At 60.2% G+C, this 55,366-nt stretch carries 55 protein-coding genes and 4 tRNA genes (1 of these 59 cut by a window edge); 32 read left to right on the forward strand and 27 right to left on the reverse strand.

Going from position 1 to position 55,366, the window contains the following annotated elements:
* Nucleotides 1-209: 209 nt before the first annotated feature.
* Together ACXYMO_RS00005 and infC are read right to left on the reverse strand one after the other, a co-directional pair.
* Nucleotides 210-923 (reverse strand): dimethylsulfonioproprionate lyase family protein, encoded by a 714-nt coding sequence (locus ACXYMO_RS00005; RefSeq protein WP_458876588.1) that lies wholly within the window; start codon nt 921-923, stop codon nt 210-212.
* 298 nt (nt 924-1,221) lie between these two features.
* Entirely contained in the window at nt 1,222-1,797 is a 576-nt protein-coding gene (gene infC, locus ACXYMO_RS00010; protein WP_458876589.1) for a translation initiation factor IF-3, read from the reverse strand.
* Between the two features lie 181 nt (nt 1,798-1,978).
* On the opposite strand from infC, the gene ACXYMO_RS00015 reads away from it, so the two are divergent.
* Nucleotides 1,979-2,950 carry a hypothetical protein gene (locus ACXYMO_RS00015; protein ID WP_458876590.1) on the forward strand — a complete coding sequence of 324 codons (972 nt, stop codon included), beginning with the start codon at nt 1,979-1,981 and terminating at the stop codon, nt 2,948-2,950.
* A gap of 464 nt (nt 2,951-3,414) precedes the next feature.
* On the opposite strand, the gene arsH is transcribed toward ACXYMO_RS00015, so the two are convergent.
* From arsH to ACXYMO_RS00040, 5 genes are read right to left on the reverse strand one after another with little or no spacing between them, the layout of a single operon-like run.
* Entirely contained in the window at nt 3,415-4,125 is a 711-nt protein-coding gene (gene arsH / locus ACXYMO_RS00020; RefSeq protein ID WP_458876591.1) for an arsenical resistance protein ArsH, read from the reverse strand.
* Nucleotides 4,122-5,312, reverse strand: a complete 1,191-nt coding sequence (locus ACXYMO_RS00025) for a MalY/PatB family protein (RefSeq protein WP_458876592.1) — start codon at nt 5,310-5,312, stop codon at nt 4,122-4,124. Before ACXYMO_RS00025 ends, arsH begins: the two co-directional genes overlap by 4 nt.
* Nucleotides 5,309-6,361, reverse strand: a complete 1,053-nt coding sequence (arsB, locus tag ACXYMO_RS00030) for an ACR3 family arsenite efflux transporter (RefSeq protein ID WP_458876594.1) — start codon at nt 6,359-6,361, stop codon at nt 5,309-5,311. Before arsB ends, ACXYMO_RS00025 begins: the two co-directional genes overlap by 4 nt.
* On the reverse strand, nt 6,358-7,335 hold the full coding sequence (locus ACXYMO_RS00035) for a threonine ammonia-lyase (protein ID WP_458876595.1): 978 nt from the start codon (nt 7,333-7,335) through the stop codon (nt 6,358-6,360). The genes arsB and ACXYMO_RS00035 overlap by 4 nt, the downstream gene beginning before the upstream one ends.
* A 1-nt stretch (nt 7,336) precedes the next feature.
* Entirely contained in the window at nt 7,337-8,338 is a 1,002-nt protein-coding gene (locus ACXYMO_RS00040; RefSeq protein WP_458876596.1) for a succinylglutamate desuccinylase/aspartoacylase family protein, read from the reverse strand.
* A gap of 93 nt (nt 8,339-8,431) precedes the next feature.
* Here ACXYMO_RS00040 and ACXYMO_RS00045 point away from each other — a divergent pair, with 93 nt between their 5' ends.
* Nucleotides 8,432-8,764 (forward strand): ArsR/SmtB family transcription factor, encoded by a 333-nt coding sequence (locus tag ACXYMO_RS00045; RefSeq protein WP_458876597.1) that lies wholly within the window; start codon nt 8,432-8,434, stop codon nt 8,762-8,764.
* A gap of 137 nt (nt 8,765-8,901) precedes the next feature.
* On the opposite strand, the gene ACXYMO_RS00050 is transcribed toward ACXYMO_RS00045, so the two are convergent.
* The 6 genes from ACXYMO_RS00050 to cysG form a co-directional block, all read right to left on the reverse strand.
* Nucleotides 8,902-9,732: a ferredoxin--NADP reductase gene (locus ACXYMO_RS00050; RefSeq protein WP_458876598.1), complete on the reverse strand. Its 831-nt coding sequence runs from the start codon at nt 9,730-9,732 to the stop codon at nt 8,902-8,904.
* A 67-nt stretch (nt 9,733-9,799) separates the two neighbouring features.
* Nucleotides 9,800-10,207, reverse strand: a complete 408-nt coding sequence (locus tag ACXYMO_RS00055) for a DUF934 domain-containing protein (RefSeq protein WP_458876599.1) — start codon at nt 10,205-10,207, stop codon at nt 9,800-9,802.
* Nucleotides 10,204-10,974, reverse strand: coding sequence for a phosphoadenylyl-sulfate reductase (locus tag ACXYMO_RS00060; RefSeq protein ID WP_458876600.1), 771 nt, complete (start codon nt 10,972-10,974; stop codon nt 10,204-10,206). The genes ACXYMO_RS00055 and ACXYMO_RS00060 overlap by 4 nt, the downstream gene beginning before the upstream one ends.
* Nucleotides 10,964-12,628, reverse strand: coding sequence for a nitrite/sulfite reductase (locus tag ACXYMO_RS00065; protein WP_458876601.1), 1,665 nt, complete (start codon nt 12,626-12,628; stop codon nt 10,964-10,966). The genes ACXYMO_RS00060 and ACXYMO_RS00065 overlap by 11 nt, the downstream gene beginning before the upstream one ends.
* The gene (locus tag ACXYMO_RS00070) at nt 12,621-12,929 is read right to left on the reverse strand and encodes a DUF2849 domain-containing protein (protein ID WP_458876602.1); all 309 of its coding nucleotides are present in this window, start codon (nt 12,927-12,929) and stop codon (nt 12,621-12,623) included. Before ACXYMO_RS00070 ends, ACXYMO_RS00065 begins: the two co-directional genes overlap by 8 nt.
* A complete protein-coding gene (gene cysG / locus ACXYMO_RS00075) occupies nt 12,929-14,323 on the reverse strand; it encodes a siroheme synthase CysG (RefSeq protein WP_458876603.1) in 1,395 nt (464 codons plus the stop codon). Before cysG ends, ACXYMO_RS00070 begins: the two co-directional genes overlap by 1 nt.
* A gap of 148 nt (nt 14,324-14,471) precedes the next feature.
* On the opposite strand from cysG, the gene ACXYMO_RS00080 reads away from it, so the two are divergent.
* The 6 genes from ACXYMO_RS00080 to ACXYMO_RS00105 all read left to right on the forward strand — a co-directional run bounded on the left by ACXYMO_RS00080 (nt 14,472) and on the right by ACXYMO_RS00105 (nt 21,397).
* The gene (locus ACXYMO_RS00080; protein ID WP_458876604.1) at nt 14,472-14,939 is read left to right on the forward strand and encodes an Lrp/AsnC family transcriptional regulator; all 468 of its coding nucleotides are present in this window, start codon (nt 14,472-14,474) and stop codon (nt 14,937-14,939) included.
* Nucleotides 14,940-14,996: 57 nt separating this feature from the next.
* The gene (locus ACXYMO_RS00085) at nt 14,997-16,751 is read left to right on the forward strand and encodes a sensor histidine kinase (RefSeq protein ID WP_458876605.1); all 1,755 of its coding nucleotides are present in this window, start codon (nt 14,997-14,999) and stop codon (nt 16,749-16,751) included.
* Complete coding sequence (locus ACXYMO_RS00090; protein WP_458876606.1) at nt 16,748-17,965, forward strand: sigma-54-dependent transcriptional regulator; 1,218 nt, start codon at nt 16,748-16,750, stop codon at nt 17,963-17,965. Before ACXYMO_RS00085 ends, ACXYMO_RS00090 begins: the two co-directional genes overlap by 4 nt.
* A 247-nt stretch (nt 17,966-18,212) precedes the next feature.
* Complete coding sequence (locus tag ACXYMO_RS00095) at nt 18,213-19,214, forward strand: DctP family TRAP transporter solute-binding subunit (RefSeq protein WP_458876607.1); 1,002 nt, start codon at nt 18,213-18,215, stop codon at nt 19,212-19,214.
* A gap of 87 nt (nt 19,215-19,301) precedes the next feature.
* Nucleotides 19,302-19,979: a TRAP transporter small permease gene (locus ACXYMO_RS00100; protein WP_458876608.1), complete on the forward strand. Its 678-nt coding sequence runs from the start codon at nt 19,302-19,304 to the stop codon at nt 19,977-19,979.
* A complete protein-coding gene (locus tag ACXYMO_RS00105) occupies nt 19,979-21,397 on the forward strand; it encodes a TRAP transporter large permease (RefSeq protein WP_458876609.1) in 1,419 nt (472 codons plus the stop codon). Before ACXYMO_RS00100 ends, ACXYMO_RS00105 begins: the two co-directional genes overlap by 1 nt.
* Before the next feature lie 59 nt (nt 21,398-21,456).
* On the opposite strand, the gene tpiA is transcribed toward ACXYMO_RS00105, so the two are convergent.
* Entirely contained in the window at nt 21,457-22,209 is a 753-nt protein-coding gene (gene tpiA, locus ACXYMO_RS00110; RefSeq protein WP_458876610.1) for a triose-phosphate isomerase, read from the reverse strand.
* A 92-nt stretch (nt 22,210-22,301) separates the two neighbouring features.
* Here tpiA and ACXYMO_RS00115 point away from each other — a divergent pair, with 92 nt between their 5' ends.
* On the forward strand, nt 22,302-23,255 hold the full coding sequence (locus ACXYMO_RS00115) for an isopenicillin N synthase family dioxygenase (protein ID WP_458876611.1): 954 nt from the start codon (nt 22,302-22,304) through the stop codon (nt 23,253-23,255).
* On the opposite strand, the gene ACXYMO_RS00120 is transcribed toward ACXYMO_RS00115, so the two are convergent.
* The 4 genes from ACXYMO_RS00120 to ACXYMO_RS00135 form a co-directional block, all read right to left on the reverse strand.
* The gene (locus ACXYMO_RS00120) at nt 23,252-23,617 is read right to left on the reverse strand and encodes a HesB/IscA family protein (RefSeq protein ID WP_458876612.1); all 366 of its coding nucleotides are present in this window, start codon (nt 23,615-23,617) and stop codon (nt 23,252-23,254) included. The genes ACXYMO_RS00115 and ACXYMO_RS00120 overlap by 4 nt on opposite strands.
* 43 nt (nt 23,618-23,660) lie before the next feature.
* Entirely contained in the window at nt 23,661-24,023 is a 363-nt protein-coding gene (locus tag ACXYMO_RS00125; protein WP_458876613.1) for an SUF system Fe-S cluster assembly protein, read from the reverse strand.
* Nucleotides 24,024-24,150: 127 nt separating this feature from the next.
* The gene (locus ACXYMO_RS00130) at nt 24,151-24,426 is read right to left on the reverse strand and encodes an NfeD family protein (protein WP_458876614.1); all 276 of its coding nucleotides are present in this window, start codon (nt 24,424-24,426) and stop codon (nt 24,151-24,153) included.
* A complete protein-coding gene (locus ACXYMO_RS00135) occupies nt 24,423-25,313 on the reverse strand; it encodes an SPFH domain-containing protein (RefSeq protein ID WP_458876616.1) in 891 nt (296 codons plus the stop codon). The genes ACXYMO_RS00130 and ACXYMO_RS00135 overlap by 4 nt, the downstream gene beginning before the upstream one ends.
* 244 nt (nt 25,314-25,557) lie before the next feature.
* Between ACXYMO_RS00135 and tgt the strand changes: the two genes are divergently transcribed.
* Nucleotides 25,558-26,688 (forward strand): tRNA guanosine(34) transglycosylase Tgt, encoded by a 1,131-nt coding sequence (gene tgt, locus ACXYMO_RS00140; RefSeq protein ID WP_458876617.1) that lies wholly within the window; start codon nt 25,558-25,560, stop codon nt 26,686-26,688.
* Here the strand turns inward: tgt and ACXYMO_RS00145 are convergent.
* The 3 genes from ACXYMO_RS00145 to ACXYMO_RS00155 form a co-directional block, all read right to left on the reverse strand.
* Complete coding sequence (locus ACXYMO_RS00145; protein ID WP_458876618.1) at nt 26,685-27,035, reverse strand: hypothetical protein; 351 nt, start codon at nt 27,033-27,035, stop codon at nt 26,685-26,687. The two genes, tgt and ACXYMO_RS00145, sit on opposite strands and share 4 nt — an antisense overlap.
* Before the next feature lie 165 nt (nt 27,036-27,200).
* Nucleotides 27,201-27,617 carry a hypothetical protein gene (locus ACXYMO_RS00150; RefSeq protein WP_458876619.1) on the reverse strand — a complete coding sequence of 139 codons (417 nt, stop codon included), beginning with the start codon at nt 27,615-27,617 and terminating at the stop codon, nt 27,201-27,203.
* A gap of 2 nt (nt 27,618-27,619) precedes the next feature.
* The gene (locus tag ACXYMO_RS00155; protein ID WP_458876620.1) at nt 27,620-28,072 is read right to left on the reverse strand and encodes a hypothetical protein; all 453 of its coding nucleotides are present in this window, start codon (nt 28,070-28,072) and stop codon (nt 27,620-27,622) included.
* Nucleotides 28,073-28,193: 121 nt separating this feature from the next.
* On the opposite strand from ACXYMO_RS00155, the gene ACXYMO_RS00160 reads away from it, so the two are divergent.
* The 8 genes from ACXYMO_RS00160 to ACXYMO_RS00195 all read left to right on the forward strand — a co-directional run bounded on the left by ACXYMO_RS00160 (nt 28,194) and on the right by ACXYMO_RS00195 (nt 33,011).
* Nucleotides 28,194-28,346, forward strand: coding sequence for a hypothetical protein (locus ACXYMO_RS00160; RefSeq protein WP_458876621.1), 153 nt, complete (start codon nt 28,194-28,196; stop codon nt 28,344-28,346).
* Nucleotides 28,347-28,729: 383 nt separating this feature from the next.
* The gene (gene lon, locus ACXYMO_RS00165) at nt 28,730-31,141 is read left to right on the forward strand and encodes an endopeptidase La (protein ID WP_458876622.1); all 2,412 of its coding nucleotides are present in this window, start codon (nt 28,730-28,732) and stop codon (nt 31,139-31,141) included.
* 192 nt (nt 31,142-31,333) lie between these two features.
* Nucleotides 31,334-31,762: an HU family DNA-binding protein gene (locus tag ACXYMO_RS00170; RefSeq protein WP_458876623.1), complete on the forward strand. Its 429-nt coding sequence runs from the start codon at nt 31,334-31,336 to the stop codon at nt 31,760-31,762.
* A gap of 18 nt (nt 31,763-31,780) precedes the next feature.
* Nucleotides 31,781-31,855 (forward strand) — tRNA-Val (locus ACXYMO_RS00175).
* 37 nt (nt 31,856-31,892) lie between these two features.
* Nucleotides 31,893-32,468, forward strand: a complete 576-nt coding sequence (locus ACXYMO_RS00180; protein WP_458876624.1) for a histidine phosphatase family protein — start codon at nt 31,893-31,895, stop codon at nt 32,466-32,468.
* 42 nt (nt 32,469-32,510) lie between these two features.
* Nucleotides 32,511-32,586: transfer RNA gene (locus tag ACXYMO_RS00185), tRNA-Val, on the forward strand.
* Between the two features lie 119 nt (nt 32,587-32,705).
* A tRNA-Asp gene (locus ACXYMO_RS00190) sits at nt 32,706-32,782 on the forward strand.
* A 152-nt stretch (nt 32,783-32,934) separates the two neighbouring features.
* A tRNA-Asp gene (locus tag ACXYMO_RS00195) sits at nt 32,935-33,011 on the forward strand.
* A gap of 50 nt (nt 33,012-33,061) precedes the next feature.
* Here ACXYMO_RS00195 and ACXYMO_RS00200 read toward each other — a convergent pair.
* Nucleotides 33,062-33,706 (reverse strand): hypothetical protein, encoded by a 645-nt coding sequence (locus ACXYMO_RS00200; RefSeq protein WP_458876625.1) that lies wholly within the window; start codon nt 33,704-33,706, stop codon nt 33,062-33,064.
* A 224-nt stretch (nt 33,707-33,930) separates the two neighbouring features.
* On the opposite strand from ACXYMO_RS00200, the gene ACXYMO_RS00205 reads away from it, so the two are divergent.
* The 3 genes from ACXYMO_RS00205 to ACXYMO_RS00215 all read left to right on the forward strand — a co-directional run bounded on the left by ACXYMO_RS00205 (nt 33,931) and on the right by ACXYMO_RS00215 (nt 36,163).
* Complete coding sequence (locus ACXYMO_RS00205; RefSeq protein ID WP_458876626.1) at nt 33,931-34,803, forward strand: glycosyltransferase family 2 protein; 873 nt, start codon at nt 33,931-33,933, stop codon at nt 34,801-34,803.
* Between the two features lie 142 nt (nt 34,804-34,945).
* On the forward strand, nt 34,946-35,287 hold the full coding sequence (locus ACXYMO_RS00210) for a copper resistance CopC family protein (protein ID WP_458876627.1): 342 nt from the start codon (nt 34,946-34,948) through the stop codon (nt 35,285-35,287).
* Nucleotides 35,288-35,290: 3 nt separating this feature from the next.
* Nucleotides 35,291-36,163: a copper resistance D family protein gene (locus ACXYMO_RS00215; protein WP_458876628.1), complete on the forward strand. Its 873-nt coding sequence runs from the start codon at nt 35,291-35,293 to the stop codon at nt 36,161-36,163.
* On the opposite strand, the gene ACXYMO_RS00220 is transcribed toward ACXYMO_RS00215, so the two are convergent.
* On the reverse strand, nt 36,160-37,044 hold the full coding sequence (locus ACXYMO_RS00220) for an alpha/beta fold hydrolase (protein WP_458876629.1): 885 nt from the start codon (nt 37,042-37,044) through the stop codon (nt 36,160-36,162). The genes ACXYMO_RS00215 and ACXYMO_RS00220 overlap by 4 nt on opposite strands.
* A gap of 34 nt (nt 37,045-37,078) precedes the next feature.
* Nucleotides 37,079-38,458 carry a M20/M25/M40 family metallo-hydrolase gene (locus ACXYMO_RS00225; protein ID WP_458876630.1) on the reverse strand — a complete coding sequence of 460 codons (1,380 nt, stop codon included), beginning with the start codon at nt 38,456-38,458 and terminating at the stop codon, nt 37,079-37,081.
* Between the two features lie 598 nt (nt 38,459-39,056).
* On the opposite strand from ACXYMO_RS00225, the gene hemA reads away from it, so the two are divergent.
* From hemA to ACXYMO_RS00250, 5 genes are all read left to right on the forward strand, one after another.
* Nucleotides 39,057-40,280: a 5-aminolevulinate synthase gene (hemA, locus tag ACXYMO_RS00230; RefSeq protein ID WP_458876631.1), complete on the forward strand. Its 1,224-nt coding sequence runs from the start codon at nt 39,057-39,059 to the stop codon at nt 40,278-40,280.
* Between the two features lie 128 nt (nt 40,281-40,408).
* Nucleotides 40,409-41,617, forward strand: coding sequence for a helix-turn-helix domain-containing protein (locus ACXYMO_RS00235; protein ID WP_458876632.1), 1,209 nt, complete (start codon nt 40,409-40,411; stop codon nt 41,615-41,617).
* A 94-nt stretch (nt 41,618-41,711) separates the two neighbouring features.
* The gene (ispG, locus tag ACXYMO_RS00240; RefSeq protein WP_458876633.1) at nt 41,712-42,833 is read left to right on the forward strand and encodes a flavodoxin-dependent (E)-4-hydroxy-3-methylbut-2-enyl-diphosphate synthase; all 1,122 of its coding nucleotides are present in this window, start codon (nt 41,712-41,714) and stop codon (nt 42,831-42,833) included.
* 68 nt (nt 42,834-42,901) lie between these two features.
* Nucleotides 42,902-43,426, forward strand: coding sequence for an MbcA/ParS/Xre antitoxin family protein (locus ACXYMO_RS00245; RefSeq protein WP_458876634.1), 525 nt, complete (start codon nt 42,902-42,904; stop codon nt 43,424-43,426).
* Nucleotides 43,423-44,103 (forward strand): RES family NAD+ phosphorylase, encoded by a 681-nt coding sequence (locus tag ACXYMO_RS00250; RefSeq protein ID WP_458876635.1) that lies wholly within the window; start codon nt 43,423-43,425, stop codon nt 44,101-44,103. Before ACXYMO_RS00245 ends, ACXYMO_RS00250 begins: the two co-directional genes overlap by 4 nt.
* 10 nt (nt 44,104-44,113) lie before the next feature.
* Here ACXYMO_RS00250 and ACXYMO_RS00255 read toward each other — a convergent pair whose 3' ends face one another.
* Complete coding sequence (locus ACXYMO_RS00255) at nt 44,114-44,872, reverse strand: DsbA family protein (protein WP_458876636.1); 759 nt, start codon at nt 44,870-44,872, stop codon at nt 44,114-44,116.
* Nucleotides 44,869-46,257 (reverse strand): M48 family metalloprotease, encoded by a 1,389-nt coding sequence (locus tag ACXYMO_RS00260; protein WP_458876637.1) that lies wholly within the window; start codon nt 46,255-46,257, stop codon nt 44,869-44,871. The genes ACXYMO_RS00255 and ACXYMO_RS00260 overlap by 4 nt, the downstream gene beginning before the upstream one ends.
* On the opposite strand from ACXYMO_RS00260, the gene ACXYMO_RS00265 reads away from it, so the two are divergent.
* The 5 genes from ACXYMO_RS00265 to ACXYMO_RS00285 all read left to right on the forward strand — a co-directional run bounded on the left by ACXYMO_RS00265 (nt 46,256) and on the right by ACXYMO_RS00285 (nt 54,111).
* Nucleotides 46,256-47,407 (forward strand): pyridoxal phosphate-dependent aminotransferase, encoded by a 1,152-nt coding sequence (locus ACXYMO_RS00265; protein WP_458876638.1) that lies wholly within the window; start codon nt 46,256-46,258, stop codon nt 47,405-47,407. The two genes, ACXYMO_RS00260 and ACXYMO_RS00265, sit on opposite strands and share 2 nt — an antisense overlap.
* A gap of 81 nt (nt 47,408-47,488) precedes the next feature.
* Nucleotides 47,489-48,715, forward strand: coding sequence for an N-acetylmuramoyl-L-alanine amidase (locus tag ACXYMO_RS00270; RefSeq protein ID WP_458876639.1), 1,227 nt, complete (start codon nt 47,489-47,491; stop codon nt 48,713-48,715).
* A 96-nt stretch (nt 48,716-48,811) separates the two neighbouring features.
* Nucleotides 48,812-51,361 carry a penicillin-binding protein 1A gene (locus tag ACXYMO_RS00275; protein ID WP_458876640.1) on the forward strand — a complete coding sequence of 850 codons (2,550 nt, stop codon included), beginning with the start codon at nt 48,812-48,814 and terminating at the stop codon, nt 51,359-51,361.
* A gap of 66 nt (nt 51,362-51,427) precedes the next feature.
* Nucleotides 51,428-52,555, forward strand: a complete 1,128-nt coding sequence (gene prfB / locus ACXYMO_RS00280) for a peptide chain release factor 2 (protein ID WP_458876641.1) — start codon at nt 51,428-51,430, stop codon at nt 52,553-52,555.
* Between the two features lie 107 nt (nt 52,556-52,662).
* On the forward strand, nt 52,663-54,111 hold the full coding sequence (locus ACXYMO_RS00285) for a calcium-binding protein (RefSeq protein WP_458876642.1): 1,449 nt from the start codon (nt 52,663-52,665) through the stop codon (nt 54,109-54,111).
* A 37-nt stretch (nt 54,112-54,148) separates the two neighbouring features.
* Here ACXYMO_RS00285 and ACXYMO_RS00290 read toward each other — a convergent pair whose 3' ends face one another.
* Nucleotides 54,149-54,343 (reverse strand): hypothetical protein, encoded by a 195-nt coding sequence (locus tag ACXYMO_RS00290; protein WP_458876643.1) that lies wholly within the window; start codon nt 54,341-54,343, stop codon nt 54,149-54,151.
* Nucleotides 54,344-54,354: 11 nt separating this feature from the next.
* Here ACXYMO_RS00290 and ACXYMO_RS00295 point away from each other — a divergent pair, with 11 nt between their 5' ends.
* Nucleotides 54,355-55,366 carry the 5' portion of a calcium-binding protein gene (locus ACXYMO_RS00295; RefSeq protein ID WP_458876644.1) on the forward strand. The gene runs 302 nt beyond the window's last position, so the window shows 1,012 of its 1,314 coding nt (coding positions 1-1,012); the start codon lies at nt 54,355-54,357; its stop codon lies off the right edge, out of view.

Here is a 55,366-nt window from a genome sequence, read left to right on the forward strand (position 1 = left end):
CTCCCCCGACGCGCTCACCGGCCTCACCCTGCCCGCAAACGGCATGATCGCAGACCTCCACGGTACCGCAGACTACCGCGCGCACATCTGCAACGTCATGACAAAACGCGCCGTGGCCGCGGCCAGCTGAGACCGCTCTGACACAAACAGATCAAGGCCCCGCAGTGCGGGGCCTTTTTCGTTCGCCGCGAAAGAGACTGCAGGGATGGTTAGCGTGACGCCGTGCTGGCCTTGCGTGTCGAGGACAGTTTCATATTGGGCTTGGCCAGCCGCGTTTCGGGGCCGGTCCAGGCATAGGCCAGCAAGCAAGGGTCGCGATCACCGGTTGTTATGCGATGCTCATCCCCCGGACGGTTCAGGATCAGCGAGCCCGGGGCGAACACGGCTGAATTGTTTTCAGACCATCCGCCAGCCACGGAAATGTAACTTTCCTCGATGTCCTGATGACTGTGTTGTGGATAGGTCGTGTTCGGAGCAAACAACACGAACCCCAGGATGAGGTTGCTGCACTGAACCGGACCTTGCGGGCCAAGTATCTCGCAATAGGCGTATTTCTGGCTCAGCGACCTGGAAATACGTTCATAGCCATATTCCCAGGCCAGATCGTCGCGCACCTCGCGCAGCGCCCGGGCCATGCCCTGCATTGCAGCCCGCTCGCCAAGATCAAGGGCACGGGGAAGGTGCGCCGTAACCGGTTTCGTTTCGGCCGGGCGGTTTGTCATTTCCGGGTTCTTGGCCATGGCCGCGGACAGCCTGTCACGTACCCGTTTGCGATGCCCGCGGATCAGCGGGCTTCCTCCGGCCGATCCGTACCGATAGAGCGCATCGAATTCGCGAAGAAGATAAACCCAATTCGGGCTGTCGATCAGGCGTTGTGCAGTACCGGGCTGATCGGACACAGCAGAGGTAGAAGCATCGTTCATATCTGTATCTCCGCGTGTTGGAGGCTTGTGTCATCGGATGACGGCTGCACGGTGCGGCAACCGCTCACGTCTTACCCGGTAGTAGCCTTGCCCACATTTCAAAGCATGAAGATCGGCGGAGCCGCAAGTCTATTGTCACGACACGCCGGTAATTGCCCGCGTATCCGTTGTGTCCCCAACGCGGTCTCCTTGCCGCTGCTGCTGGCGGGGCACATCGCAGACGGGCGGGGAAATTACCGCGAAACGAAAAACGCCCCGGACAAGCTGCCGGGGCGTTCGCGTTTCAATCGTCTAAAAGTCAGCCTTTGGCGGGCAGGGGGCCGATCAGCATGACCATCTGGCGGCCTTCCATTTTCGGAAAGTTTTCGATCTTGCCAACTTCCTTTGTATCCTCGGCCACGCGCTCCAGCAGTTCACGGCCCAGATTCTGGTGGGCCATTTCACGGCCACGGAAGCGCAGGGTGACTTTCACCTTGTCGCCGTTTTCAAGAAACTTGAACACGTTGCGCATTTTGACTTCGTAGTCATGCGTGTCGGTGTTGGGCCGGAACTTGACCTCTTTGACCTCGATGATCTTTTGTTTCTTGCGGGCTTCGCTTTCGCGTTTCTGCTGTTCATATTTGAACTTGCCAAAGTCCATGATCTTACACACGGGCGGAGTGGCATTTGGCGAAATCTCGACGAGGTCCAAACCGGCCTCTTCGGCCATCTGCATCGCCCGTGACGGGCTGACGACGCCAACATTCTCGCCTTCGGCGCCGATGAGGCGGATTTCAGTTGCACGGATCTTGTCGTTGACGCGCGGGCCGGTGTCGCGTTGCGGCGGCGCGTTATGAGGTCTGCGGGCTATGGAATCGGTCCTTTGATGGTTCAATTTATGAAGCGCAAACCTAACTTTAGCGGCGCTTCGGTTCAAGTCGCAAATCTTTGCCGATGGCATCAAAACTGCCGTATGTGGCCCCAAGTTCCCCCTTGCTCTTTCCGCGTTCAGGTTCCACTTACACGGCAATTGGACCGCAAATGGTCCTTCGGCGGAAAAACAAGGGAAAGATACCATGAAAACAGTGATTTGGATTGTGGCAGCCGTAGCTGTCATTGCTGGTGGTTACTATTGGTACACCGGTCAGCAGGCTCCGTCCGAGATGACGTCGGAGGGGATCACGCAGCCCGAGGGGCTGAGCGGGATGGCTGAAAAGGCCGCCGATGCGGTCAGCGGCGCTGTGGAAGAGGCCAAGGAAGCCGGTGAAACCGCAGCCGAAGCTGTTGCGGAAACCGCCTCAGACGCGGCTGAAGCGGCGTCCGAGGCCGCAACCGGTGCGGTGGATGCGGTGACCGAGACGGCCACGCAAGCCGCAGAAGCAGCAAGCGACGCGGCCTCGGCGGCGGTGGAGGCGGCCACAGATACAGCGGCCGCAGCAACCGATGTCGCGAAAGAGGCCGTGGCCGAGACTGTCGACAAGGCGGGTAATGTGGCCGAGGCGGCAGGTGATGCGGTTTCTGGTGCAGTCGAAAGCGTTACGGAGACAGCCGGGGACGCGGTTGCAGGTGCAACCGAAGCGGCCAGTGACGTTGCCGGTGCGGTTTCCGAAACCGCGACCGATGCGGCGTCCGCAGCCATGGAAACAGCCAGTGACGCAGCAAGCGCAACCACCGAAGCAGCAAGCGACACGGTTGCGACAGCGGCAGACGTGGCCAGCGATGCGGCCGAAATGGCAACTGACACAGCAGAAGTCGCTGCCGACGCTGCAACGGATGCGGCCACAGCCACGGCCGAAGCGGCAACAGACGCAGTGGATGCAACGGCTGAGGCGCGTACGGACACAACCGCGGACGATGCTGCTCCGGCCCTGAGTGAGCTGCTGACAGTCGATGGCTATGACTATGACAAGGTGATCGAAGCGATCGATGCCTCGGAAATCGGCGCCTTGCAGAAGACCACGCTGAAGACCACCCTGGAAAAGGCGCGGGACAACCCCGAACTTCTCGAAGGTGTGCTGGAACAGGTCAAGACAGCGCTGGGTCTTTAACCACCAACACCAGTAAACAGGCGGGGCCGCATCCGAGCATGGACGCGGCCCCATTTCTTTGGCGGGCATGAAAATGCCCATTCGCAATGCGCCAGCCCTGCATCAGGTGTATTGCAGTACCATGACACGCCACCCTCCTGAACGGGTCGGCGATCTGCCACCCGCGCAAGCCGCTGATACGGAAAATGACCATGGCTGATAAAGCACGGTAGCGGGCCGCTTGGGTCGCCCAACAGCGGGCCGTCGATGGCCCGGCTCCTGTGGCTAAATGGGCTCAAGGCCGCCCTTGAGCGTTGTGAGCCGACGCTGCGGAGCAACCCGTCAAAGCTGCTATTCGCTGCAGACGCACGACCCGGGCAGAGCTGAAGGCCGGATCGTGGACTTTTCAGCCGTCGAATCACGGGTAGCTTTCAGGGCCAAAGCAGCCGCTGGCCGAGATGATGTCGCGACTGAACAGCATGCTTTCATGTCGATGTCTTATTGACCCGAGCAATCAGCGTCTCTCCGGTTTCTTCGCGCTCGCTGTAGCGATCTACGAGATATGGCGCGACATCGCGTGTCAGAAGGGTGAACTTCACCAGTTCTTCCATCACGTCGACCATGCGGTCGTAATAGGGGGATGGCTTCATCCGGTCATTGTCATCGAACTGCTGGAACGCTTTGGGTACAGAGGATTGGTTCGGGATTGTCAGACAGCGCATCCAGCGGCCGAGAATGCGCAGCTGGTTGACGGTGTTGAAGCTTTGCGACCCGCCGCAGACCTGCATGACGGCCAGCGTTTTACCCTGTGTGGGACGGACCGCGCCGATGGACAGCGGGATCCAGTCGATCTGTGCCTTCATGATGCCGGTCATCGCCCCGTGCCGTTCGGGCGAACACCAGACCATCCCCTCGCTCCAGGTCACGAGATCGCGCAATTCCTGCACCTTGGGGTGGTCCGCGCCCTGATCGTCGGGAAGTGGCAGACCCGATGGGTTGAAGGTGCGGGTTTCGGCGCCGAGACGCTGCAGAACGCGGGCGGCCTCTTCGGTCATCAACCGGCTGAAGGAGCGCGTTCGGAGCGATCCGTAAAGCAGCAGAATGCGCAGGGCATGGGACGCGTGCTTCGTGGGGAACAGGAGCTTCTGATCAATCGCGCGGAAATGGTCTTCGGAGAGCTGCGGCGTGTCGGTCATGTCGGCTCCTCGTAACGTTCGTGGATGGCACGCTGCAGGGAATCCAGCGCAGCCGACAGCCTGGCGCGTGGGCAGGCGATATTGAGACGTCCAAAGCCCGCGCCCTGCGGGTCGAAAGCGATGCCTCGGGTGATGGCCCAGCCGGCCTTCTGTCTCAGGAAGGCGGTCAGGTCTTCGGGTGCGAGGCCCAGCGCGCGAAAGTCCAGCCACAAAAGAAACGTGCCCTCCGGCTCGATCAGGTCGACCTGTGGGATGGCTTCCAGCCGGGTGCGGACAAGGTTGAGATTGCCCCGGATATAGTCCAGCGCCGCGTCGAGCCACGGTGCGCCCTGGGCATAGGCCGCTTCCATTGCGACGGAGGCAAAGGCATTGTTCTTGTTGACGGTCAGGCGGCTGTTCTCGGTCTGGAACGCCTTGCGGCGGGATTCGTTCGGGACAAGTGTGAATGCCGAGCAGCAGGCGGCGATGTTAAAGCTTTTGGCCGGCGACAGACAGGTGATGGAATTGGCTGCGTTCTCCGCCGACAGAGACGCGAACGGCGTGTAGCGGTGGCCGGGAAATGTGATGTCGCCGTGGATCTCATCGGAAACCACCAGAACGTCGTGCCGGCGGCAGATGTCGCCGAGGCGGGACAGTTCCTCGCGCATCCAGACCCGGCCCACCGGGTTGTGGGGGTTGCACAGAAAGATCATCCGCGTCTGCGGATCGCTCGCAGCCCGCTCCAGCCCGCCGAAATCCATCTGATACTTGCCGTCCCTCAGGATCAGCGGGTTTTCGACCATCCGCCGCCCGTTCTCGGCGATGATGTCCGCGAAGTCGAAAAAGACGGGCGGCTGGACGATGATACCGTCGCCGGGCGCGGTGAACAGATTTGCTGCCATGGCCAGAGCATTCAGCACGTTCGGCGCGCGCAGGAAATGGGCGGGATCGACAACCCAACCGTGGCGCTTCTGCAGCCATCCTGTGAGGGCGGGCATCAACCCGTCGGGGACGGTCTCGTAGCCGAAAACGCCGTGCCCGGCCCGTCTTGCCATGGCCTGCGTTATGCAGGGGGCGACCCTGAAATCCATATCGGCCACGCCTGCCGGGAACAGGTCCATCCCGTCATCGCCCAGCACGATCCGATGGTGCTTGAGCGCCGGAACCGCACGGCGATTGATCACCGTGTCGAAGTCGAACCCGGTCACGCCTGCGCCACGGGAAACCGGTTCCGGGTGCGGTTGGCGAAGGCCACCAGTGACAGCATCACCGGAACCTCCACCAGAACACCGACGACCGTGGCCAGCGCCGCGCCGGAATTCAGACCGAACAGGCTGATGGCGACCGCCACCGCCAGTTCGAAGAAGTTCGACGTACCGATCATCGCACAAGGGGCCGCGACCCGATGCGGCACGCGCAGGACATAAGCCGCGCCATAGGCCAGCGCGAAGATGCCGTAGGACTGGATCAGGATCGGCACTGCGATCAGCGCGATGACGAAGGGCCTGGACAGGATCACCTCGCCTTGCAGACCGAAGAGGATCGCCACCGTCACGATCAGCCCGACCACGGACCACGGCTTGATCCGGGCCGTAAAGGCCTCGATCCGCTCCGGTTTGCCAAGCACGCGCCGGGTGGCGAGCCCGGCCAGAAGCGGTAGCAGCACGTAAAGCACGGTGGCCAGAACAAGCGTCTGCCAGGGCACTTCGATCTCGGTCACCCCGAGCAGAAAGGCCACGATCGGCGCGAAGGCCACGACCATGATCAGGTCGTTGACCGAGACCTGCACAAGCGTATAGGTCGCGTCCCCCCGGGTGAGTTGCGACCAGACAAAGACCATGGCCGTGCAGGGAGCGGCCCCCAGCAGGATAAGGCCTGCGGTGTATTGCGCGGCATCTTGCGGATCCAGAAATGGCGCGAAGATGTGCTCGAAGAACAGCACCGCCAGCAAGGCCATCGTGAAGGGCTTGATGAGCCAGTTCACGACCAGCGTGACCAGCAACCCCTTGGGCTGGCGCGCGACGCCGGCGACCGCCCCGAAATCGACGTTGACCATCATCGGATAGACCATGGCCCAGATCAGAACAGCGACGACAAGGTTGATCGATGCGACCTCGGCGCGGGCGATGGCCTCGACCAACCCCGGCGCGACGGTGCCGATCGCGATTCCGGTCACCATGGCAAGGGCGACCCAGAGCGTGAGATAGCGCTCGAAACGGCCCATGGGTTCGTTTGCTGTATCGGTCTGGTCGGTCATTTGCTGTCCTCCATGAGCGCGGCAAAGCGCGCGGCGTCGATATTGCCACCCGTGATCACGGTGGCGACGGCGCGGCCCGCGATGGGCACTTGCCCGTTCAGGATCGCGGCGAGGCCGACGACGGCGCCGGGCTCTGTGACGATTTTGAAATGCTCGTAGGTAAAGCGCATCGCCCTGCGGACTTGATCGTCAGTGGCGGTCACGCCGCCCGCAAGGTGTTCGCGGTTGATGGCGAAGGTCATCTCGCCCGGGATCGGCGTCATGATCGCATCGCAGATGGTGCGCCGGCCCTTTGGGTTGGGCACCCGTTCGCCGGTCGCCAATGAGCGGCGCGTATCGTCGAAAAGGTCCGGTTCGGCGGCATAGACCCGCGTGTCGGGAGAGGCTTCGGCCATCACGAGGGCCGTCGCCGCCGTCAGCCCACCACCGCCACAAGGTACCAGCACTGCATCGAGCGGGCCGCCCGCATCCTCCAGCAGTTCCAGCGCTGCCGTTCCCGCCCCGGCAAGGATCTGCAGGTGTGCGCTGGGAGGCACTTCGATCCGGCCTGTCTCGGCCATGACATGGGCCACTACATCTGCGCTTTCTTGCGTGTCGCGGTCGTACGTGATGATCTCGGCCCCCATCGCGCGCACCGCTTCCCTTTTTGCCGCGGGCACGTCCGAGGGCATCACGATCACTGCCGAAGACCCCATGATATGCGCAGCGCGCGCCAACCCCAGCGCGTGGTTGCCCGAGGAATAGGTGACCGCGCCGCGCGTCCGCTCATCATCGGTCAGGCCCAGCATGCGGTGATAGGCTCCCCTGATCTTGAAGGCACCTGTTCGCTGCATGTTCTCGGCCTTGAGCAGCAGGCGGCCGCCGAGCAGGTCGTTCACATCCGGGTTTTCAAGCAGCGGCGTCCGTATCACAACGCCGTCGAGTGCTTCGGCCGCTATGCGCACGTCCTTGATGGAAAGGGGGTGCCGCCCCATGTCAGACCGCGTCCGCCGCTATCTGGTAGAGAGCATCGCCGCGACGGACCTGCGCCATGGCGCGCATCGCCAGAACGAGACCCGCGTAGGGCGAAGACACCGTGTCAGGCGCTTTTCCCGGCGTCTCGGCGTGATGGATCAGCGCGACGGTCTCGCCCTTGGCAACTTTGTCGCCAATCTCTTTGAGCGGTTCGAACACGCCGGCCTCATAGGCGTAGACCGAGCCCTTGGCATTCAGAACCCGTGTGCCTTCAGGAGCGTCGGGAACATATCCCGGCAGCATGCCCAAAGCGTGCAATACCCGACGTAGCCCGCGTTCCGTCCGCCGCAGGATGTCGGGTGTGACGCATCCTGACCCACCTAGCTCGGCCATCACATTGATCACGCCCTTCCGATTGGCGGCACCCATTGCGGTTCCTGCGGCGCTGCCTTTTCCACCGCCCCCGGTAAAAACCCAGGCAAACGGCAGATCGAACGCCTCGGTCAGGGTGATCAGGCCTGCCTCTTCCTCGGGCGAATGGGCGGGGCCGCGCAGCAGCGTCGCCGGATAGACAAGTGACGACCCACCCGAATGCAGATCGACCGCGTAGTCGGCCAGCGGAAGGATCACCGCTTCGTGGTAATGGGCGATCATCTCGGACGGCGTGCCCTTGGGATCACCCGGATAGAGACGGTTGAGGTTTCCGTGGTCGAGCGGCGACAGCCTGCTACCTGCTTCGGCGGCTGGAAAGTTCACCATCGGAAGCAAGATCAGGCGTCCGCTGATGTCCTCAGCCTCGATCTGACGGGCGAGGGTCGCCACCGCGATCTGCCCTTCGTACTCATCGCCGTGCACACCGGCCGATACCACCAGCGTCGGGCCTGTACCGTTTCGGATGACTGTGATTGGAACGGGGATCCAGCCATATGCCGAGCGATGCACCGAATGCGGCACGCGCAGGTATCCCGCCTGCTTGCCCTCTGCGTCGAAATCGACCTCGGATGTGATCAGAGTGCCGGTCATGCGTCCCTCATTTCGGCTATTGCCGAATTGACATCCGGGGTATGGCAAGTGCGCCCTCTGGTCAAGCTTCGATATTTCGGGCATTGACGAAGTATGGATCAGGATACCGCCATCCAAGCCTTTGCCGCGCTCGCGCATCCCACACGGCTCGCTGTGTTTCGTCTCCTTGTTCGTCATGCCCCCGAGGGTGTGCCGGCCTTGGCGATAGCTGAGCGCCTTGACGCGAAGCCTTCAACACTGTCCGGTCATCTTGCGGCGCTCAAACGCGCGGGCCTGCTGAGCAGCACCCGGCACCAGCGCGAGATCCATTATGCTGCCAACTTGCCGGCCATCAACGACCTGATCGGCTTTCTGATCTCCGACTGCTGCGGTGGGCGTGTGGAGAACTGCGAGGGCATCCTGACGCTTCTCGATGTTGCGCGGTAGCAGTGAATAGAGGCACCTGTGTGGGACCCAGGCAAAGGCCGGATGAGGCCAGAAATCATCCGACGGGCTCTCCCGAAACCTGAGCGTGTAAGGGGACACTGCGAATGTTCACGGACGGCGGGGGGCCAGACTGGCGCTCAGCCGACAAAAGCCTTTTCGACCACGTATTCCTTGGGGTCCGAGTTTGCCCCTTCGCGCAGGCCGAACCCTTCCAGAACTGTCTTGATATCCTGATTGAACCCAAGGCTGCCGCACACCATGGCGCGGTCTGTTTCCGGCGAAATGCCTTCAATGCCCAGATCCCTGAACACCGTGCCATCGGTCAGCAGGTCGGTGATCCGACCCATTTTCGCACTCTCTTCCCGCGTCGTGGTGGGATAATATTTGACCTTGCCCGCCACCAACTCGCCGATCAGGGGGTCGTTTTCCAGGCTCTCGACCAATTCGCGCCCATACTCCAGCTCGGCCACGGTCCGGCAGGTATGGGTGATGATCACCTCGTCATAGTTTTCATAGGTTTCCGGTTCGCGCAGCAATGAGGCGAAGGGCGCAAACCCGGTTCCCGTCGCAAAGAACCAAATGCGTTTGCCAGGCAACAGGGCGTCATGTACCAGCGTTCCGACCGGTTTGGGGCGCAGGATGATTTCGTCACCCGGTTCGATATGCTGAAGCTTGCTGGTCAGCGGGCCATCGGGCACCTTGATCGAATAAAATTCCAGTTCGTCATCCCATGCGGGCGATGCGATGGAATAGGCCCGCAACAGCGGTTTACCATTGTCGCCCAACAGGCCGATCATCACGAATTCGCCCGAGCGGAACCGCAATGACGCGGGCCGGGTTACGCGGAAGGAAAACAACCGGTCGGTCCAGTGTTTGACCTGCGTCACGGTCTGGGCATCGGGCAGGGTGGGCGTTTTTACGGGGGCTGCGTCTGTCACGGTTTTATTCACTGGGATCATTTCTGTCATGAATCACTGCCGGTCGTTTAAACCGGTCCCTCTGGGTAATCTTTGATTTGGGTCAGGAAAAGAGGACTTAGCCGCGCAGGCGGTCCTGATGGTCGTGATCTTTCCAATTCGCGCGGGCAAGCCATTGGTGCTCGGGCTGGCGGGCGGCGAGGGCGTCGTCAATTTCGACCTCGTCAAAACCGGATCGGCGCGCCATGGCGTATTGATCGGCCAGAACGTGGCCCCGGGCGCGCAGCCGCCCCGAATATCCGCACAGACGGATCTGGCGCGCGATGGTAAAACCGCGTCCGTCCGCAAAGTTGGGGAAATCGACGCGGATCATGCGCAGGGCCGGTAGTTTCGCCGTCAACGTCGTAACGTCCGTCTCTGGGCCGATGTCCAGCGCAACCAGATCGTTTGCGCAGTCTCCCACTGTGGTAAAGCCATCGGTCCAGTCCTCGGGCGCAAATCCGGTGTCCGTTACTATTACAGTCATGTGTCTGCTCCTGTTCGCACCATCTTGCCGTTCACAAAATGGATGCCGCATTCGTCCTTGGAGGTATCGCGCCAGCGTCCGGCCCGGGGATCCTCGCCCGGTTTGACCGGGGATGTGCAGGGGGCACATCCGATCGAAGGATACCCCCGTGCCACCAGCGGATGCCGGGGCAGGCGGTTCTCGTCCATGTAGGCGCGCACATCCTCGGGCGCCCAGTGGGCCAGCGGGTTGATCTTGATCCGTCCGGTGCCGTCCTCGACTTCGAAAAAGTCGAGCGCCGCCCGGGTGCCGCTTTGAAACCGTTTGCGGCCGGTGATCCAGCCGTCATATCCGGCCAGTGCCGCATTCAGGGGGGCGGTTTTGCGCAGGGCGCAGCAGGCGTCGGTGTCGGTCTGATGCAGCGTGCCGTCAGGATCATGGCAGGCGATGTCCTGCGCGTGCAGAATGCTCATGTTTGTCAGCCCCAGGCGTTCGCTGACTTCGGCCTGATAGACCAAGGTTTCGGTGAACAGCATCTCGGTGTCGATGAACAGAACCGGGACCGACCGGTCGATCACGGCCGCCATGTGCAACAGCACCACCGACTCCGCGCCAAAGCTGGACACCAGCGCGATAGCACCAGCCTCGCTCAGTGCGCCGTGCATGACCTGCGTGGCGCTATGATGCCGGTACCGGGCATTCAGGGCAGTGACCTTTTCGGCCAGTGCCTTTGTGTCCGGTACCGGCGGGGGGGCAGTCAGCAACATGGGGTTCCGATCAAGCGGCATTGGCCCGGGCCTCGGGGTAGAGGGCGGATTTGAAGGGGGGTAGACCAAGGCGGCGATAGGTGTCGAGGAAGGGCTCATCGCGGTCCGTTCTGAGGTCAAGATAAGCCATCACAAGACGTTCGATGGCCGGCACGATCTCATCAGCGGAAAATCCGGGGCCGGCGCGTTCGCCAATGGTGGCGGTCTGTGTGCCATCGCCACCCAGCGTGATCTGGTAGTTCTCGACACCGGCCCGATCCAGACCTAGGATGCCGATATGGCCCACATGGTGGTGGCCGCAGGCATTGATGCAGCCCGAGATCTTGATCTTCAACTGGCCGATGTCGTGTTCGATCTTCAACGCGTCGAACCGTGTTGCGATCTCCTGCGCAATCGGGATCGACCGCGCCGTCGCCAGCGCGCAGTAATCCATGCCGGGGCAGGCGATGATATCGCTGATCAGACCGATGTTCGCCGTCGCCAGACCCGCGGCTTTCAACGCGTCATGCAGGGCGGGAAGGTCGGATTTGTGCACATGCGGCAGGATGACGTTTTGTTCGTGGCTGATGCGCAATTCGTCGTGGCCATATTGCCCGGCCAGATCGGCCATCAGGCGCATCTGGTCCGCCGTCGCATCGCCGGGGGTTTGACCATGCGCCTTGAGGCTGATCGACACGATTGCATAGCCGTCGGCCTTGTGCGGTGAGAGGTTGGTGTCGGCCCAACTGCGGAACACGGGATCCTGACGATAGGCGTCTTCATAGGCCTCAACCGGTGCGGCGCGAAACGCGGGCGGTGCAAAATCCGTTTCAATCTGATCCAGAATGGCCTGATCCACGCCGCGGAACGTCGGGCGGAGCAGGGCAAAGTTCTGTTCCACCATATCGCGGATTTTCTCGATCCCGTTTTCATGCACGGTGATCTTGATGCGCGCCTTGTATTTGTTGTCGCGCCGTCCCAGCAGGTTATAGACGCTCAGCACCGCCTCAAGATAGGGTAGCAGGTCGGCCCGCGGCAGGAAATCGCGGAGTGTCTTGCCGATCATCGGTGTGCGGCCCAGCCCGCCGCCGACGATGACTTCGAATCCGTTTTCGCCGTTACGCTCGACGATGCGCAGGCCGATGTCATGGGCGCGGATCACGGCGCGGTCATTTTCGCTTCCGGTGATGGCGATCTTGAATTTTCGGCCCAGGAACTGAAATTCCGGATGATCGGTCGACCACTGCCGGATCAGTTCCGCGACAGGGCGCGGATCGGCTATTTCATCTGCGGTTGCGCCTGCAAAATGATCGGCCGTCACGTTGCGGATGGTGTTGCCGCTGGTCTGGATGGCGTGCAACCCAACCTCGGCCAGCGCATCCAGCATGTCGGGGATATCGCGCAATTTGGGCCAGTTGTACTGGATATTCTGGCGGGTGGTGAAATGGCCGTATCCCTTGTCCCATTTCTCGGCCAGCAGGGCGAGTTGGCGCATCTGTGCGCCATTCAGCGTGCCATAGGGGACCGCAACCCGCAGCATGTATGCGTGCAGTTGCAGATAGACGCCGTTCATCAGGCGCAGTGGCTTGAACTCATCCTCGGTCAGCGATCCGTCGATGCGCCGCTCGACCTGGGCGCGGAACTGGGCGTTGCGTTCGGCCAGAAAGGCGGTGTCGAAGTCTGAATATCTATACATGATCGTGTTTCTCTTGTTTGCCGTGGGCATAGTTCGAAGGCCCGGTGCGGCGAAAATCTTCGCGGAAATGGACAGGCTCGGGGCCGTTTGCGCCGATCCTGACGTCAGCCAGATAGGCGCCGACGACCGTTCCGGCCTGCTGTTCGGCATGGATCAGACGCACAGAAGCCCGATCGGCATCGCGCAAAACCTCGGCCTCGCGCAGGGATCGCGACCAGGTGTCCTGGGCCGTCTGATAGATCACGTCGCCAAGCAACAGATCGTTCGCGGTGACCACTTTTGGGGTATCGGGGCAGGGCATCAGGCAAGCTCCTTTTGCAGGTCGGGAAGGGCCAGCGCCGCGGCGCGCGGAGCAAGGCCATAGAAGGTCAGTGCCGGGCCGGACACGTCGGCGGCGGCCAGATCACCGGGCAGCGCATCCAGCGTGGTGGACAATATGCGTTGATCCGGGCGCGAGGCGTTTTCGATAACCGTGACGGGCGTGGTGCGATCGGCCCCGTGCATCAGCAGACGGCCCTGAACGAAACGCGCCGATTTCTTGCCCATATAGATTGCCGCGACCTCGCCCGGGCGGGCCAGTGCGGACCAATCGTGATCGGCAAATCCACGCATGTCGTGACCGGTCAGGAACCGGACCGCACTGTTGCGGCCCCGGCGGGTCAGGCTTTGCCCGATTGCGGCCACGGCGGCCGAAGCAGAGGTGATGCCGGGCACGATGTGCCAGGTCACGCCCGCTTCGTCACAGGCGTCGATTTCTTCGTCCAGACGCCCGAACACGGTCGCATCGCCGGATTTCAGGCGCACGATCTGGGCACCCTTGCGGGCATGTTCGACCAGAAGGGCATTGATCCGCTCCTGCGGTGTCGAGGGCCCGAACCCTTCCTTGCCAACGTCGATCAATGTCGCCTCGCGGCGGGCCAGTTCAAGGATATCGGCGCTGATCAGGCGGTCGTGGATGACCACGTCCGCTGTATCCAGCGCGCGCCGCGCCTTGAGCGTCAACAGCTCGGGGTCGCCGGGACCGGCACCGACAAAGGCAACATGGCCGGGGCGGCCCGTTTTGCCCAGGTGCAGGGTCAAAAGGGCGTTGAGCGCAGGGCGAACAACCGGATCGCCGCCTTCGTCCATCGCGCGGGGGCCGGTCGTGAAATAGTAATCAGCCCAGAAATCCCGGCGTGCGCGTCCCAGGGGCAAGGCGTCGGCGGCCTTGCGAAACGCCTTGCCGATGCGGGCCAGACGGCCCAGCGTTATCGGCAGGCGTGCCTCAAGATCGGCTTTGATCGCGCGGGCCAGAACCGGCGCCGCGCCCTCGGTTCCGATGGCGACGGTGACCGGATCGCGATCCACGATCGCGGGTGTGATGAACTGGCTGGCCTCAAGGTTGTCGACGACATTGACCAATGCCCCCTCCGCACGGGCAAGAGCGGCCGTGCGACTGTCTTCATCCGCATCTTCGTCCGCGGCGTAAAACAGTGCGGCGTCAGACACGTCACCCGCTTGCAAGGGGCGTCGGATCAGGGCCAGTTGTCCCGCATCGGCCCAGCCCTGAATTTCGGGGGCGGGGTGGGGCGCAAAAACCGAAATATGCGCCCTGGTTTTCAACAATAGCCGCAGCTTTGCCAGTGCGGCGTCGCCACCGCCAGACAGAACGACACGGCGCCCGGAAAGTGCAACGAAGATCGGAAAGTGTTCCATGGCGATTGCCCTGTGACCAGTGTTTGACTTGCCCTCCAATATAGGAAATATTCCCTATTAAGTGCCATACGGGCGATCAAATAAGGACATTTGTTCCGTGGTCTTCAAAAAATAGAACGAAACCTCTGCGCAGAAGGGAAAACAAGGAATGTCAGTGCGAATTGACGAAGTGGACCGGAAAATCCTGGGAGAGCTGCAACGCGATGCCAGCCAGTCGCTGGACGACATCGCGCGGTCTGTGGGCAGTTCCAAGACACCGGTCTGGAACCGAATCCGCAAACTGCGCGATGCGGGTGTGATCGGTCAGCAGACCGTTGTTCTGGACGCCGAGGCGCTGGGGTTCGAAGCCTGTTTCTTCGTGCTGATCCGCACGTCAGAACACGAGGCCGAATGGCAGGCGGCTTTTCTCAAGGCGTTGCAGGACCGACCCGAGGTGCAGGAGGCCCACAGGCTGGCGGGCGATATCGATTATATCCTCAAGGTTCGGGTCAAAAACGCCCGCGCCTATGACGCCTTTTACCAGGCGTTGATTTCCGAGGTGCGCGTTCACAATGTAACGGCCCTGTTGTCGATGGAGGAAATCAAATCGACGACCATGCTGCCTCTGGGCACGTGAAGGGCGGGTGCATTCGGTCTCTGGTCAATCCAAGCGCGCCTTTGATAGTCTGGCACCATGATACCCGCCCGAATTCAGAGCTATTGGTATGTTCCGGTCTTCCTGATCGCCGTGGCCGCTCTGGCCGGGGGCATCTGGCGCTATGGATATCTGCAGGCGCTCGATCAGCTTGCCCGCCGGGCCGAGGCCGACCTGGCTCTGGCAAGCGACAGGTTGAGCACCCAGTTGCAGGTCGATCGGGAACTGGCCGTTCTGATGGCCGGTCATCCCGCCCTGCGCACGGAGGCACCGCGCGATGCGGCCCGGACCCTTCTGCTGGACATGGCGGACAAAACCGGCGCGCTTGATATTTTTTATGCGGATATCGACGGGTCCATACTGGCGTCGGCGCAGGGCGGGCCGGGGTCCGACCTGACCGGGACCCCGTATTTCCGGCGTGCGCTGCATGGCGCCCTCGGCAGCCATCACGGCATTTTCGGACCTTTGCGGCATCGGGCCTATTTCCATGCGGCACCGACGTTCGGCGCTGACGGGGCGGTGATCGGTGTTCTGGTCGTGGTGGCCGATATCGAGGACATCGAACAGGCGTGGCGCGGTGAAACACCGGCCGTGTTTTTCACCGATAACGCCGGTGAGGTTTTCATAACAAACCGGTCCGAATTGCTGTTCTGGACGCGTCCGCCGGGGCAGAGCGGTTTGCGCCCCGCCGGCGGTGAACCGGTCGCTTTTCAGGATCATCGCGTTGGACTGCACGAGATCTGGTCGTTGGACTGGGGCCCGTACCTGCCGCATCGCGCGTTGCATATGCAACGGGATCTGCCGGTGATCGGGCTCAAGGGTGAGGTTCTTGTGGATGTGGCCCCGGCGCGACGTCTGGCTGGCTTGCAGGCCGCCGCCGTGGCGGCGATCTGTCTGGCGTTCGGGGCGCTGCTGTTTTTGGCAACCGTCCGGCGCAGAACGCTGGCCGAGGCCAACGCCGTTCTGGAAACCCGCGTTGCCGAGCGGACCGAGGCCCTGTCCTCGACCAACGCGCAGTTGCGCCGCGAGGTGGCCGAGCGTCAGGAGGCCGAAGCCGCGTTGAAACGTGCACAGGCCGATCTGGTGCAGGCCGGAAAGCTGAGCGCGCTGGGGCAGATGAGCGCCGGCATTAGTCACGAACTGAACCAGCCGTTGATGGCGATCCGGTCCTATGCCGAGAATGGCACCGAATTCCTGGCGCGTGGAAAGCCCGAGGTCGCGGGCGAGAACCTTGGCCGGATATCGGACCTCGCCCGGCGGATGGGCCGGATCATCCAGAACCTGCGTGCCTTTGCCCGGAATGAGGCCGAACCGGTTGGCAAGGTCGATCTGGTGCAGGTGATCAACACGGCTGTCGAACTGTCCGAAGCCCGGCTGAAAAGCGAAGCGGTCAAGCTTGAGTGGGCGGCGCCTGATTTTCCCGTATATGTCCGAGGCGGCGAGGTGCGTCTGGTTCAGGTCTTTGTGAATCTGATCAACAACGCGGCTGACGCGATGACCGGACAGGACAGACGATTCATCCGGATCGCGATTGATCAATCCGCCGACAGGCTTTCGGTTTCGGTGCGGGACATCGGTCCCGGCATCAAGGAGCCGGAAAAGTTGTTTGAACCGTTTTACACCACCAAGGCCGTCGGGTCATCCGAAGGCATGGGGCTGGGCCTGTCGATTTCCTACGGTCTGGTTCAGAGTTTCGGCGGCAACATTAGGGGCATGAATGTGCAGAGCGACGGGGGCGGCGCGCTGTTCGTGGTCGATCTCGAACATTGGCACGAGGCGGAGGTCGCGGCATGACGGCGCCGGTTCTTCTGGTCGATGACGACGCGGCCGTGCGGGATGCGTTGGCGCAAACCCTTGAATTGGCCGATTTTGCGCCGATCCCGACAGGGTCTTTCGTGGCGGCCAAAGACCATATCACGCGCGATTTTGCTGGTGTGATCCTGTCGGATATCCGGATGCCGGGTCGGGACGGGTTTCATCTTCTCAGCTATGCGCGCGATGTGGATGACGAACTGCCCGTAGTTTTGTTGACCGGCGAAGGCGACATTCCGATGGCCGTGTCAGCAATCGAGAACGGGGCCTTTGATTTCCTTGAAAAGCCATGTGCGCCCAGCGATCTTGTGGCGGTTGTTGAGCGCGCGCTCAAGGCGCGGGCCGGCGTGCTTGAGGCGCGGGCCGAATTGGCCCGGACCGAGCTGGGCGACCCGGCCGCGCGCCTGATCTTTGGTGTGTCCGATCTGGCCGAAGGGCTGCGTGCGCGGGTGCGCCGCGTGGCTGCCACCGATACCGAGGTTCTGGTCTGCGGTGCTCCGGGCAGCGGTATTTCAAAAGTCGCGGAGGTGATCCACCTGTGTTCCGCGCGCGCGCAGGCCCCCTTTGAAAAGCGCGCCGCCGATGGGCTGGATCGTGCGGCGCTGACCCGGGCGCTGGATTCCAGTGCGGGGGGATCGCTTTTTCTCGACGAAATCACCCGCTTGCCCGCGGACACGCAGATCGCCCTGATCGAGGCGCTGGAGCAGGGCAGTCGCACCCGGTTGATGGCGGGCAGTACGTCGGAGTTGAGCGAAACCGTCTTGAATGCGGATTTGTATTATCGTCTGGACGTCAGCAAGGTGCGTATCCCGTCCCTGGCCGAACGTCCGGATGATATCCCTGTTTTGTTTCGCCACTACGTCGCGCAGGCCAGTGAACAGGCCGGGTTGAAAGCGCCTGAGATTTCACATGATCATCTGGCGACCTTGATGGCGCAGGACTGGCCGGGGAACGCGCGGTCGCTGATGAGCGCGGCCATGCGGTTCGTTCTGGGCATGCCCGAGGATGTGTCGCAAGCCGCTGATCTGGGGCTGGTGGAACAGTTGGCCCGCGTCGAACGGGCGCTTCTGATCGCCGCGCTGGGGCGCCAGAACGGGCGTGCATCCGAGGCGGCAAAGGCGCTCAAGCTGCCGCGCAAGACCTTTTACGACAAACTGGCACGCTATGGGATTCGCCCGGAAGATTTTCGCCGGTGAACTGTGCGGATTTTCGCACAACTTGCGCTTGGCCATGTGCGGGAAGCCGCACACTTGCCGTTTGAGCGGTCATTTCGGATAGGCCGGAAATTGAGAATACCTTTAAATTGCAGTGTCTTGTGGTGTGCAATTGAATGCATCTGCGACACTGTTGAGCGGGCGGTCGCGATTCGGTTGACTGCGGGTAGCACACCGAATCACGGTGGCTGGGGGAGTCCCCAAGGACATATTTCGGGAGGAGATACCGATGAAACTTTTCACCGCTGCCGCAACGGCAATGGCCCTGAGCGTGACCGCAACCGCAGGTTTTGCCGCGTGTGACGATGGCGAAATCGTCGTCAAGTTCGCCCACGTGACCAACACCGACAAGCACCCCAAGGGGATTGCCGCGTCGCTGCTGGAACAGCGCGTGAACGATGAGATGAACGGCACGATGTGCATGGAAGTTTATCCCAACTCCACGCTCTATAACGACAACAAGGTGCTTGAGGCGATGCTGCAAGGTGACGTGCAGTTGGCTGCGCCGTCGCTGTCCAAGTTCGAAAAATTCACCAAGCAATTCCGCCTGTTCGACCTGCCGTTCATGTTCAAGAACGTTGATGCGGTTGACGCATTCCAGGCCTCGGCCGACGGTCAGGCGATGCTGGACAGCATGCAGCGTCGCGGCCTGCAGGGTCTGGCCTTCTGGCACAACGGGATGAAGCAGATGTCGGCCAACAAGCCGCTGATCCAGCCGACCGACGCCAACGGTTTGAAATTCCGCGTCCAGTCGAGCGATGTTCTGGTTGCCCAAATGGAAGCCATCGGTGGTTCGCCCCAGAAAATGGCGTTTTCCGAAGTGTATGGCGCGCTGCAGCAGGGCGTTGTCGACGGGCAGGAAAACACCTGGTCGAACATCTACGGCAAAAAATTCTTCGAAGTTCAGGACGGTGTGACCGAAACCAACCACGGCATCATCGACTATCTGGTTGTGACCAGCGTTGACTGGCTCGACAGCCTGGAGCCGGCCGTGCGCGATCAGTTCCTCACCATTCTGGGCGAAGTGACCACCGCGCGGAACGCCGAATCCTATGCCGTCAACCAGGCGGCCAAGCAGGCGATCCTCGACGCGGGCGGCACCATCCGTCAGCTGACCGCTGAACAGCGTCAGGCATGGGTCGACACGATGAAGCCGGTTTGGGACAAGTTCGCCGGCGATGTCGGTCAGGACAAGATCGACGCGGCTCAGGCCATCAACGCGGGCTCCTGACCCCGGATCGGGCGTAAAACCACGCCAGTGGCGGGCCACGTGTTGGCCCGCCCATTTTCATATCAAAAATAAGCTGGGGTCAGTGCTATGTCGGGGGCTAGGTCCGGTCCGGCCGGAGTAATTGATCAGATCGAAGAGACCGTGATCGCGGTGCTTCTTGGGCTGATGACCATCATAACGTTCGCGAATGTAATCGCGCGCTTCTTTTTCAATTCCAATATTCTCTGGGCACTTGAGCTGACTGTTTTCATGTTTGCGTGGCTGGTGTTGCTGGGGGCGTCCTATGCCGTCAAGAAACACGCACATCTGGGGGTGGACGCGATCGTGAACCTGCTGTCGCCGCCCGCCCGCCGTATCCTGGCGCTGGTGTCGGTCGGTGCCTGTCTGATCTTTGCCTTGCTGATGCTGAAAGGGGCCTATGATTATTGGGCCGTTTTCGCGGATCTGCCGCCCACGTCGGGGCGGTGGTTCCCGACCGGGTTCGACATGAAGGCCCGCAGCCAAAGCTTTTACGAGGTGCAGGATGTGCCGATGATTGGCGTGTTTCGGTTTCTCGAGGACATGATCAACTACGGAGAATCCTACGAAAAGCTGCCCAAGGTTGTTCCCTATCTCATCATGCCCGTGTCGATGCTGCTGCTGGTTATCCGCTTTGTACAGGCCGCCCTCAGCATCTGGACCGGCAAGGTGGACCGGCTGGTCGCCAGCCACGAGGTCGAGGACGAGCTTGAAGAAGCTCGTGCACGCGCAGAGGGGCAAAGCTGATGGACGTCGTTCTTCTTTTTGGCATGGTCATCGGCCTGATGCTGATCGGCGTGCCAATCGCCGTTTCGCTGGGCCTCAGTTCTACCCTGTTCCTGCTGATCTATTCCGACAGTTCGCTGGCCTCTGTCGCGGGAACGCTGTTTGAGGCCTTCGAGGGGCATTTCACCCTTCTGGCCATTCCGTTCTTCATCTTGGCGTCGACCTTCATGTCGACGGGCGGTGTGGCACAGCGGATCATCCGGTTTTCCATCGCCTGTGTGGGTCATTTTCAGGGCGGTCTGGCCATCGCGGGCGTGTTTGCCTGCATGATGTTCGCCGCGCTGTCCGGCTCGTCCCCGGCGACGGTGGTCGCCATCGGCTCCATCGTGATCGCGGCCATGCGCCAGGCCGGATATACCAAGGAATTCGCCGCGGGGGTTATCTGTAACGCGGGGACATTGGGCATCCTGATCCCGCCGTCCATTGTCATGGTGGTCTATGCCGCATCCGTTGACGTGTCGGTTGGACGGATGTTCCTGGCCGGGATCATTCCGGGCCTTCTGGCCGGTCTGATGCTGATGATCACCATCTATGTGATTGCGCGCATCAAGAATATGCCCAAGGGCGAATGGGCCGGGTGGGGCGAAGTAGGGGCCTCGTTCCGCGAGGCGTTCTGGGGCCTGTTCCTGATCGTCATCATCATGGTCGGGATTTACGGATATCCCTGGTATTCGGCCGAATTGGGTCTCTACAAGGAAGATGCGATTTTCACGCCGACCGAGGCCGCCGCTGTCGCCTCTGTCTATGCCTTCCTTGTTGCAACCTTTGTCTATCGCGATATGGGGCCGCTGGCCGCACGGGATGACCGCCCGCGGCGCAATGTGTTCCAGGCCCCCCTGGCGCTTGCCTCGGTCTGGTTCCACCGCGATACCAAGCAGGCACTTTTCGATGCCGGGAAACTGACCGTCACGCTGATGTTCGTGATCGCCAATGCGCTGATCCTGAAACATGTTCTGACGGATGAACAGGTGCCGCAAAGCATCGCGAATGCCATGCTGAATGCCGGGCTTGGTCCGGTCATGTTCCTGGTGGTGGTCAACGTGATCTTGCTGATCGGCGGGCAGTTCATGGAGCCGTCGGGCCTGCTCGTGATCGTGGCACCGCTGGTGTTCCCGATCGCGATCGAACTGGGGATCGATCCGATCCATCTGGGCATCATCATGGTGGTCAACATGGAAATCGGGATGATTACACCGCCCGTTGGTCTGAACCTTTTCGTGACCTCGGGCGTGGCTGGCATGCCGATGATGGCCGTGGTCCGTGCGGCGTTGCCGTTCCTGGCCGTTCTCTTCGTGTTCCTGATCATGGTGACGTATATCCCATGGCTCAGCACGATGATCCCGAATGCCCTTATGGGCCCCGAGATCATTACCAACTAGGGATGTGAGAAACCTGGGTCAAAGACGCCGCTCCGATAGACTCGGGGCGGCGTTTTTCGTCAGGCGCTGGCGTCCAGCGCGGCGATGATGGGCCCAAAATCGGCCGCCTTCAGGCTGGCCCCGCCGACAAGCGCCCCGTCGACATTGGGCACGGCAAAGATATCGGCCGCATTGTCCGGTTTGACCGATCCGCCATAGAGCAGCCGGACGGACCGTGCGACACCCGCACCGAACCGTCGTTCCAGACGCGCGCGGATGAAATCATGAACCTCGCCGATCTGTTCCAGCGTCGGCACCTTGCCGGTGCCGATGGCCCAGATTGGCTCATACGCGATGACAAGGTTTTCGCCGGTCACCAGATCGGGAATTGATCCCGACAATTGTCCGGCGATGATGTCCAGCGTGTTGGCGGCTTCGCGCTCGCTCAGGGTTTCACCGACACAGATGATCGCCGTCAGTCCGGTGGCGATGGCGGCCCTGGCCTTGGCACGCACGTCTTCGTCCCGCTCGCCATGGTCCTCGCGGCGCTCGGAATGCCCCAGGATGACAAAGGTCGCGCCGGCATCGGCCAGCATTTCGGCACTGATGTCGCCGGTGTGGGCACCGTTCGAATTGCTGTGGCAATCCTGCCCGCCGATCAGAACGGGGGTTCCCTTGGCCAGGTCGGCGGCACGCGAAACCAGCGTGGCGGGGGGGCAGATCAGGATTTGAGACGTCGGTTTGTCCTGCATTTCGATCAGGGCAGACAGCTCGCTCAGCTGCGTGCCCGTACCGTTCATCTTCCAGTTCCCCGCCGCCAGTTTTTGTCGCATGATCTGTCCCTGTTGCCTTTTGTGTGCAAGTGGTAGCACTCGGCATGGGGCGAGACAATCGGCACGCGGCGCAAGGACAAAGGGATGGTGCGATGATTCCGAATTTTGACATGGCAAAACTGATCGCACGGGACAGCGCAGAAATGGCCCGCCTGTCGGTTGCCGTTCGCGAGGTGGGGTTTCTGACACTGTCCAACACGGATTTGGGCCGCAAGGACGTGCTGAGGGCGATTGACGCCTATCGGAGCTTTTTCCAACAGCCCAAAGACCGCAAATCGGCGGTGGATATGGCCCGGACCGGCGCGAACCGGGGTTGGGGCGCGCCGCAGTCCGAACAGGTCGATGCCGCGGCGAACCCGGATTACAAAGAGGTGTTCGATTGCGGCTATGAATTGCCCGCAGGGGACCCGATGGAGGCGCGTCAGCTGAGCGTCTATGCGCCCAACCAATGGCCCGATGACATGCCGGAATTTCGCGATACGATCCAGGCCTACTACCGGCGGGCCTGTGCGGTGGCGTTGCAACTGCTCAGCGCGATTGCGGCGTCGATTGGTGAGGATGAAACAAGTTTTGACCGGGCATTCGACACGCCAATGGCCCTGTTGCGGGGCAATTTCTATCCCGCACGGCCCGATTGGGCAGGGGACAAGGATTTCGGCATCGCCGCGCATTCCGATTATGGCTGCCTGACCTTGCTGGCGACCGACGGTGTGCCGGGACTGGAAGTGCAGATGAGCGATGGCAGTTGGCAGGCCGTGACGGTCGAGCCCGGCACCTTTGTGATCAATTTCGGTGAAATGCTGGAATTTTGGACGCAAGGGCGGGTCAAGGCGACGATGCACCGGGTCATCGGCGGGAGCGAGGAACGCATTTCCGTCCCGCTGTTTTTCAACCCGTCCTATGACACCAATGTCGCGCCGCCGGGATCAGAGAAAACAATTTTGGCAGGCGAGCATCTGACCCGACGGTTCGAGGAAACCTATCTGCACCTAAAACAGAACAGCCCCCAGGACCGTGGTCTTCAAGGCCAGTCAACCGGCGGTTAATCCGACGCCGCCTGCATGTCGTTGAATTTGATCGATTCACCGCAGCCACAGGCCTCGGACACATTGGGATTGTTGAACTTGAAGCCGGCCTCAAGCAGGCTGACCTCATAGTCGATTTCCGTGCCGAAAAGGAACATCTGCGCCATCGGCGCGATCATGACGCGGGCACCGTCCTGTTCGACGATCTCGTCGTTCGGATCGGTTTCGGTCACATACTCCATGGTATATTCCATGCCCGCACAGCCGCCTTTCTTGACGCCGATGCGCAGGCCCGCGTGACCGCCTTTTTCCATCAGTTTGTTGATCTGGGCCGCTGCCGCAGGGGTCAGGGTGACGGCCTGTTTGCCGGGTATTCCGAACATTCTGGGTCTCCTTCGTCCTTTGGTTTCAGCGTTTTCAGCCGCTTTACATAAAGCCCAGTTCCAACCGGGCCTCGTCGCTCATCATGTCCATGCCCCAGGGCGGTTCCCAGGTCAGCTCCACATCCACCTGTTTGACGCCGGGGATCGGTTCGATCGCATCTGCCAGCCAGCCGGGCATTTCACCGGCCACGGGGCAGCCGGGTGCCGTCAGCGACATGATGACCCGAACCTCGTTCTGATCGTTGATGTCGATCGTGTAGATCAGGCCAAGTTCATAGATGTTAACGGGAATTTCCGGGTCATAAACACTCCGGCACGCCTCGACCACCTGGTCATACAGGGGGTGATCGGTTGACGAGGGCGCAATCAGTGGCGCGCCTTCCAGCGGTTCGGGCGAATGGGTCATAGGGGCCTCGGGCTTGTTCCTGACTGAATATATAGGGATTGCTGTCGTGGCGTCCAGAGGGGGCGGTCCTTAACGCGACAATCCGTGTCACAAAAAGCCGGGCGGTATGCGCCCGGCTGATCACGTGTCACTCATTGATATCGTGGTTGAAGGTTTTGACCTGGCCTCGGGGCAGGGCGAACATCTTGCGCAGAACCAGCCAGGCAACCAGAGAAAGGGCCGCAAAGATCAGGACCAGAACCGGCAGTGTAAAAACGGCCCCAACGGCGTACAACAGCAGCGAGACGATCAAGGCGCCAATCGCAAAGCCCAGGAACACAAAGCCCGGCAAAAGGATTTCAACGATGCCCAGCAACAAAGCGGCGCTGAGCCAAATCCACCAGATTGACCAGAAGATCATCATTTTCCTCCCTTCAGCATCTTGAACGCATCGCCAAACGCCTCCAGCGCATTGGCGGGCAGAACGATCGTCTGTTTGCCGTCGCCATTGCCCAGGGCATTCAGCGCCTCGACCTGTTTCAATGCAACCTGGTATTGCGCGGCCTCGATCCCGTTTTCGGCGATGGCCTTGGCGACGACACCGGTTGCATAGGCTTCGGCGTCGGCCTGAATGCGGCGCGCCTTGGCAATCTGTTCCGAGGCATAAAGTTCGGCATCGGCAGACAGTTCCACGGCGCGTTTCTTGCCTTCGGCCTCGGTGACCTGGGCGCGGCGGGCGCGTTCGGCGTTCAGCTGTTGCAGCATCGCATCGCGGGTGGCCTGATCCAGGTTCACATCCAGAATTTCGGCCCGCGTCACTTCGATCCCCCAGTCATCGACGGCATCCTCGACTGACCCTTTGATGGTCGTGATCAGCTGGGCGCGGTTGGATTGCACCTCGTCCAGATCCATCTTGCCGATCTCGGCCCGCACGATGCCGGCCACGGTCGTCGAAATCGCGGCGTCCACATCGCGAATGCGATAGACCGTCTTTTCGGGTTCGGTGATCCGGTAAAAGACCGAGGTGTCGACCTGTACCAGAACGTTGTCCTTGGTGATTGCGTCCTGGCTGGCGGTCGGCAACTGGCGCTCCAGAATGGAAATCTTGTGCGCCACGACATCCAGAAACGGGACGATAAAGTTGATGCCCGGGCCCAGAACCGAATGCAGCCTGCCGAACCGTTCGACAACATGCTTTTCGGACTGCGGCACGATCCGGACGCCCTTGAAGATAATGGCGATGAGTAGGGCAGCGCCGAGAAGATAGGCAAGATTGTCGATCAACAGGTTCAGAATTTGCTCTTCGGTCATACGATGTCCCTACTTGTGTACTATGGTATACATTTGTGTTTTCAGTGTTGGGTTTTCAAGACAATGTTAAATCGTTTCCGCGATGTCGATGTGAAACGAAAGGCAGGTTCACTATTGTTTTCAATAAGATGCTTTTGCGACACGACAAAATGGAAAGTCGTGGGAAATGCATTCGCGATGGTGCGGCCTTGGCAATGGGCAATAATTAAAGCAGAACGCGCTGAAAATTCTGAAGAGACCTGTGATGTCCCCCAAATTCCAGTTCGAATTGAAAGCAACCGATGGCAAGGCCAGGACCGGAGTCATCAAGACGACGCGGGGGGACATTCGCACGCCGGCCTTCATGCCGGTGGGCACGGCGGCGACCGTCAAGGCGATGATGCCGGAAAGCGTGGCCGCCACGGGGGCCGACATTCTGCTGGGAAATACCTATCATCTCATGTTGCGGCCCACGGCGGAACGGATCGATCGGCTGGGCGGGCTGCACAAGTTCATGAACTGGGACAAGCCGATCCTGACGGATTCCGGCGGGTTCCAGGTGATGAGCCTCGCGGATCTGCGCAAGCTGACGGAAAAGGGTGTTACCTTCAAATCGCATATCGATGGGTCAAAGCATGAATTGACGCCGGAACGGTCGATGGAAATTCAGCGCCTGTTGGGCAGTGACATCGTGATGTGTTTCGACGAATGCCCGGCCTTGCCGGCAACCGACACGCAAGTTGCCGAAAGCATGCGCATGTCGATGCGGTGGGCGGCGCGTTCCAAAGATGCCTTCGGTGACCGGCCGGGGCATGCCCTGTTCGGCATTCAGCAGGGCGGTGTCACCCGGGACCTGCGCGCAGAAAGCGCCGAAGCGCTGCGTGCGATCGGATTTGATGGCTATGCAATCGGCGGTCTGGCCGTGGGTGAGGGGCAAGAGGCGATGTTCGGCGTTCTGGAGTATGCGCCCGACATGCTGCCCGAGGACCGCCCCCGGTACCTGATGGGGGTGGGCAAACCCGATGACATCGTGGGCGCGGTTGCGCGGGGCGTTGACATGATGGATTGCGTGCTGCCGTCCCGGTCCGGGCGGACGGGGCAGGTGTTCACCCGTCTTGGGCAGCTCAACATCAAGAACGCGCGCCATCAGGATGATCCGCGCCCGCTGGACGAACACTGCGGCTGTCCGGCCTGCCGCAATTATTCGCGCGCCTATCTGCATCACGTTTTCCGCAGTCAGGAAATCATCTCCTCGATGCTGCTGACCTGGCACAACCTGCATTATTATCAGGACCTCATGCAGGGCATGCGCAATGCGATTGCGTCGGGCACGTTCAACGCGTGGGAGGCGGAGTTTCACGCTTTGCGGGCGGGCGGGGATATTGATCCGCTTTAGGCGCGGCGCAGGTAGATTGCCGCGATCCGCAGGCAGAACCGCAAGGCCAGTCCAAACATCAAGATGATAATCATACCAAAAATGCCCAACGAACTGACGGTATAGAGCGCAAAGCGTTCCAGTAACGGCAGTAAGCCGCCGTTTTCGAAATAGGCGCCCAGCAGCTCGTAGAGGCCAAGCGGTAAAATGATTGCACCCAGAGCATCCAGAAGGTTCTCTCTGAGGGCGAAAGCTGGCTTGTCCATGGCGGGCAGAACTAAATTTCTTGTCATCGATGCGGCAAAAACAATCAGGACGGCCGCGATAAGCAGTACAAAAGCCAATCCCATTATGTGTTCGCTTGTCATATCGGATTTCCTTTGTGCGTTTGGTGTATGATTACAGGCAAATCGGGCGCTTTTTTGACGGATCAGGGATATGCGTGCAGCGATTGCGGCGGGCACTTTTGAGGCGTGGGAGGCGGAGTTTCACGACATCCGCGCGCAGGGCGATATCGAACCTTTATAGTCGGTCTATTTGAAGATGAGCCCTATGGTCTCCGGATACACACGGTCCGAAGTTTTCTGGTCCGAGACCGTGGGAACAGCGGGGGGCAGGACACGTACGGATTTTCGTACTGCAGGTCCAATCGTGGCCGTGCATTCCAAACCGATGTTTTGCTGAGCGCCGACTTGGATCGGAATCCGGATTTTGTGCGGTGTCGGGAAACGGGATTTTGCCCCGTTATAGGTCAGGGTACAGTCGGCTCCGGCTATCTCGGACATGGCTGAGTCAGCTCTGAAAGCGGTTCTGACGACTGTTTCCTCAAAGCCAATAATTTTCGCCGAGTTGCGGGTGGAGATCGTCTTGATCTCCTCCGGCGGCACGTAAGTGGGGCCACAAGCCGCAAGAACGGCTGGAACAAAAACGAGACTGCGAAACCAGTTCATTGTCATTTCCCGAGCTTAACGACAATTGGGTTCCGGTACGCGAACTGGTCTTTGGACGGATCGCGGGCGGCCTGCATTACGCCTTGGACGGCGGCTACCGCAAGCACACCGATAAGGCCGCCGCTGGTCGACTGAGAGCTCCTGATGCGTGCGAGTGTTTCATTGTAGGGCTGAACCGTTTCCGCAACGCTTATCCCCGAGGCGGAACATGACACCTGGATCGGGTCGGTCTTGCCGCGATAGGTCGGGAGTTCTACGAGAGCAGGGGTAATGACGCGCGCCGAATACCCGGTCCCCCGGATGGAACAGGCAACGCCTTTGATTTCGACGTCCTTGGAGCCTTCCTTGCGAGTTACCCTAAAAGCCGATGTCGAAAATTTGTCGACGTTTGATTGGGCAGTCTTGCTGGAGAACGCGACCCTTTGCGGCGGAGTTTCGATCGGCGCGTATGTCATGCAACCCGAGACGGTCAGTGCGAGGATGAGCGGAAGTGTTCTGGCAATCAAAAAAAATCCCTTCTTTGCGCGGTAGAATTGAAAAGCCGCTTCAATGAGTCAACCGGCAAGGGGGCAGATCATGGCAATTGATTTCTGTGTGGCGGAAATGCAATTGCATCAACTGGCAAGGCAATCGCTGCTGCAATTTTCGCCGACACGGCGGGGCCGGCGCTTCGATGAACCCTCGTTCGTTTGTGTTGGCACCAGTCAGGACCAAAAAAACAGGATTTAGGCAAAGCAAGCCAAAGATCCTGTCCCGAGAATTGTCCGTCGCGGAACGCTGCCCGGTCTGCCCGATGGCGGTGGGCAAACCCGATGACATGGATCCGTTCCAGGACGCGATGATCGCCCGCCTGTTGCACATCGGGTCATCCCGTGACCGTTTGACGGGTATCTTTGCGAACAGATCGGTTTATCACTGCGTTCATCGCCCCGCCGAGGCGAAATGTGCTCTTGCGGTCCGGTCTGGGCCACGCCATTCTGACGCAGAAACGAGCAGCTTTGAGGTTGAAACGTAGGGTCCAAGGCCCCACCTAAACTTCCCAGAAGCGGAGATTGCCGAGTGTCGCCGAAAATCGGGGCCAGCGCTATCTTGCCTATAATTAAGGAATGAGCATGCAAGAACCTCTGAACTCTTCTTATCCGGTCCTGCCACTGCGCGATATTGTTGTGTTCCCGCACATGATCGTGCCGTTGTTCGTAGGACGGGAAAAATCTGTCCGGGCACTGGAAGAGGTGATGGCCGATGACAAGCAGATTTTGCTGTCCAGCCAGATTGACCCGTCCATTGATGATCCGACGACTGACGGTATCTACAAAGCAGGTGTTCTGGCGAATGTGCTGCAACTGTTGAAACTGCCCGATGGCACGGTCAAGGTGCTGGTCGAAGGGCAGGCGCGGGTGCGCATTACCGAATACCTTGAAAACGATAACTTTTTCGAAGCGCGCGCCGAGTATCTGACCGAGATGCCGGGCGACGTCACCACGACCGAAGCGCTTCTGCGCACGGTTGGCGATGAATTTGCGCGCTATGCCAAGGTGCGCAAGAACATTCCCGAAGAGGCGCTTGCCGCCGTTGGGGAATCGACCGAACCGGCCAAACTGGCCGATCTGGTGGCCGGGCATCTGGGCATCGAAGTCGAACAGAAGCAGGACCTTCTTGAAACGCTGAGCGTGAGCGAGCGTCTGGAAAAGGTCTATGGCCTGATGCAGGGCGAGTTGAGCGTGTTGCAGGTCGAGAAAAAGATCAAGACACGCGTCAAAAGCCAGATGGAGAAGACCCAGCGCGAATATTACCTTAATGAGCAGATGAAGGCCATTCAGAAGGAGCTGGGCGATGGCGAGGAAGGCAGCAACGAAGTTGCCGAACTGGAAGCCAAGATTGCCGAAACCAAGCTGAGCAAGGAAGCGCGCGAAAAGGCCGACGCCGAGCTGAAAAAGCTTAAGAACATGTCGCCGATGAGCGCCGAAGCCACGGTTGTGCGCAACTATCTGGACTGGATGCTGGCCATCCCGTGGGGCGTGAAATCGCGCGTCAAAAAGGATCTGGGCCGCGCGCAGGGCGTGTTGGACAACGACCACTATGGCCTCGAAAAGGTCAAGGAACGGATCGTCGAATATCTGGCCGTGCAACAGCGCAGCAAAAAGATGAAGGGCCCGATCATGTGTCTGGTCGGACCGCCGGGCGTGGGTAAAACCTCGCTTGGGAAATCGGTCGCCAAGGCAACGGGGCGCGAATTCATTCGCATCTCGCTGGGCGGCGTGCGCGACGAAAGCGAAATTCGCGGTCACCGCCGGACCTATATCGGGTCTATGCCGGGTAAGATCATCCAGGCGCTGAAAAAGGCCAAGACCACCAATCCGCTGATCCTGCTCGATGAGATCGACAAGATGGGCCAGGATTTCCGTGGCGATCCGGCAAGTGCGATGCTGGAAGTGCTGGATCCGGAACAGAACAACACCTTCGTGGACCACTATCTTGAGGTGGAATACGATCTGTCCGACGTGATGTTCCTGACTACCTCGAACAGCTACAATATGCCCGGGCCGTTGCTCGACCGGATGGAGATCATTCCGCTGGCCGGCTATACCGAGGATGAAAAGTGCGAGATCGCGAAACAGCACCTGATCCCGAAACAGATCAAGAACCACGGTCTCAAGGCCAAGGAATTTGAACTGACCGATGAGGCGCTGAACGAGATCATCCGCACCTACACCCGCGAGGCGGGCGTGCGGAACCTCGAACGCGAAATCGCCAAGGTGGCCCGCAAGGCGCTGACCAAGATCATCAAGAAAGAGGCCGAGGCCGTTACGGTGACGCCCGAAAACCTGGATGAATTCCTGGGCGTGGCCAAATTCCGCTATGGTCTGGCCGAGAAAGAAGATCAGATCGGGGTCGTGACCGGGCTGGCCTATACATCGGTCGGTGGCGAGTTGCTGAGCATCGAGGCACTGCGCCTGCCGGGCAAGGGCCGGATGAAGACCACCGGCAAGCTGGGCGACGTGATGAAGGAAAGCATCGAGGCGGCGTCAAGCTATGTCCGCTCGATCAGCCCGTCGATCGGGATCAAACCGCCCCGGTTCGACAATTGGGACATTCACGTTCACGTGCCCGAAGGCGCGACGCCGAAAGATGGCCCCAGTGCCGGCCTTGCCATGGTCACGTCCATCGTGTCGGTCCTGACCCAGATTCCGGTCCGCAAGGACATCGCGATGACGGGTGAGGTCACGTTGCGCGGCAACGCGCTGGCCATTGGCGGGTTGAAGGAGAAACTGCTCGCGGCCCTGCGGGGCGGGATCAAAACGGTTCTGATCCCGGCCGAGAATGAAAAGGATCTGCCCGAAATTCCCGATAACGTGAAGGAAGGGCTGAACATCATTCCGGTTAGTCACGTGTCCGAGGTTCTAAAACTGGCGCTGGTGCGCCAGCCCGAACCGGTGGAATGGGACGAAGCGGCCGAGGAGGCCGCCGCAGCCAAGGCCGCGCTTGCCAAGGCCGAAGGGTCGGCGTCGGCAACGGCGCACTGATCCACACTTGAAAGACCATCAAAAGCGGGCCGGTTTACGGCCCGTTTTTTTGTTTGCGGCGCCTGTCATCCCGCCCAAAGACACACCATATTTTGTTTCTGTTTCAGGTTTTTGCAGTAAATCTGCCCATCAACTGGCCAAGACACGCAGTTTTCGCTATGTTGTCCGCACAGGAAATTTCCGAGGTACCCAATGGCGACCACTTCTTCGACAGGCAAAACAACAACATCCAAAACCGCGAGCAAGGCCAAAACCACCCCAAAACCCACCACCACAGCAGCGTCCGCCGATCCGGCTGTGTCGATGCCTGACCCCAAGGTGGTCACCACATCCGCGCCGGTGTTGGCCGAGGCCGACATGAAAAAGAAAGAGTTGGTCGATCTGGTGGTCGAACGGTCCGGGATGAAAAAGAAAGACATCAAGCCGGCTGTCGAGGCGACACTGGCCGTGCTGGGCGAGGCGATCGCCAATGGACGGGAACTGAATCTCCAGCCCTTTGGCAAACTGCGCATCAATCGCAGCGAGGAAAAAGCCAACGGTCGTGTAACCGTGTGCAAACTGCGCCAAAGCCTGAACACACCCAAGGCGCCGCAAGACCCTCTTGCAGAGGCTGCGGAGTAACGCTAAGACCCCGGGCGAGGGTGATTAGCTCAGTGGTAGAGCGCTTCGTTCACATCGAAGATGTCAGGAGTTCAAATCTCTTATCACCCACCAGTTTCAAGGGCGCGGCTTCGGCCTGCGCCCTTTTTCGATGGAGCACGTTTTGGCATACCCGGACCTGTTGATACTGCGCCACGGTGAAACCGAGTGGAACCTTGAGGGCCGTCTGCAGGGTGGATTGGATTCGCCCCTGACAGAGCGCGGACGCGAACAGGCGCGGCGCCAGGGAGAGATCTTGGTCCAGTTGGGGGTCTCCGGGCGTACGATACTCTCAAGTCCGCAGGGCAGGGCGCTGAAAACCGCGCAAATCGCGTGCGCCGGGTTGGACATCGTGACGGACGACCGACTGCGGGAGATCGAAATGGGCGATTGGGCCGGGCTGACCCGTCACGAGATCGCGACGCAGGTTCCCCATCTTTTCGAGAGTGATGGTCTGGGCTGGTATGACCATGCCCCCAACGGCGAGGGTCTGATCGCGCTTGAGCGCCGTCTGGTGACGTTTTTGCAGGACCTCAGCGGACCTGCAGTGATCGTGACCCACGGGATAACATCGCGCGTCCTGCGCTGCATCGCGCAGGGGCTGCCCGTGGAGGCATTCGACGAACTGGGAGGCGGTCAGGGCAATATTTATCAGATCACCAACGGCGAAAGTAAAATGCACGGATAAAGGCTTGCACGTGCGAGTGACTTTTCGTAAATGCACCGTCACGGGTGATTAGCTCAGTTGGTAGAGCGCTTCGTTTACACCGAAGATGTCGGGAGTTCGAGTCTCTCATCACCCACCATTTCTCACCAGTATCGATCCCGGGCCGGTTTGGCCGCAGACCTGCAAAAACGCGTCTTGACGGGGCAGGGGCTGGGGCATATGTGGTCCCTGCATCGGTCGTGACCGGTGCTGAAAAGCGCGGTTGTAGCTCAGTTGGTTAGAGTACCGGCCTGTCACGCCGGGGGTCGCGGGTTCGAGCCCCGTCAACCGCGCCATTTTCCCCTCCAAGTCTTCGGTCATCCGGATCGGTCCGCATCGCGCGGTGCCGCCGTTTCGGGTTTTTTCACTTTTTCTGAAACTCGGTGCATTTCCTGCGCGAAAGGCGCTTGACGGGGCGCAAGGCTTGGCCTATCCCCCACTTCCACGCGCGGTTGTAGCTCAGTTGGTTAGAGTACCGGCCTGTCACGCCGGGGGTCGCGGGTTCGAGCCCCGTCAACCGCGCCACTTTTCCCCCACACATCGAACCCGATCGGAAATAGCGGCGTTTTGTGCGCTTATTCGTAGGTATATCCCAGTGCCGTCTCGACCTCTTGGTCGATCTGCGCGTTCAGAAAATCACGGTCGGCCTTGCTCAGCTCCTTGGGGGTTTCAGGGCGGTGCGCTATGGCCGGTTTGAATTTCGACCCCAGCCGTTTGAAAACCGGACGGAACGGTTGCGCGCCGACCGGCAGGCCAAGCGCATCGAGTACCCGGTCAAGCCCGTCTTCGGGGGCGGCCTGCATATCCTCCATCCGCAGCACCGCACAGGTGCATCCGCGTTCCAGATAGCTCAGCAATCCATTCATTTTGGACCGTCGCAGCGCAAACAGGGTTTCGGGGCGCCGCCCCGTCACCGGATCCCGATCCGCCTGGAGAGGCTGACCAACCAGGCCCTGTTCGGCAGAGCCCTTGAAGTACCGCGCCCGGTCGATGATCGTGTCCCAGGGCGCGCGGATGAAGTCGGAGAAGTCCAGTGCCTGAAGAGCGGCCGTGCTGTGCCAGGGTTTGGCATGCATCGACAGCGCCCAGTTGTCAGCCCGGCGCACCACGCAGATCACCGCCAGATCGGCCGGGATCGCAATGGCCGACGGGTGTCCGTGTTTCCAGCCAAGCGCCTCGGTCGGGGTCATCGCGGAATTGCGACCCAGCAGGCGTTTCACGAAATTGGTTCCGGATGAGCGTTCGCCCAGCACGTGAAATCGGGTCGGCGGCGTCTGGTTGCGCTGAACGAACAGGCCGGTTTCGGCAAAGTCGGAAGAAAGCAGGGCAGGGTCCTCGGGTCTATGGCGGTGGCGCCACGCAAGGCACGCGGCAGGAAATTTTGGATTCTCTTACCGGCATATCTTGTCTAAAGGTATGACAAAACAAAAAGCAGGTTCTCCAGATGCAGACAGCGGCCGCCCTGACCATGGTGCGCGATGACGCGTTCTTTCTCAAGGCGTGGTTGCGCCATTACGGCACCCTGTTCGGCCGGGAAAACTGTTACGTGGTCAACCACGGGCGGGGTGAGGACGTGGCCGAACTGGCCGAGGGCTGCAATATCATCGGCATTCCCGGCGATCATCACAAGAATTTCGACATGAAACGATGGCGCATGTTGAACAATTTCGTCATGGGGCTGCGGTGCTATTACAGCCATGTCATCGTTGGGGATGTTGATGAACTGGTGGTTCTGGACCCACAGGCCGGGACGGACCTGCGGTCGTTTCTGGAAAAGGTGCCCGCCAACCGGGTCCTGACGCCCCTGGGGCTTGAGGTTATCCATCGCATCGACGAGGAACCCGAGACGATAACCGACGCCATTCTCGGGCCGCGCCGGCACGTTCGGCCCGCACCGCATTATTCAAAACCCTGTGTGGTTTCCGTTGGAACCAAAATCGCCCGGGGCGGGCATTTCACGCAATATGAAAAATTGCACACGCCCGAGCATCTCTACCTCTTTCACCTGAAATTCTGCGACTTTCCGACCTATGCCGAGGTGATGAACCGCCGCAACGCGGTGACCAAAGCGACCGGCGCCAGTGTCAAAGAGGCGGCGATCGGGCGTCACTGGTTCGCCGAGGCGCGGGGCGAGGACCGCGCGGTTTTTCAGTCCTTTGCCGACCTGGACTTACAGGACGGGTTCGACATGGACCCGTTGCGCCGTGCGATGCACGCCACGTGGAAGGCGCGGGGGCAGACCGGATATTGGGAGTTTGACCGCCCCGAATATGACACCCAGTACATCCTGCCGGAGCGGTTCAGCGGCGTCATCTGACGCCCCTGGAACACGGTCGATGGCCCACCGGCTTTTGCGGCCAACCCGGACAGGCGACCAGAAATGTCTTTCAACTGCGCGTCAGGGCCGTTTATCCTCGGCACAGGGACAATCGTTTCATTCAGGGGGCAAGGTGCAGATCATGCGACACTTTCTTTTGGCGGTCCTGTTCGTTCTGACAGCCACTTGGGCGTCGGCCCATTCAAAAGTCAGCAAGACGCATCCCCCGGACGGCGCGGTGCTGGGCGAATTTCCCGCGCAGATCAGCATGTCTTTTGGCAAAAAGGTCAAACTGACCCGGGTTGAAATCCTCCAGAGCGATACGGCGGTGTCTGACCTCGATCTGAGCGGTCAGGATGGATTCACCACCGAGGTTGTCCTGCCGGTGGAGCCCGCGGGGCCGGGGGGCTATACGGTTGAATGGCGCGGGCTGGGCATTGATGGGCACGTCGTCAAAGGTGCCTTTTCCTTTACCGTTGAATAACCCATGCCGGATACTTGGTCCCTAGGCGGTGCGGTTCTGAAATACCTTTTGTATCTGGGCGCCCTAGGCGCGTCAGGAACGGTGTTTGTCCAACTTCTGTTTCCCGCCCCGCTTGAGGCGATGATGGGCGCATTGCGCCTGCGCGCGCTTAGTCTTGCATGTCTTGCGCTGGGGGCCGCGATCCTTGGCTTTTTGTGGCGTGGCGGCGCCTTGGCGGGTGATCTCTCCGGCCTGATCGATCCCGAATTGCTGACGTTGTTGTGGGGGACACCGGTTGGCGATGCCCTGATCCTGCGCCTCCTTGGCGGCGTGATCCTGATCGCGGGGCTGTTGTTTAGGCGCCCCATGCTCTGGTTCAGCGCCGCGGGGGCGGCGATCACGCTTTGGTCGTTTGTCCGGATTGGTCATCTCAGCGAAACGGGCGTGATCTGGGTGCAGGGCGCATTGATGCTGCACTTGGTGTGCGCCTCGGTCTGGATCGGCGTTCTGGCGCCATTCCGGGCGTTGGCGGGGCGCCAGTTGAATATGACATCGCTGGCCCAACTGGGCACAGGTTTCGGGCGGTTCGGGCTGATGGCGATCCCGGTTCTGGTTGGTGCCGGTCTGTGGATGGCCTTGACCCTTGTCGGGTCGGGTGAACGTCTTTTTGGGCTGCCCTACGGGCGGGTCCTGATGGCCAAGATCTTGCTTGTGTCGATCATGCTTGGCTTTGGGGCGCTGAACAAATTCCGGTTCGTTCCGGCGGTTCAGCGCGGAGAGGCCGGCGGCGTTGCCGGGATACGCCGCGCGGTTGTCGCCGATCAATGGATCGTCCATCTGGTGTTCGCGCTGACCGCCGCCCTGACCAGCCTTTTGGCCTTGCCCGACGCGTCCTAGGTTTCCTGCGTTTCAAGGAACCCCGAAAGTGCGCTGATCGTTTCCTGTGGATGCAAGTCGGGAAAGAAATGGCCGCCGGGCATGGCCAGCCCGCGCATATTCTCCAGCCGGTCTTTCCAGGTGCCGGGCACATCATACTGCTTGGCCATCGCCCCGTCCGCCCCGTAAAGGACCAGCGACGGGCAGGTCACCTTGCGGCCCAGATCGATTCCATCGTGCAGGAAATCGATCTCGATCGCGGCGCGATAATCATTGCACATCGACGTGATGGCGTCGGGCCAGCGCCAGGATTGCCTATAGGCATAAAGCGCCTCCTGATCGAAATCGGCCAACTCGCCGGAATCCCACCCTTCGAGGCAGTGTTCGAAATAGTAATCCGGGTCCTGTCCGATCATGGTTTCCGGGAAAGGCGTCGGCTGGGCCAGAAAAAACCAATGATAATAGGCCTTTGCCACCACGGTTTTCAGATCATCCAGCAACAGATGCGTGGGGATGATGTCCATCAGTGTCAGGCTTGCCACGGCATCGGGGGCGTCCAGCGCCAGACGGTGCGCCGTGCGCGCGCCGCGGTCATGGCCGACCAGATGGAACCGGTCACACCCCAGTGACGCCATCAACGCCACCTGATCCGCCGCCATGTTGCGGAACGAATAATTTTCGACCCCGGCCGGTTTGGAGCTTTGGCCGTATCCGCGCAGATCGGCGGCCACCACGGTGAAGTTTTTGGCAAGCGCGGGGGCAATGGCGTGCCACATCGCGCGCATCTGCGGAAACCCGTGCAGCAACAGAACAGGCGGGCCATCGCCCGCGATGGAATAGGCGATACTCTGGTCGTTGACCTCGGCGATGGCATCTTTGAATCCGGGGATGATCTGGGCCATGACGTCTCCTGTTGCTGTTGAGTGCGGTCTGGTTTCAGGCAGACCGGGTCAGGGCGTCCAGCACGCACGCCCAGCTGCGGATCCCTTTGTGGAAACTTTCCAGATCGTATTTTTCATTGGGCGAATGGATTTGGTCGTCGTCCTTGCCGAACCCGATCAACATCGGGGTCGTGTCCACGATGTCCTGAAAATGCCCGGCAATCGGGATCGACCCGCCGCAGCCGATATAGGCGGCCGGATCGGGCCATTCCTCGGACAGGGCGGCGAGGGCGGCTTCGAACGCTTTGCCGGTGGTGTCGAAGGCGCCAGCCTGCGACGCGCCATGACCGGAGAACTCGACCGAGCAATCGGGCGGCAGCATATCGGTCACCATTTGGCGGAAATTCTTGCGAATCTCATGCGGGTCCTGCGTTCCGACCAGCCGGAAACTGATCTTGGCGCTGGCTTTTGACGGCAGAACCGTCTTGAACCCGTCGCCGGTATATCCGCCGATGATGCCATTCACCTCGCAGGTCGGGCGGGCCCAGATCATCTCAAGCGGGGTGCGATCCTGTTCGCCGGCGGGCTGGGACAGGCCGACATCGCCAAGAAACCGCGCGTGGTCAAAGGCAAGGCCCTGCCATTGGGCACGCAGATGTTCGGGCACTTCCGGGACGCCATCGTAGAACCCCGGAACGGTGATGCGGCCGGTGTCGTCATGCAGGCTGGCGATGATGCGCGACAACACCCGGATCGGGTTGATCGCAATGCCGCCGTACATGCCCGAATGCAGATCGCGCGAGGGGCCGGTGATCGTCAGCTCTTCGCCCAGCAACCCGCGCAGCATTGTCGTGATCGCCGGCACGCGCGAATCAAACAGACCCGTGTCACAGATCAGCGCCAGGTCGGCTTTCAACTCGCCCGCGTTTTCCTGCATGAACGGAACCAGCGAGGGCGAGCCGGATTCTTCTTCCCCCTCAAGGAAGAAGGTCAGTTTGCAGGGCAGCGACCCGTTCACGGCCTTCCAGGCGCGGCAGGCTTCGATAAAGGTCATCAACTGTCCCTTGTCGTCGCTGGCACCGCGCCCGCGGATCACGCGCCCTTTTGGCGTGTCCTGGATTTCCGGATCAAACGGGTCCCGGTCCCAGAGATCCAGCGGATCGACAGGCTGCACGTCGTAATGACCGTAAAACAACAGGTGCGGACCCGTCCCGTCGATATGTCCGACGACCATCGGATGCCCCGGTGTGGGACGCTTACGGGTTTCAACCCCAAGGCTGTTGAGATCGGCCACCAGCCAGTCGGCGGCCGCGTCGCAGTCCGATTGATAGGCCGGGTCCGTGGAGATCGAGGGGATGCGCAACAGCTCCAGCAGGCGATCAAGCGCTGCGGGCAGATCTTCGTCGATGCGGGTCAGGACATTTTCCAGGGACATTTAATGGGATCCTTGCTGGGTGATTTGCTGCGACCGTATCAGTCGCATTGCAGGTGTCCAGCCTAAGGATGCGGTGCCTTTGCGGTGTTTTTCGGCCGTGCAGGGCAGGGCGATCGTCTGCGCACCCGCCCACAACAATCTGCATCAGGTAAATTTTTGGTAACGCGCGTATCAGGTGGCGGCAGGGCCGCATGCTGCACTAAAACATTTTGGACCCTGCCGCCGATTTTTGCCTGGCTAGACTGCGCAAGCACGTCATCTGACATCTGACGCGTTCACACCAATTGCATTCGCAATTGATGCACAGGCATTGGCTTGAAACCAACTCGTTATCCAGAGTGTCGTTAACTGTAATCGTTACCACCAAGTGCATGAGCATGCTGCCCCGGCAGGCGGAGACCGGACAAGTCAGGTATTCCAGACCATGGTCAGATGTGCGGCTGCGGCTTTTGATTGATACAGATCAAGGCTGCGACATGTCGCCCCGCATATTTGGTTGATCGACGGGTACGAGTCCTGTACCCATTCCAAAACGTGAATGCGGCTTCAGGCCGCCAAGCTGCCGCCTGGACTGGCACGAACAAGATGGAGGAGCCCGGTGGATTACACCGCGAAACTCGACCAAGCGATTGCGCGCTTGCATGATGAAGGCCGGTACCGGACGTTTATTGATATTGAGCGCCGCAACGGGAATTTCCCGCATGCGGTCTGGACTCACCCCGATGGCTCGGAACGCGACATCACCGTTTGGTGTGGCAACGACTATCTGGGCATGGGCCAGAATCCCGTCGTTCTCGCCGCCATGCACGAGGCGCTGGACGCAACCGGCGCAGGGTCGGGGGGCACGCGCAACATCTCGGGCACGACCGTCTATCACAAGAAGCTTGAGGCCGAACTGGCCGATTTGCACGGCAAGGAAAGCGCGCTGCTGTTCACCAGCGCCTATATCGCCAATGACGCGACGCTTTCCACCCTGCCGAAACTGTTTCCCGGTTTGATCATCTATTCGGATGAACTGAACCACGCCAGCATGATCGAAGGTGTCCGCCGCAACGGCGGGGCCAAGCGGATTTTCCGTCACAACGACGTTGAGCATCTGCGCGAACTGCTGGCTGCCGACGATCCCGATGTGCCCAAGTTGATTGCCTTTGAATCGATCTATTCGATGGATGGTGACTTCGGCCCGATCGAGGCGATCTGCGATCTGGCAGACGAATTCGGTGCACTGACCTATATCGACGAGGTGCACGCGGTTGGCATGTACGGCCCGCGCGGTGGCGGTGTGGCCGAGCGTGATCGCCTGATGCACCGCCTGGACATCATCAACGGCACGCTGGCAAAGGCCTATGGCGTGATGGGCGGCTATATCGCGGCGTCGCACAAGATGTGTGATGCGATCCGCTCCTATGCGCCCGGCTTCATCTTTACCACGTCTCTGCCGCCTGCGGTTGCTGCGGGAGCGGCGGCGTCGGTTGCCTATCTCAAACGGGCGCCGGAACTGCGCGCAGTTCACCAGACTCAGGCCAAGATCCTGAAAACACGGCTCAAGGCGATGGGTCTGCCGATCATCGATCATGGATCGCATATCGTGCCTGTGATCGTGGGGGACCCGGTCCATACCAAGGCACTCAGCGACATGCTGCTGCAGGATCACGGTATCTATGTTCAGCCCATCAACTTCCCCACGGTTCCGCGTGGCACCGAACGGTTGCGGTTCACCCCGTCCCCGGTTCACGGCCCGAACGAGATGGACAAGCTGGTGCGCGCAATGGACACTCTGTGGTCGCATTGTGCGCTGAATCGCGCCGAACTGGCAGGCTGAATTCCGCCCAGAGTGTGCATTTACACAATGGTGTGTTAATATCCTTCCAACGAAAAACGTGGACGAATCGGTGGGACGATTCCAATACGCTGAAGTTGGGACATTGCAGGCGAAATGGGGCAGCAGGGATGATTGGGCGCAAATTCCCGCGCAAATCCGAAGACGAGGCTGAGGTCGCCAATCCCAAGGGGTTTGACGATTTTGAGTTGCGCCTGGGCGATACCATGCGCGGGGAGCGGGCAACGATGGGCAAATCGTTGCTGGATGTGCAGCGCGAATTGCGCATCAAAGCCGCCTATATCGCTGCCATCGAAAATTCGGATCCTTCTGCTTTTGACACGCCCGGTTTCATTGCCGGCTATGTGCGGTCCTATGCCCGGTATCTGGGGATGAACCCTGACGAGGCTTTTGCGACCTTCTGCGAAGAAAGCGGATTTGCCGTCGCACACGGCATGTCGGCCGAAGCGTCGGTCGTCAAGAAATCCAAACCCGACGATGGAAATGCGCGCTTCTCCGGTGTGCGCGATCCGTTTACGGCGCCCAGTACCCCGTTCATTCCCGGGCGCGATGGCGTGCTCAGCCAGATTGAACCGCGTGCAATTGGATCGACCCTGATTCTGATGGCTCTGATTGCGGGCATCGGATATGGCGGCTGGTCGGTCCTGAAGGAAGTTCAGCAGGTCCAGTTTGCGCCTGTCGATCAGGCGCCTGTGGTTCTGTCCGATCTCGATCCGCTGGAAAACGCAGTGCGCCCCGCGCAACCCGGCGAACGCCGCGACGGCGGGCTGACCGCCCCAAGCGCCGAAGCGCTGGATCGTCTTTATCGTCCTCAGGCGCTGGATGTGCCCGTTCTGGTGGCGCGCGATGCGCCGATTTCCACGCTTGATCCTGAAACTGTCGGCACCTTTGCCACCCCGGCCTTGCCCGAGATTCAGATCGCGGAGAACATCCTTCCCTACGAACAGGAATTTGTGCCGCAAGTGGTCGAAACGCCATCTCCGGCGCTTCAGATTGTGGCGGTTCGCCTGTCTTGGGTCCGGGTGCGCTCGGCCGATGGAACGGTGATCTTTGAAAAGACGATGCAGCCGGGCGACACGTGGGAAGCCCCGCTGACAGAGGAACCGCCGGTTCTGCGCACGGGCGAAAGCGGAGCGATCTATTTCGCGATGAACGACAAGTTTTACGGCCCCGTCGGGGATGCCGGCTCGGTCACGTCCAACCTGCCGCTGTCCATCGCAAGCCTGCAGGAAACATACCTGCCGGTTGAGGTCGGCGCCGACGAAGGGCTGGTCCGCTATGCCGAAGCCCAGGGGTTGATCCCGGCCGCGTCCGAATAAGGCCGATGCGTCCCATTGCGGGGCTGTTTGCAAATTCCTATCTTTTCGACGACATAAGGCGAAACCGCCGTTCCATCAGCCGAAGGCCCTTCACATGTCGCTGAACCACGTGCGCCCTTGGCGTAACATCTATCGCCGCAAATCCCGTCAGATCATGGTTGGCAACGTGCCCGTCGGGGGCGATGCCCCGATTGCGGTCCAGACCATGACAAACACGCTGACCACGGACGTGGCCGGCACCGTTAAGCAGGTGCAGGCCGCCGCTGAGGCGGGGGCGGACATCGTGCGGATCTCGGTGCCTGATCAGGAGTCATCCCGCGCGCTGAAGGAAATCGTGGCGGAAAGCCCGGTGCCGATCGTGGCGGACATCCATTTCCACTACAAACGCGGTATCGAGGCCGCCGAGGCCGGGGCCGCCTGCCTGCGGATCAATCCGGGCAACATTGGCGATGCCGCCCGTGTGCGCGACGTCATTGCCGCGGCGCGCGACAACAATTGTTCGATCCGGATCGGCGTCAACGCCGGTAGCCTGGAAAAACACCTGCTGGAAAAATACGGCGAACCCTGTCCGGACGCGATGGTGGAAAGCGGGCTGGAACATATCCGCATCCTGCAGGACAATGATTTCCACGAATTCAAGATCAGCGTCAAAGCCTCGGACGTGTTCATGTCGGCCGCCGCCTATCAACAACTGGCCGAAGCGACGGATGCCCCGTTGCATCTGGGGATCACCGAGGCAGGGGGGCTGGTCAGCGGGACGATCAAATCGGCCATCGGTCTGGGCAACCTGTTGTGGATGGGCATCGGCGACACCATCCGCGTCAGTCTGAGCGCGGACCCGGTCGAAGAGGTGAAAGTCGGCTTTGAAATCCTCAAATCCTTGGGGCTGCGCCATCGGGGTGTGAACATCATCAGTTGTCCGTCCTGCGCGCGTCAGGGGTTCGACGTGATCAAGACGGTCGAAATTCTGGAAAAGCGGCTGGAACACATCAAGACCCCCATGAGCCTGAGCATCATCGGCTGCGTCGTGAATGGCCCGGGCGAGGCGCTGATGACCGATGTCGGGTTCACCGGCGGTGGCGCGGGTGCGGGGATGGTATATCTGGCCGGCAAGCAAAGCCACAAAATGTCCAACGATCAGATGGTCGATCACATCGTTGAACAGGTTGAGAAAAAAGCGGCCGAGCTGGACGCCGTGGCCGCGGCGGCCGAGTAAATCCGATATCAGATCTTGCAATGTCCACATATGGACATTATGTTTTGTTGTGCACATAGGGGGGCGCCATGCCAGTCAATGCACGCAGGACAGAGTTTGAAACACAACCCCCCGCGGGCGTTCTGACGCCGCAGGACATGGGGCCGGCAGATCGCAAACGGCTGAGCGGGCCGGGGTTGCGCGCTTTCCTGGAAATCGCGGATCTGTGGAAGCTCAGCGAAAAAGACAGGCTTGCGGTGTTGGGCCAACCGTCGCGGTCCGCCTTTTACGGGTGGGTGCGCAAGGCGCAGGACCGCGAGGATCTGAGCCTCGGTCTGGATGTGTTGCTGCGCATTTCGGCCGTTCTGGGTATTCACAAGGCGCTGACCATCCTGTTTCATTCCCCCGATCAGGCGGTTCTGTGGCTGCGCGGGGCGCATGACGGGGTTCCGTTCACGGGGCAGGCGCCCGTCGATTTCATCACATCGGGCACGCAGGACGGTCTGCTGACGGTGCGGCGCTATCTGGATGCGTGGCGAGGGGGCAGCGCGGCCATACCCCGTGCGGATGATGCGTTTGAACCGATCACGTCCGAGGATGTGGTGTTTGGATGACCGCTGCTGATCTTCGCGGGTTTCCCCGGATTCCGGCCCCGGAACAAACGCATCGCGTCATTCCCAGCCGCTTTCCGCCGGTACCGGCCTTTGACACGGTGGCCAGCGCCGAGGATCTGGATGCAGTCATAGAGTTGGAGGGCTGGACCAACGACCGCCTTGTCGAATACAGGCTGCGCCGTCTTGCACCCTCTGACTGGGTGTTCGGGCGGGCCAATTCCAGCGTGGTGATGGCCGCCTTCCTGCATGGCAGCCCGACCGGGTCGCGCTTTGCCGCCGGGGAACTTGGCGCCTGGTACAGTGCCGCCAGCGAACAGACGGCGCTGATCGAGGTATTGAACGGGCTGCGCCGCGAGGTGGTCAATTCCGCCCTGAGCGAAAAGACCGAAGAGTATCGCACCTTCAACTGCCGTCTGGACGGGACCTATGTCAACATCCGCCAGAAAGCGCCCGCGCTGCATGATCCTGACAGCTATGCGCTATCCCAGGTTTTTGGCGAAAACGTCCGTGCAACCGGACTGGCGGGGATCAGCTACGACAGTGTGCGCGATGCGGGCGGTTGGAATTTTGTCTGCTATCACCCGGCGCTTGTGCAGGATGTGGTCCAAGCCGCCCATTGGCGCGCCCGGGTGGGCGCGCAGGGCAAGGTGTTCGTGGAAAAACTGTCCAGCGAGTGACGGGCGCCGATCAGCCGCGTTGCTGCGCGACGATCTTTGCCATCTCATCGGCGGGCAGATAACCGCGCAGCAATTCATCGCCCAGAACGAAGGTCGGTGTGCCGTTGATCTGCAGTTTTTGGGCCAATTCACGGGTCGCTGCGATTTCTGCGGTCACTTCGTCGCTGTCCATCTTGGCCAGAATGGCATCGGCATCCAGCACCAGTCCCTCGGCCAGACGGCGCAACGTGGTTTCGTTCAGGTCACCGTCAAAGTCCAGCAGCGCATCATGTGCCATCTTATAGGCATCTGCGCCCGCCACGTGTTTGGTGGCAATCGCAAAGCGGGATGAGATCATCGACGCTTCGCCCAGGATCGGGAATTCCTTGATGATGAGCCGGATGTTGCCATCGGATTTCAAAAGACCGTCCACCTCGGGCACCGCGCGCCGGCAATAGCCACAGCGATAATCCATGAATTCGACCAGCGTGATGTCGCCGTCGGGATTGCCGCCGACCCAGGAAAACCCGTCGTTGAAGATGTCTTCGCTGTGGGTCTGAACCAGTTCCACATCGGCATTTGCCTGCGCATTTGCCTTGCGCTCTTCCAGAAGGTTCACCGCTTCGATGATGATTTCGGGGTTATCCAACAGATAGGCGCGAACTTCGGCGCGAAACGCCGTGCGCTCGGCGTCGGTCATGGCATTCAGATCGACGGCATGGGCCGGGGTCGTGGCCAGCATGAGGGCCGTCGCGGCGGTAAACAGCGCAGGGGCAGCAAGGCGGATCATCTTTTTTTCCTTTTGGCGTTTTGTTCATATGCAATGAGCACATCCTGTGCCCGCTGCCAAGCCGCAGACCCACGTGGCAAAAGGCCCGTGGCGCGCTTGGCGTGGATTCCGGCGTCATCCAGACGCCCTTGAATGGCATAGCGTTCGGCGGTGACCATCGCGGCCATGCCGGGCTGACCGGTCTTGGCATAGGCCACCGACAGATCCCTGAGCAACCGGGCATCGCGAAAATCGCGGGCGCGGGCCTTTTCCAATTGGGTCAGGGCCGCCTTGGGCTGACCGGCAGCGAGCAGCGCGCGGCCATACCCAGCGAGGATCAGAGCGTCACTCGGCGCAAGCGACACAGCTGTCTTATAGGCGCTGACCGCCTGTGCGGTTTTGCGGTTTTCAATCAGGAGCTGCGCCTTGAGATCGTAATAGAAGGCATCGCGCGGCTGGACCGCCATTGCCCCGTCGATCGCGGCTATGGCGCGGGTCAGGTCATTGCGGCGGTGATAGGCCACCGCCTCGCGCATCAGGCGCACATCCTTGAACCGCTCTTCCTTGATCCGGCGCAGGGTCCATTTGGGGGCTTGCTTGAACGCGGTCAGTTTTCCACGAATGCGCGCAAACCAGTAATCCGCGGTCGGGTTCTCGGTCGATGTGTCGCCATAGGAGGCCAGATAGGCCTGTGCGGCGCGGATGCGGTCGCGGGTCAGGGGGTGCGACCGGGTATAGGGGTCCCGACGCGACACGCTCAGCACCTCCTGTCCGCGAAAGGTTTCGTGCAGCTCGACCAGCCCCCGGGGGCTGACTCCGGAAGATTGCAGATAACTGGCGGCCGAACGGTCTGCGGCGGCCTCTTCGGCGCGGCTGTGGGCCAGAAAGGAGCGCTGCGCGGAGGAGGCGGTGCCAATGGCAATTCCGCCCGCCGCTTCTCCGGCCCCTGCCGCCGCTGCGAGAACCGCAAGGGCGGCGCCCAGACCGGCCGCTGTGCGCGCACTGCCGAGATTGCCCATGCGCCGCGCGATATGGCCGTTGGAAATATGGGCCGCCTCATGTGCAATCACGGCCTGCAATGCCTCGGCCGAGGCAACTTTCTGGATCAAGCCATAGTGGATCAGGATCGTCTGGTTATTGACCACAAAGGCATTCAGCGAACTGTCATCGATGATCAGCACACGGACGCGTTGCGGGCTGAGCCCGGCGGCGCGCAGAATGGGGGCGGACAGCTGGTTCAGCCCATGTTCGATGTCTGCATCGCGCAGCAACGTCACCGCGCCTGCCGAAACCGTCGAGACAAGATAAAGCGCCACGGCCAGCCCGGCCGCGGGCGCGCAAGCAAGCATTGACGCCAGCCGGGATAAACGGTCAAACACCATGACTGCACAATGGGAGATGGGCATGCGAAACTCAACCCGATCTCAGGTTGATCCCTTTATTGTGATGGATGTGATGGAGGCTGCGCGCCAGGCCGAGGACGACGGCCACCACATCATTCACATGGAAGTCGGCCAGCCGGGCACAGGCGCGCCCAAGGGGGCGACGGCCGCCCTTGTCTCGGCGCTTGAACGTGATGCGCTGGGGTACACCGTGGCGCTGGGTCTGCCGGCGCTGCGCCGCCGTATCGCCCGGCTTTACGGTGACTGGTACGACGTCGATCTGAACCCCGAGCGCGTGGTGGTGACATCAGGGTCCTCGGCCGGGTTCATACTGGCCTTTACCGCCCTGTTCGATCCGGGCGAGAGGGTCGGGATCGGGGCGCCGGGGTACCCGTCTTATCGTCAGATCCTCAGCGCACTTGATCTGGTCCCGGTCGATTTGCAGACCGCCCCTGAAAACAGGCTTCAACCGGTCCCGTCGGACTTTGCCGGTATGGATCTGGCCGGGCTCATGGTCGCGTCACCGGCCAATCCGACCGGAACGATGCTGGACCGTGCGGCCATGGGCGCCCTGATCGATGCCACGCAGGATCAGGGGGCCGCGTTCATTTCCGACGAGATTTATCACGGCATCGAATACGAGGCCAAGGCGGTCACGGCGCTGGAGCTGTCCGACGATGTCTATGTGATCAATTCCTTCTCGAAATACTTCAGCATGACGGGCTGGCGCGTGGGGTGGATGGTCATCCCCGAGGATCATGTGCGCGTCATCGAACGGCTGGCGCAGAACATGTTCATCTGCGCCCCGCATGCCAGTCAGGTTGCCGCCCTTGCCGCGATGGATTGCGAGGATGAATTGCAGGCCAATCTCAAGGTCTATGCCGCCAACCGCGCCTTGATGCTGGAGGGGCTGCCAAAGGCGGGATTCACCAACATCGCCCCGCCGGACGGCGCGTTCTATGTCTATGCCGATGTCGGTGATCTGACGCAGGACAGCCGCGCCTTTGCCCGTGAAATCCTGGACAAGGCAGGGGTGGCCGTCACACCGGGGTTGGATTTCGACCCGGTGCGCGGTGCGACGACGCTGCGGTTTTCCTATGCCCGCTCGACCGCAGATATCAAGGAAGGTCTGGCCCGGTTGCAGCGGTTCATGACGGAACGGGGCAGCGCCTGAAGCGTTTCCATGCCCGGTTGCATCGGGTATGAGTGTCACAGGCAGGCCAGACATAAGGCCCGCGCAATAGCGGATAGAGGTATGAGCAGAGTTTTAGCGGCGCTTGCGATCCTGTGCGCGATGGCGGTCACGCATTTGGCGCAAGCGCAAGAATTCAGCGGGTTGGCCCGTCTGGACCCTGATCAGAGCCGGATCACCAAATCCGGGCGATCGGGGGTGCAAATTGATCTGTCGCTCAGCCAGGGCGTTCCGTTCCGCATTTTCACCCTTCAGTCGCCACCGCGCGTCGTGCTTGATTTTCAGGAGGTCGACTGGGGCACCCTCAGGGCGTCCGATCTGCTGCAAACCGACCTGATCGCGCAGGTGCAGTTTGGAAATTACGTGCCGGGTTGGTCGCGCCTGGTGGCGGAACTGGTCGAACCGATGGGGGTCTCACAGGCCGAAATGCGCGTATCGCAGGACAGCGGTGCTGCGCAACTGGCCGTGTCCCTTGATCCTGTCTCGGCGGACCAGTTCGCGGCGGGGGCGGGTGCGCCTTATGATCCGCGCTGGGATTTGCCTGACCCGGAAGATATCGTGATGCCGCCAAAACGCGGCGATGACGCGCCTTTGCGGATTGTGCTGGATCCCGGTCACGGGGGCATCGACCCCGGCGCTGAAACAGAAACGACAAACGAAAAGACTTTGATGCTGACCTTTGCACGCGAATTGCGCGAACTGCTGTTGCGCAGCGGCGGGTTCGAGGTGGTTCTCACCCGCGAGGACGATCACTTTGTCTCGCTCGAGCGGCGGATCGCGATGGCGCATCAGGCGGGGGCGGATGTTTTCATCTCCCTGCATGCGGATTCGCTGGCCGAGGGTCTGGCACATGGCGCCACGGTGCATGTTCTGTCGCGTGAGGCCTCGGACGTGGCCAGCGCCAAACTGGCCGAACGTCACGACCGGGGTCAGTTGCTGTCAGGTCTGGATCTGAGCGATGCGGATGACGAGGTGACCGGCATCCTGTTGGATCTCGCCCGTCAGGAAACCCAGCCCCGGACCGAGTCGCTGGCGCGGGCGCTGGTGGACGGGATGGCGCAGACGGGTGGGCCGATGAACCGCCGGCCATTGCGCTCGGCCGGGTTTTCCGTGCTCAAGGCGGCCGATATCCCGTCGGTCCTGATTGAAATCGGTTTCATCTCAAGTCCGCGGGATCTGAAAAACCTGCAAAATCCGGAGTGGCGGGCAAATATGGCGGGCGGCATCCGCAACGGTCTGCTTCTCTGGCGGGATGGCGACGAGGCACTGCGCCCTCTGGTACGTCAGTGAATGGGCGCTTATATGCCCAAGCTCGGCAGCATCGTGTTTTGACCCTGAAGGGTCCGACACCTATATTGAATACACTTGGGTTCCAGAGGCGGTAACGTGGTCAGACTTGTTCTTTCTTTTTTTGGTGCGATCTTCACCGTTCTGACGCTGGGTATTGCCATGCTTGCCCTGACGGTGGGCGGCGTGTTCTGGATGTATGGCCAGGATCTGCCCAGCCATGAATCCCTGGCCCAGTACAAACCGCCAACCATCAGCCGGATTTATTCCGGCGAAGGTCAGATCATCGACGAATTCGCCCAAGAACGTCGTTTGTTCGCGCCGGCAGACGAAATCCCCGATCTGGTGAAACAGGCGTTCATTTCGGCCGAAGACAAGAACTTTTACACCCATGCGGGCTATGACATGCGCGGTATCGTGGCTGCCGGCGTCGAGGCGGTCCGCTCGCGCGGGAACAACGTGCGTGGCGCCTCGACGATCACCCAGCAGGTCATGAAGAACTTTCTGCTGTCCGGCGACCGCCGCGCCGAACGCAAGATCAAGGAAATCATCCTGGCCGCCCGTCTGGAAAAGACGCTGGACAAGGAGCAGATCCTCGAACTCTACATGAACGAGATCTTTCTGGGCCAGAACTCCTATGGCGTTGCCGCTGCTTCGCAGACCTATTTCAACAAGACCCTGTCCGAACTGGCCCCGCACGAGGCGGCGTTCCTTGCGTCACTGCCCAAGGCGCCCAGCGATTTTCACCCGGTGCGCCGCAAGGACCGGCTGCTTCAGCGCCGGAACTTCGTTCTCGAAGAGATGTACGAGAACGGATACCTGTCCAAGGAAGAATACGATATCGAAGTCGCCCAGCCGCTGCGCTCGGTTCAGAACGGTGATTTCGAGAGTTTCCGGACGGCTCTGCCGCCGCGCAGCTATTTCACCGACGAAATCCGCCGCCAGTTGAGCGAGGATTTTGGCGAGGGCGAATTCTTTACCGGTGGTTTTACGGTACGTGCGACAATCGACGCGGAAATGCAGTCGGTTGCGGAACGCGCCTTGCAGGTCCAGCTGGAAAATTACGACCGCTCGCAGGGGATTTGGCGGGGGACGGGCAAGACCATTGCCGCCAATGCTCTGACCAGCGAAGACAGCTGGCGCGAGGCGCTCTCGAAGGTCGATGTACCGCGCGATGTCCAGTTGAATGGCACCTGGCATCCGGCTGTTGTGCTCGAGGTGACCTCGAACGACGCGCGGATCGGGATCGAGGATGTGCCCGAGGACGATGACGGTCACTGGATCGTGGCCAAGGATGTGCAATGGGCCCGCAAACGGAACGCGGATGGATCGCTTGGCCGCCGTGCCAAGGTGGCCGGCGACCTGCTTGAGGTGGGCGATGTCGTTCTGGTGCGGGCGATGACCAAGGATGACGACGGGTCGTTTATCCGTTGGACCCTGCGCCAGGTGTCCGAGGTTCAGGGCGGGTTCATGGCGATGGACGTCAACACCGGCCGCGTGCTGGCCATGCAGGGCGGATTTTCCTATCAGGATTCCGTGTTCAACCGCGCGACCCAAGCCCAGCGTCAGCCGGGATCAAGCTTTAAACCCTTTGTATATGCCGCCGCATTGGACAGTGGATACAGCCCCGCGACAATTGTCGTTGACGCCCCGATTGAGATCAACACGCCCCAGGGGCTGTGGCGGCCGCGCAATTCGTCCAACCAGTTCTATGGGCCGACGCCATTGCGCACGGGTATCGAAAAATCGCGGAACCTCATGACCATTCGTCTGGCGCAGGAAATCGGGATGGAGGTCGTTGCCGGCTATGCCGAACGGTTCGGGGTTTATGATAACATGGGACCGTTTCTTGCCAACTCGCTCGGGTCCGAGGAAACGACTCTTTACAAGATGGTGGCGGCCTATGCGATGTTCGCCAACGGGGGCGAACGGGTGAACCCGACGCTGGTGGACCGAATTCAGGACCGTTACGGGAAAACGATTTTCCGCCATGACAAACGCGCCTGCGTGGATTGCACGTCACCCGAATTGCTGCCTGGAAAATCGCCCCGGATTGAGTCCAACCGCGAACGCGTGATGGATGCGATCACCGCCTATCAGCTGACCTCGATGATGAAGGGCGTTGTGGATCGCGGGACAGCGACGAACATCAAGCTCAACGTTCCGATCGCGGGCAAAACCGGTACGACCAACGAAGCGCGCGATGTCTGGTTCATCGGCTTTTCAAGCAACATCGTTGCCGGGTGCTATATCGGACATGACAGGCCCCGCCCGCTGGGCAAGTCGGCCTATGGCGCGTCGATGTGCGGACCGGTGTTTCAGACCTTCATGAAAGAGGCGATCAGGAAATACGGCGGCGGCCGGTTCGAGGTGCCCCCGGGCGGTCATTTCATCAAGATCGACCGCTATACCGGCGGGCGTCTTCCCGATGACGCATCCGGTGACTATGTCGTGGCGGAATACTTCCGCGACGGCGAAGAACCGATCTTTGGTCTGACTTTCGACGGTGGTTTTGCGATGGGGTCAAACCTGCCTCTGTTCGAAGAGGTCGGGCAATCGGCGCGCGAGGTCACGACCTCGACCGGCAAAAAGGCTGTCGTTGGGCCAAAGGCCAATTTCGGCACGCTAAGTTCCGGCGGGCTTTACTGATCGCTTGCCCGCCTTGCGGGGCTGGTTTATCACCGTCACTCACAAACAGACATTTGCAGGACCTTTATGCGCGCTGACACGCAAAACACCGTGGCCGAAATCGAAAAATCGCTGAACCTTCTGGCGCAGCGGATGGATTGGGAAACCGCGCCGCACCGATTGGAGGAATTCAACGCGCGCGTCGAGGATCCGAACCTGTGGGATGATCCCGAAGCCGCGCAGAAACTGATGCGCGAACGCCAGATGCTGGTCGATGCGCTCGAGACCTACAACTCGATCAAGCAGGACATGACCGACAACGTCGATCTGATCGAACTGGGCGAGATGGAAGAGGACGACGAGGTTGTCGCCGACGCCGAGGCTGCGTTGAAAACGCTAGCGGAAAAGGCCGCCCAGAAAGAGCTTGAGGCGCTGCTGGATGGCGAGGCGGATGCCAACGATACTTTCCTGGAAATCAACGCCGGGGCCGGGGGCACGGAAAGTTGCGACTGGGCCTCGATGCTGGCGCGCATGTATGTGCGCTGGGCCGAGAAGAAGGGCTATAAGGTCGAACTGCAATCCGAAAGCGCGGGCGACGAGGCCGGGATCAAATCGGCCACCTACAAGATCAGCGGGCATAACGCCTATGGCTGGCTGAAATCGGAAAGCGGCGTGCACCGGCTTGTGCGTATTTCGCCCTATGACAGCGCGGCCAAGCGGCACACGTCCTTTTCGTCCGTCTGGGTTTACCCGGTCGTCGACGACAATATCGAGATCGAGGTGAACCCGGCCGATATCCGCATCGACACCTACCGGTCATCGGGCGCGGGCGGTCAGCACGTGAACACGACCGACTCGGCCGTGCGGATCACGCACCATCCCACGGGCATCGTTGTCACCAGTTCGGAAAAGTCCCAGCACCAGAACCGCGAAATCGCGATGAAGGCGCTGAAATCGCGGCTCTATCAGCTGGAACTTGACCGCCGGAACGCCGCCATAAACGAAGCCCACGAAAACAAGGGCGACGCGGGGTGGGGCAACCAGATCCGATCCTATGTTCTGCAGCCCTATCAGATGGTCAAGGACCTGCGCACCAACTTTGAAACCTCTGATACCAAGGGGGTACTGGACGGTGATCTGGACGGGTTCATGGCCGCGACACTGGCAATGGACGTGTCCGGCAAAAGCCGCGCCGAGGCGCAGGCCGACGGGTAATCGCGTCACATGTTCGAAAAACTGTAGTTGAAGATCTCGACCCGATTATCGCCATAGTTGTATCTCATGGGTAAGGTGTAATTTCTTATCTATTGTGAGTGTGAACGATGAAGGAATTTATCAATTCCGCCCTGACCAGCAGTTTTGTGGCCGATTTGGCTGATCTGGTCGTTGTGAACGAATCCGGTTCTGTCATCACTACGGATGATTTCGCACTAACAAACTATCCCAGTGAAAACTACACTATTGAGGTCACGGTGCGTGGGGCACTGGATGGAGAGGTCGCCGGTGTCTATTTGGCTGGCCCTTCGTCTTCGGCTCCGGCGGGAGAAGTGAAGGTTTCTGTTGGAGAATTGGGTGAGGTCGACGGCCAGATCGGCATTTTCTTGTCCGGCAACAGTGTTTCCACAGTTCGAAATGCCGGCCTGGTTTCAGGCAGTTTTTCCGGCCTGGAGTTTGACTCGGCTCATGTGACCGTCAGCAATGCGGGCACCATTTCTGGAACACATGGGGCTATTCGATCGTTTTTTGGTGCCGAAAGTTTTACGGTACGGAACACAGGCACGCTGTTGTCTGGCGATGGGGCCGGGGTGGGGATTGGGTCTTTCTTTTCAGGTCAGAGCTTGATCATCAACCGTGGAGAAATCGACGCGACGGGGGGTATTTCTCTTAACCAAGAAGACGATACGACCATCATCAATAAAGGCACTATCACAGGCGAACTTGGAATCAGTTTGTGGGGCAATGATCCATATTCCGGCCCTGTCGCTACGATCAATAACTCTGGAACCATTGTTTCGGACTTCCAGGGTATAGAACTCAAGGAAGAAAACGTGTTGGTCGTGAATTCTGGTACAATTTCCGCGTCGACTGGAATCGCTCTGCACCAAACATATACAACGATAAGAAACTATGGAGAGATCACCGGAGAGACGTATGCAATATTTGCAAATAACTTCAATGAGGTAGATATTTACAATAGCGGAACAATCACCGGAGATATCGATCTCAGTAACAGTTTTTTAGACGCTTCAGTTGTCAACGCTGGCACGATTATCGGTGATGTTTATCTGGGCATTACTTCTTCCGTCTACCGTGCCCACAATACGGGTTTAACGATCGGCTCGGTTTTCGGAAGTACTGAAGATGACCTTTTGGTCGGCAACGACGAGGCCGATTTCTTTTTTGGCAGCTATTCGAACGACCGTCTTGTGGGCAATGGCGGCAATGACGAACTTTTCGGCGAAACCGGTATGGATTGGCTGAACGGTGGCGCGGGCAATGACCTCTTGGATGGCGGATATGCAGACGACCGCCTGACCGGCGGCAGTGGCATAGACGTGTTCGTGTTTGCGGCTGACAGTGGATTTGACCGCGTGATGGATTACGAGGCCGGGGTCGACATCCTGCGCATCGCCGATCACGCGGGCGGGTTTGATGCCCTGCAGATCAAGGATTACGGGACCAACCTGAAAATCACCCATGACGGCGGCACCATCCTGTTGATGGGGGCCAGCGGGACTGTCCTAAGTGCGGCGGATTTCGATTTCGTCTAGTTCGAATGCAGCAGGTCGAGGCCGTCGGCCAAGTCATTCAACCGACACGCGCTTCCTGCGACACGGATTTGAATTCTAGCATTGTATGCAAGTCAATCCGATTGGAGGGTCGACGTGCCGTGCCGATTTGGCTGACTTCGCGCAATCTGTTATATTGCTGCTGCATACCTGACACAAGGCGCACATTTCCTGCGTTGCTGGTGAGCAAAGTAATCAATTCATATTTTTTCATGGAGGCCGATTATGGCTACTCAATTATTGAATGTAACCTTTGACGGGATCAACGACGTACCGCGTTTGCCGGGGCAATCGAATTTTGATGGTTCAGCTTTCATGGGGTATTACAACGTCTACTATTCTGCGCCTCAGCCAGGTGATGATCTTGACGCGACAGCCAGTTTTACCGGGAGCGGCTGGACGCTCAAGACGCTCAGGATAGCGGGTGACGAAAACTTCACGACTATAGTGGATTTGGACAATGGAGCCGACAGGCGTGTCGACTTGATGGAACTGGGATACAATTCTGACGTCGAATTGATATCAACACGGGTACGCTACATTTTTGGATGGGACGGTGACCGTCACGAGGTGACGTTGGGAAATGAACAGGTCGGATCGACTTTTGCCATCAATCTTTACGCCAAGGAAAACGTCGTCGCGACCGGTAATGCATATGTTGGCGCAATCGAAACCGGGTATAACGAAGACCCAGGTGCCGTGGGAGATACGATAACGATCGGAAGCGGAGATGTCGGTTCGATCAAGACTGGCGTTGGGAATGATACGATCAAGACAACCACCAGTTACGTTCAGTTAATCCACTCAGGTGATGGGAATGATCTGGTCGAAATCGGAAGCGGCAGCGGCGGGATCGTTAAACTGGGCGCCGGAAAAGACAAGATCATCGTGAATGAAGCCATCCCGGATTTCGGCCTGGTTATTCAAGGCGGTCAAGGCGTGGACACGATTGATTTCAAGAAATTCTCTGTCGGAGTCACATTTTCCCTGGACGAAGTTGGGGCGTTTCAGAACCCAGGTGCGCCAAATGGTGACCTGGCTGTGCCATCGGTCGGTTATATTTCCGAGAGCTCCATAGAAAACATTCATGCTACGAACAAATCGGACACGCTAACCGGGGACAATGGCAAAAACAGTCTTGTGGCAAAGGGCGGGGCTGACGTTGTTTACGGGCTTGACGGGAACGATACTCTGAATGGGGGAGGAGGCAACGATAAGCTGTTCGGTGGCCTTGGCC

It is taken from the genome of Arenibacterium sp. CAU 1754 (assembly GCF_054482635.1).

What these genes read in the sequence shown, in the direction of transcription:
- ACXYMO_RS00005 (WP_458876588.1), bottom strand. Translation starts at nt 923, where the DNA reads ATGAACGATGCTTCTACCTCTGCTGTGTCCGATCAGCCCGGTACTGCA.
- ACXYMO_RS00015 (WP_458876590.1), top strand. Translation starts at nt 1,979, where the DNA reads ATGAAAACAGTGATTTGGATTGTGGCAGCCGTAGCTGTCATTGCTGGT.
- arsH (WP_458876591.1), bottom strand. Translation starts at nt 4,125, where the DNA reads ATGACCGACACGCCGCAGCTCTCCGAAGACCATTTCCGCGCGATTGAT.
- arsB (WP_458876594.1), bottom strand. Translation starts at nt 6,361, where the DNA reads ATGACCGACCAGACCGATACAGCAAACGAACCCATGGGCCGTTTCGAG.
- ACXYMO_RS00035 (WP_458876595.1), bottom strand. Translation starts at nt 7,335, where the DNA reads ATGGGGCGGCACCCCCTTTCCATCAAGGACGTGCGCATAGCGGCCGAA.
- ACXYMO_RS00040 (WP_458876596.1), bottom strand. Translation starts at nt 8,338, where the DNA reads ATGACCGGCACTCTGATCACATCCGAGGTCGATTTCGACGCAGAGGGC.
- ACXYMO_RS00045 (WP_458876597.1), top strand. Translation starts at nt 8,432, where the DNA reads ATGGATCAGGATACCGCCATCCAAGCCTTTGCCGCGCTCGCGCATCCC.
- ACXYMO_RS00050 (WP_458876598.1), bottom strand. Translation starts at nt 9,732, where the DNA reads ATGACAGAAATGATCCCAGTGAATAAAACCGTGACAGACGCAGCCCCC.
- ACXYMO_RS00055 (WP_458876599.1), bottom strand. Translation starts at nt 10,207, where the DNA reads ATGACTGTAATAGTAACGGACACCGGATTTGCGCCCGAGGACTGGACC.
- ACXYMO_RS00060 (WP_458876600.1), bottom strand. Translation starts at nt 10,974, where the DNA reads ATGCCGCTTGATCGGAACCCCATGTTGCTGACTGCCCCCCCGCCGGTA.
- ACXYMO_RS00065 (WP_458876601.1), bottom strand. Translation starts at nt 12,628, where the DNA reads ATGTATAGATATTCAGACTTCGACACCGCCTTTCTGGCCGAACGCAAC.
- ACXYMO_RS00070 (WP_458876602.1), bottom strand. Translation starts at nt 12,929, where the DNA reads ATGCCCTGCCCCGATACCCCAAAAGTGGTCACCGCGAACGATCTGTTG.
- cysG (WP_458876603.1), bottom strand. Translation starts at nt 14,323, where the DNA reads ATGGAACACTTTCCGATCTTCGTTGCACTTTCCGGGCGCCGTGTCGTT.
- ACXYMO_RS00080 (WP_458876604.1), top strand. Translation starts at nt 14,472, where the DNA reads ATGTCAGTGCGAATTGACGAAGTGGACCGGAAAATCCTGGGAGAGCTG.
- ACXYMO_RS00085 (WP_458876605.1), top strand. Translation starts at nt 14,997, where the DNA reads ATGATACCCGCCCGAATTCAGAGCTATTGGTATGTTCCGGTCTTCCTG.
- ACXYMO_RS00090 (WP_458876606.1), top strand. Translation starts at nt 16,748, where the DNA reads ATGACGGCGCCGGTTCTTCTGGTCGATGACGACGCGGCCGTGCGGGAT.
- ACXYMO_RS00095 (WP_458876607.1), top strand. Translation starts at nt 18,213, where the DNA reads ATGAAACTTTTCACCGCTGCCGCAACGGCAATGGCCCTGAGCGTGACC.
- ACXYMO_RS00100 (WP_458876608.1), top strand. Translation starts at nt 19,302, where the DNA reads ATGTCGGGGGCTAGGTCCGGTCCGGCCGGAGTAATTGATCAGATCGAA.
- ACXYMO_RS00105 (WP_458876609.1), top strand. Translation starts at nt 19,979, where the DNA reads ATGGACGTCGTTCTTCTTTTTGGCATGGTCATCGGCCTGATGCTGATC.
- tpiA (WP_458876610.1), bottom strand. Translation starts at nt 22,209, where the DNA reads ATGCGACAAAAACTGGCGGCGGGGAACTGGAAGATGAACGGTACGGGC.
- ACXYMO_RS00115 (WP_458876611.1), top strand. Translation starts at nt 22,302, where the DNA reads ATGATTCCGAATTTTGACATGGCAAAACTGATCGCACGGGACAGCGCA.
- ACXYMO_RS00120 (WP_458876612.1), bottom strand. Translation starts at nt 23,617, where the DNA reads ATGTTCGGAATACCCGGCAAACAGGCCGTCACCCTGACCCCTGCGGCA.
- ACXYMO_RS00125 (WP_458876613.1), bottom strand. Translation starts at nt 24,023, where the DNA reads ATGACCCATTCGCCCGAACCGCTGGAAGGCGCGCCACTGATTGCGCCC.
- ACXYMO_RS00130 (WP_458876614.1), bottom strand. Translation starts at nt 24,426, where the DNA reads ATGATGATCTTCTGGTCAATCTGGTGGATTTGGCTCAGCGCCGCTTTG.
- ACXYMO_RS00135 (WP_458876616.1), bottom strand. Translation starts at nt 25,313, where the DNA reads ATGACCGAAGAGCAAATTCTGAACCTGTTGATCGACAATCTTGCCTAT.
- tgt (WP_458876617.1), top strand. Translation starts at nt 25,558, where the DNA reads ATGTCCCCCAAATTCCAGTTCGAATTGAAAGCAACCGATGGCAAGGCC.
- ACXYMO_RS00145 (WP_458876618.1), bottom strand. Translation starts at nt 27,035, where the DNA reads ATGACAAGCGAACACATAATGGGATTGGCTTTTGTACTGCTTATCGCG.
- ACXYMO_RS00150 (WP_458876619.1), bottom strand. Translation starts at nt 27,617, where the DNA reads ATGAACTGGTTTCGCAGTCTCGTTTTTGTTCCAGCCGTTCTTGCGGCT.
- ACXYMO_RS00155 (WP_458876620.1), bottom strand. Translation starts at nt 28,072, where the DNA reads ATGACATACGCGCCGATCGAAACTCCGCCGCAAAGGGTCGCGTTCTCC.
- ACXYMO_RS00160 (WP_458876621.1), top strand. Translation starts at nt 28,194, where the DNA reads ATGGCAATTGATTTCTGTGTGGCGGAAATGCAATTGCATCAACTGGCA.
- lon (WP_458876622.1), top strand. Translation starts at nt 28,730, where the DNA reads ATGCAAGAACCTCTGAACTCTTCTTATCCGGTCCTGCCACTGCGCGAT.
- ACXYMO_RS00170 (WP_458876623.1), top strand. Translation starts at nt 31,334, where the DNA reads ATGGCGACCACTTCTTCGACAGGCAAAACAACAACATCCAAAACCGCG.
- ACXYMO_RS00180 (WP_458876624.1), top strand. Translation starts at nt 31,893, where the DNA reads ATGGAGCACGTTTTGGCATACCCGGACCTGTTGATACTGCGCCACGGT.
- ACXYMO_RS00205 (WP_458876626.1), top strand. Translation starts at nt 33,931, where the DNA reads ATGCAGACAGCGGCCGCCCTGACCATGGTGCGCGATGACGCGTTCTTT.
- ACXYMO_RS00210 (WP_458876627.1), top strand. Translation starts at nt 34,946, where the DNA reads ATGCGACACTTTCTTTTGGCGGTCCTGTTCGTTCTGACAGCCACTTGG.
- ACXYMO_RS00215 (WP_458876628.1), top strand. Translation starts at nt 35,291, where the DNA reads ATGCCGGATACTTGGTCCCTAGGCGGTGCGGTTCTGAAATACCTTTTG.
- ACXYMO_RS00220 (WP_458876629.1), bottom strand. Translation starts at nt 37,044, where the DNA reads ATGGCCCAGATCATCCCCGGATTCAAAGATGCCATCGCCGAGGTCAAC.
- ACXYMO_RS00225 (WP_458876630.1), bottom strand. Translation starts at nt 38,458, where the DNA reads ATGTCCCTGGAAAATGTCCTGACCCGCATCGACGAAGATCTGCCCGCA.
- ACXYMO_RS00235 (WP_458876632.1), top strand. Translation starts at nt 40,409, where the DNA reads ATGATTGGGCGCAAATTCCCGCGCAAATCCGAAGACGAGGCTGAGGTC.
- ispG (WP_458876633.1), top strand. Translation starts at nt 41,712, where the DNA reads ATGTCGCTGAACCACGTGCGCCCTTGGCGTAACATCTATCGCCGCAAA.
- ACXYMO_RS00245 (WP_458876634.1), top strand. Translation starts at nt 42,902, where the DNA reads ATGCCAGTCAATGCACGCAGGACAGAGTTTGAAACACAACCCCCCGCG.
- ACXYMO_RS00250 (WP_458876635.1), top strand. Translation starts at nt 43,423, where the DNA reads ATGACCGCTGCTGATCTTCGCGGGTTTCCCCGGATTCCGGCCCCGGAA.
- ACXYMO_RS00255 (WP_458876636.1), bottom strand. Translation starts at nt 44,872, where the DNA reads ATGATCCGCCTTGCTGCCCCTGCGCTGTTTACCGCCGCGACGGCCCTC.
- ACXYMO_RS00265 (WP_458876638.1), top strand. Translation starts at nt 46,256, where the DNA reads ATGCGAAACTCAACCCGATCTCAGGTTGATCCCTTTATTGTGATGGAT.
- ACXYMO_RS00260 (WP_458876637.1), bottom strand. Translation starts at nt 46,257, where the DNA reads ATGCCCATCTCCCATTGTGCAGTCATGGTGTTTGACCGTTTATCCCGG.
- ACXYMO_RS00270 (WP_458876639.1), top strand. Translation starts at nt 47,489, where the DNA reads ATGAGCAGAGTTTTAGCGGCGCTTGCGATCCTGTGCGCGATGGCGGTC.
- prfB (WP_458876641.1), top strand. Translation starts at nt 51,428, where the DNA reads ATGCGCGCTGACACGCAAAACACCGTGGCCGAAATCGAAAAATCGCTG.
- ACXYMO_RS00285 (WP_458876642.1), top strand. Translation starts at nt 52,663, where the DNA reads ATGAAGGAATTTATCAATTCCGCCCTGACCAGCAGTTTTGTGGCCGAT.
- ACXYMO_RS00290 (WP_458876643.1), bottom strand. Translation starts at nt 54,343, where the DNA reads ATGAAAAAATATGAATTGATTACTTTGCTCACCAGCAACGCAGGAAAT.